Source organism: Streptomyces sp. NPDC088915, from assembly GCF_044749825.1.
GTDB lineage: Bacteria > Actinomycetota > Actinomycetes > Streptomycetales > Streptomycetaceae > Streptomyces.
In genome coordinates, this window is sequence record NZ_JBIVIR010000019.1 from 111,492 (window position 1) to 156,214 (window position 44,723).

General features: G+C 73.3%; 39 protein-coding genes, 1 pseudogene and 2 riboswitches (1 of these 42 only partly in view). Of the genes and pseudogenes, 15 read left to right on the forward strand and 25 right to left on the reverse strand.

What is annotated here, in order from left to right:
- Positions 1-425 carry the end of an AAA domain-containing protein gene (locus ACIP5O_RS30455; RefSeq protein ID WP_401298987.1) on the forward strand. It extends 3,412 nt beyond the left edge of the window, so 425 of the gene's 3,837 nt are visible here — the last part of the coding sequence; its start codon lies beyond the left edge, outside the window; it ends in the stop codon at positions 423-425.
- Positions 426-500: 75 nt separating this feature from the next.
- Here the strand turns inward: ACIP5O_RS30455 and ACIP5O_RS30460 are convergent, their stop codons facing one another.
- A complete protein-coding gene (locus ACIP5O_RS30460; protein ID WP_401298990.1) occupies positions 501-1,445 on the reverse strand; it encodes a fibronectin type III domain-containing protein in 945 nt (314 codons plus the stop codon).
- Positions 1,446-1,676: 231 nt separating this feature from the next.
- On the opposite strand from ACIP5O_RS30460, the gene ACIP5O_RS30465 reads away from it, so the two are divergent.
- Positions 1,677-2,336 (forward strand): hypothetical protein, encoded by a 660-nt coding sequence (locus ACIP5O_RS30465; protein WP_401298993.1) that lies wholly within the window; start codon positions 1,677-1,679, stop codon positions 2,334-2,336.
- A 31-nt stretch (positions 2,337-2,367) separates the two neighbouring features.
- Here ACIP5O_RS30465 and ACIP5O_RS30470 read toward each other — a convergent pair whose 3' ends face one another.
- The 9 genes from ACIP5O_RS30470 to ACIP5O_RS30510 form a co-directional block, all read right to left on the reverse strand.
- Complete coding sequence (locus tag ACIP5O_RS30470; RefSeq protein ID WP_401299093.1) at positions 2,368-3,033, reverse strand: aspartate/glutamate racemase family protein; 666 nt, start codon at positions 3,031-3,033, stop codon at positions 2,368-2,370.
- Positions 3,034-3,200: 167 nt separating this feature from the next.
- Complete coding sequence (locus ACIP5O_RS30475) at positions 3,201-4,550, reverse strand: nucleobase:cation symporter-2 family protein (RefSeq protein ID WP_401299096.1); 1,350 nt, start codon at positions 4,548-4,550, stop codon at positions 3,201-3,203.
- A gap of 413 nt (positions 4,551-4,963) precedes the next feature.
- Entirely contained in the window at positions 4,964-6,355 is a 1,392-nt protein-coding gene (locus ACIP5O_RS30480) for an 8-oxoguanine deaminase (RefSeq protein WP_401298995.1), read from the reverse strand.
- A 48-nt stretch (positions 6,356-6,403) separates the two neighbouring features.
- Positions 6,404-7,810 (reverse strand): nucleobase:cation symporter-2 family protein, encoded by a 1,407-nt coding sequence (locus ACIP5O_RS30485; RefSeq protein ID WP_401298998.1) that lies wholly within the window; start codon positions 7,808-7,810, stop codon positions 6,404-6,406.
- 74 nt (positions 7,811-7,884) lie between these two features.
- Complete coding sequence (gene pucL, locus ACIP5O_RS30490) at positions 7,885-8,808, reverse strand: factor-independent urate hydroxylase (protein WP_356548899.1); 924 nt, start codon at positions 8,806-8,808, stop codon at positions 7,885-7,887.
- A gap of 5 nt (positions 8,809-8,813) precedes the next feature.
- On the reverse strand, positions 8,814-9,218 hold the full coding sequence (gene uraH, locus ACIP5O_RS30495; protein WP_356548900.1) for a hydroxyisourate hydrolase: 405 nt from the start codon (positions 9,216-9,218) through the stop codon (positions 8,814-8,816).
- Between the two features lie 36 nt (positions 9,219-9,254).
- A complete protein-coding gene (gene uraD / locus ACIP5O_RS30500; RefSeq protein ID WP_351970390.1) occupies positions 9,255-9,770 on the reverse strand; it encodes a 2-oxo-4-hydroxy-4-carboxy-5-ureidoimidazoline decarboxylase in 516 nt (171 codons plus the stop codon).
- Between the two features lie 155 nt (positions 9,771-9,925).
- Positions 9,926-10,264: a helix-turn-helix domain-containing protein gene (locus tag ACIP5O_RS30505; RefSeq protein ID WP_401299099.1), complete on the reverse strand. Its 339-nt coding sequence runs from the start codon at positions 10,262-10,264 to the stop codon at positions 9,926-9,928.
- A gap of 44 nt (positions 10,265-10,308) precedes the next feature.
- Positions 10,309-10,560: a hypothetical protein gene (locus ACIP5O_RS30510; RefSeq protein WP_062756771.1), complete on the reverse strand. Its 252-nt coding sequence runs from the start codon at positions 10,558-10,560 to the stop codon at positions 10,309-10,311.
- A gap of 142 nt (positions 10,561-10,702) precedes the next feature.
- Between ACIP5O_RS30510 and ACIP5O_RS30515 the strand changes: the two genes are divergently transcribed.
- The 3 genes from ACIP5O_RS30515 (at position 10,703) to ACIP5O_RS30525 (ending at position 14,127) form a co-directional block, all read left to right on the forward strand.
- Positions 10,703-11,536 (forward strand): TIM barrel protein, encoded by an 834-nt coding sequence (locus ACIP5O_RS30515; RefSeq protein ID WP_401299004.1) that lies wholly within the window; start codon positions 10,703-10,705, stop codon positions 11,534-11,536.
- A gap of 53 nt (positions 11,537-11,589) precedes the next feature.
- Positions 11,590-12,480, forward strand: a complete 891-nt coding sequence (locus ACIP5O_RS30520; protein ID WP_401299008.1) for a 2-hydroxy-3-oxopropionate reductase — start codon at positions 11,590-11,592, stop codon at positions 12,478-12,480.
- A 192-nt stretch (positions 12,481-12,672) separates the two neighbouring features.
- The gene (locus tag ACIP5O_RS30525) at positions 12,673-14,127 is read left to right on the forward strand and encodes a catalase (RefSeq protein WP_401299010.1); all 1,455 of its coding nucleotides are present in this window, start codon (positions 12,673-12,675) and stop codon (positions 14,125-14,127) included.
- A 298-nt stretch (positions 14,128-14,425) separates the two neighbouring features.
- On the opposite strand, the gene ACIP5O_RS30530 is transcribed toward ACIP5O_RS30525, so the two are convergent.
- Positions 14,426-15,685, reverse strand: a complete 1,260-nt coding sequence (locus tag ACIP5O_RS30530; RefSeq protein ID WP_401299012.1) for an MFS transporter — start codon at positions 15,683-15,685, stop codon at positions 14,426-14,428.
- Positions 15,686-15,776: 91 nt separating this feature from the next.
- Here ACIP5O_RS30530 and ACIP5O_RS30535 point away from each other — a divergent pair, with 91 nt between their 5' ends.
- Positions 15,777-16,790 carry an ArsR family transcriptional regulator gene (locus ACIP5O_RS30535; RefSeq protein WP_401299015.1) on the forward strand — a complete coding sequence of 338 codons (1,014 nt, stop codon included), beginning with the start codon at positions 15,777-15,779 and terminating at the stop codon, positions 16,788-16,790.
- Between the two features lie 54 nt (positions 16,791-16,844).
- Here the strand turns inward: ACIP5O_RS30535 and gcl are convergent, their stop codons facing one another.
- The gene (gcl, locus tag ACIP5O_RS30540; protein ID WP_401299018.1) at positions 16,845-18,632 is read right to left on the reverse strand and encodes a glyoxylate carboligase; all 1,788 of its coding nucleotides are present in this window, start codon (positions 18,630-18,632) and stop codon (positions 16,845-16,847) included.
- A gap of 390 nt (positions 18,633-19,022) precedes the next feature.
- Here gcl and ACIP5O_RS30545 point away from each other — a divergent pair, with 390 nt between their 5' ends.
- The 3 genes and pseudogenes from ACIP5O_RS30545 to ACIP5O_RS30555 form a co-directional block, all read left to right on the forward strand.
- Positions 19,023-19,943, forward strand: coding sequence for a hypothetical protein (locus ACIP5O_RS30545; protein WP_401299020.1), 921 nt, complete (start codon positions 19,023-19,025; stop codon positions 19,941-19,943).
- A 155-nt stretch (positions 19,944-20,098) separates the two neighbouring features.
- The gene (locus ACIP5O_RS30550; RefSeq protein WP_401299023.1) at positions 20,099-20,887 is read left to right on the forward strand and encodes a TIGR04222 domain-containing membrane protein; all 789 of its coding nucleotides are present in this window, start codon (positions 20,099-20,101) and stop codon (positions 20,885-20,887) included.
- A 44-nt stretch (positions 20,888-20,931) separates the two neighbouring features.
- Positions 20,932-21,045: pseudogene (locus ACIP5O_RS30555) on the forward strand (GNAT family N-acetyltransferase); the annotation flags it as partial.
- Between the two features lie 113 nt (positions 21,046-21,158).
- Here ACIP5O_RS30555 and ACIP5O_RS30560 read toward each other — a convergent pair.
- Positions 21,159-22,760, reverse strand: a complete 1,602-nt coding sequence (locus ACIP5O_RS30560; protein WP_401299026.1) for an AMP-binding protein — start codon at positions 22,758-22,760, stop codon at positions 21,159-21,161.
- Positions 22,757-24,436: an AMP-binding protein gene (locus ACIP5O_RS30565; protein WP_401299029.1), complete on the reverse strand. Its 1,680-nt coding sequence runs from the start codon at positions 24,434-24,436 to the stop codon at positions 22,757-22,759. Before ACIP5O_RS30565 ends, ACIP5O_RS30560 begins: the two co-directional genes overlap by 4 nt.
- A gap of 135 nt (positions 24,437-24,571) precedes the next feature.
- Here ACIP5O_RS30565 and ACIP5O_RS30570 point away from each other — a divergent pair, with 135 nt between their 5' ends.
- Positions 24,572-25,390, forward strand: coding sequence for a helix-turn-helix transcriptional regulator (locus tag ACIP5O_RS30570; protein WP_356548912.1), 819 nt, complete (start codon positions 24,572-24,574; stop codon positions 25,388-25,390).
- Positions 25,391-25,474: 84 nt separating this feature from the next.
- Here ACIP5O_RS30570 and ACIP5O_RS30575 read toward each other — a convergent pair whose 3' ends face one another.
- From ACIP5O_RS30575 to ACIP5O_RS30590, 4 genes are all read right to left on the reverse strand, one after another.
- Positions 25,475-26,005, reverse strand: coding sequence for a YrhB domain-containing protein (locus tag ACIP5O_RS30575; protein WP_401299032.1), 531 nt, complete (start codon positions 26,003-26,005; stop codon positions 25,475-25,477).
- A gap of 75 nt (positions 26,006-26,080) precedes the next feature.
- Positions 26,081-26,917: an alpha/beta fold hydrolase gene (locus ACIP5O_RS30580; protein WP_401299035.1), complete on the reverse strand. Its 837-nt coding sequence runs from the start codon at positions 26,915-26,917 to the stop codon at positions 26,081-26,083.
- 87 nt (positions 26,918-27,004) lie between these two features.
- Positions 27,005-27,787: a sulfite exporter TauE/SafE family protein gene (locus tag ACIP5O_RS30585; RefSeq protein ID WP_401299038.1), complete on the reverse strand. Its 783-nt coding sequence runs from the start codon at positions 27,785-27,787 to the stop codon at positions 27,005-27,007.
- A gap of 68 nt (positions 27,788-27,855) precedes the next feature.
- Positions 27,856-29,271, reverse strand: coding sequence for a short-chain fatty acyl-CoA regulator family protein (locus ACIP5O_RS30590; protein ID WP_401299041.1), 1,416 nt, complete (start codon positions 29,269-29,271; stop codon positions 27,856-27,858).
- 328 nt (positions 29,272-29,599) lie between these two features.
- On the opposite strand from ACIP5O_RS30590, the gene aceA reads away from it, so the two are divergent.
- From aceA to ACIP5O_RS30610, 4 genes are all read left to right on the forward strand, one after another.
- Positions 29,600-30,883: an isocitrate lyase gene (gene aceA / locus ACIP5O_RS30595; RefSeq protein ID WP_401299044.1), complete on the forward strand. Its 1,284-nt coding sequence runs from the start codon at positions 29,600-29,602 to the stop codon at positions 30,881-30,883.
- 99 nt (positions 30,884-30,982) lie between these two features.
- On the forward strand, positions 30,983-32,590 hold the full coding sequence (gene aceB / locus ACIP5O_RS30600; protein ID WP_401299047.1) for a malate synthase A: 1,608 nt from the start codon (positions 30,983-30,985) through the stop codon (positions 32,588-32,590).
- A gap of 565 nt (positions 32,591-33,155) precedes the next feature.
- A riboswitch (cobalamin riboswitch) is annotated at positions 33,156-33,304 on the forward strand.
- 186 nt (positions 33,305-33,490) lie between these two features.
- Positions 33,491-35,809, forward strand: coding sequence for a 5-methyltetrahydropteroyltriglutamate--homocysteine S-methyltransferase (gene metE / locus ACIP5O_RS30605; RefSeq protein WP_401299050.1), 2,319 nt, complete (start codon positions 33,491-33,493; stop codon positions 35,807-35,809).
- 161 nt (positions 35,810-35,970) lie between these two features.
- Positions 35,971-37,257, forward strand: coding sequence for a radical SAM protein (locus ACIP5O_RS30610; protein WP_401299102.1), 1,287 nt, complete (start codon positions 35,971-35,973; stop codon positions 37,255-37,257).
- Here the strand turns inward: ACIP5O_RS30610 and ACIP5O_RS30615 are convergent.
- From ACIP5O_RS30615 to ACIP5O_RS30645, 7 genes are all read right to left on the reverse strand, one after another.
- Complete coding sequence (locus ACIP5O_RS30615; RefSeq protein ID WP_401299053.1) at positions 37,170-38,081, reverse strand: ABC transporter ATP-binding protein; 912 nt, start codon at positions 38,079-38,081, stop codon at positions 37,170-37,172. The two genes, ACIP5O_RS30610 and ACIP5O_RS30615, sit on opposite strands and share 88 nt — an antisense overlap.
- On the reverse strand, positions 38,078-39,136 hold the full coding sequence (locus ACIP5O_RS30620) for a FecCD family ABC transporter permease (protein ID WP_401299056.1): 1,059 nt from the start codon (positions 39,134-39,136) through the stop codon (positions 38,078-38,080). Before ACIP5O_RS30620 ends, ACIP5O_RS30615 begins: the two co-directional genes overlap by 4 nt.
- On the reverse strand, positions 39,133-40,224 hold the full coding sequence (locus ACIP5O_RS30625; protein ID WP_401299059.1) for an ABC transporter substrate-binding protein: 1,092 nt from the start codon (positions 40,222-40,224) through the stop codon (positions 39,133-39,135). Before ACIP5O_RS30625 ends, ACIP5O_RS30620 begins: the two co-directional genes overlap by 4 nt.
- A 56-nt stretch (positions 40,225-40,280) precedes the next feature.
- A riboswitch (cobalamin riboswitch) is annotated at positions 40,281-40,406 on the reverse strand.
- Positions 40,407-40,502: 96 nt separating this feature from the next.
- Positions 40,503-40,709 carry a cold shock domain-containing protein gene (locus ACIP5O_RS30630; RefSeq protein WP_356548918.1) on the reverse strand — a complete coding sequence of 69 codons (207 nt, stop codon included), beginning with the start codon at positions 40,707-40,709 and terminating at the stop codon, positions 40,503-40,505.
- Positions 40,710-40,969: 260 nt separating this feature from the next.
- Positions 40,970-41,563 carry a TetR family transcriptional regulator gene (locus tag ACIP5O_RS30635; RefSeq protein ID WP_401299062.1) on the reverse strand — a complete coding sequence of 198 codons (594 nt, stop codon included), beginning with the start codon at positions 41,561-41,563 and terminating at the stop codon, positions 40,970-40,972.
- A gap of 193 nt (positions 41,564-41,756) precedes the next feature.
- Entirely contained in the window at positions 41,757-42,716 is a 960-nt protein-coding gene (locus ACIP5O_RS30640) for an NAD-dependent epimerase/dehydratase family protein (protein ID WP_401299065.1), read from the reverse strand.
- A gap of 13 nt (positions 42,717-42,729) precedes the next feature.
- Positions 42,730-43,677 (reverse strand): ScbA/BarX family gamma-butyrolactone biosynthesis protein, encoded by a 948-nt coding sequence (locus ACIP5O_RS30645; RefSeq protein ID WP_401299067.1) that lies wholly within the window; start codon positions 43,675-43,677, stop codon positions 42,730-42,732.
- A 130-nt stretch (positions 43,678-43,807) separates the two neighbouring features.
- Between ACIP5O_RS30645 and ACIP5O_RS30650 the strand changes: the two genes are divergently transcribed.
- Positions 43,808-44,488 carry a ScbR family autoregulator-binding transcription factor gene (locus tag ACIP5O_RS30650; RefSeq protein WP_356548922.1) on the forward strand — a complete coding sequence of 227 codons (681 nt, stop codon included), beginning with the start codon at positions 43,808-43,810 and terminating at the stop codon, positions 44,486-44,488.
- The last annotated feature ends 235 nt before the right edge of the window (positions 44,489-44,723 follow it).

A 44,723-nucleotide genomic window follows, 5' to 3' on the forward strand; every position in this document is an offset into this window, starting at 1 on the left:
CGATCGGACTGGACCGGGTGCGGATCCTGAGTCCGTTCCGCGATGTGGTCAGCGGCTGCGAGCGGACCGTACGCGCCATGGACCTCGCCGCCGATGTCCCGGCGGGCATGGATCCGGCCGCCTACCGCAAGCAGGTCTCCGAGTTCCGGGAACGGAACATCGGAACCGTTCACACCATGCAGGGGAAGGAAGCCGACGTGGTCTTCCTGGTGCTGGGGACACATCCCCGGGAGGGAGCCCGCGCACGTCAATGGGCGGCCCGGACTCCCCATCTCCTGAACGTGGCGGCAAGCCGGGCGAAGCACCGCCTCTTCGTCATCGGAAGCCGGGAGCAGTGGCACCAGGAGCCTCACTTCGACCTCCTGGCAGACCCGGCACGGCTGCCGCACCGGGTCTGGCCGGGCAGTGGACAGGGGCGGCCCTGATACCGAAGGACGTCCTCCTCCGGATTTCTTCGAGGGCCTCCACACGGGTCCCGACGAGATGTCCCTCGGGTCCCGTCAGCGCACGGTCACCGTCCTCGGGGCCGAGAAGTCGCCCCAGGTGCCGTCGGGGAGCCGGGCGCGGAGGGTGAGGGTGTAGCGGGTGCCCGGGGGGTCGGTGACCGGGAAGGTGTAGGTGGCGCGGCCGGGGGGCGGCTCGGCGCCCCAGACGATGGTGGTGGCGAAGCGGCCGTTGAGGTGGAGTTCGTGGTGGGTGACCGGGGCGCCCGTCTTCGGCGGGGTCCAGGTGAGGGTGATCTCGCCGCCCTTCGCGGCGGTGGCGACGAGGTCGGTGGGGGCGGTGTTCGCGGGCGCGCCCGGGGCCGGGGCGGTGGTGAGGTCGACCGCGTTGCTGTCCGGGGAGGAGTTCTCGGCGGCGTCGCGGGCCCGGACGGTGAACGCGTAGGCGGTGCCGGGGCGCAGGCCGGTGAGGTGGGCGTCGGTGGCGGTGCCCGGGACCGTGTGGACGCGGGTGTCGGCCTGGTAGACGTCGTACGCGGTGACCTCGGTGTCGTCCCTGGCCGGGGTCCAGCGGAGGGTGGCGGCGCGGCTGCCGTCGGGGGTGACGCGGAGGCCGGCCGGGGCGGTGGGGGGCGTGCGGTCCTCGGTGGCGGCCGGGAGGGTGGTGGCGGCGACGGTGGCGCTGGGCGGCGAGGCGTTGCCGGCGGCGTCGCGGGCGCGGACGGTGAAGCGGTGGGGGGTGGCCGGGGCGAGGCCGACGACGTCGGTCATGAGGGTGGTGGCGGGGAGGTCCTTGACCTTGCGGCCGTCGAGGTGGACCTCGTAGCCGGTGACGGCGCGGTCGTCGGTCGCGGCGCTCCACATGACGTGGACGGTGGTCGAGCTGCCCGAGGTGGCGGTGACGCCGGTGGGCGCGGTGGGGGCGCGGGTGTCCTTCGGGGCGGCCCCGGCGCTGGAGCAGGCGGTGAGGGCGAGCGCGAGGAGCGCCACCAGGGCGGGCAAGCGACGTGGGGGGAACGGGCGTTGCACGGTACGGCCTCCGTCCGTCGGAAAGGTCCAGACCTATATCGCACAGTCGGGGCGGGTGCGACAAGGGGGGCGCCGGGAGGGACGTCGGGGGAGGTGTCGGAGGAGGCGTTGGAGGAGGTGCTGGAAGAGGCGTCGGAGGGGCGTTGTCAGTGGGGTGCGCTTCACTGGATTCGTCACTCTCCGTAATCAACTTCTGGGGGAAACATGACGGACCGTACGACCTACGTGTCGCTCGCCGGGGTGCGCCGGCGCGGCTGGACCGACGCGATGGTCCGGGACCTGCTCGGCACGCCCGACGTGCAGGGGCGCGATCCGCGCCGCTGGTCCCTCGCGCCGGTGCGGCTCTATCTGCTCGCCCGGGTGGAGACCGTGGAGCGGACGCCCGAGTTCACCGGGGCCGCGGAGCTCTCGCGGGCCCGCTCCTCGGCCGCCGGGGCGTACGCCGAGCGGCGGCGGGCCGCCGTCCTGACCGCGATCCGCGCGGAGCCGATCGACGTACCCCGGCTGCCCGGCCCCGAGCTGGAGCGCCGCGCCGTCCGCCACCGGCACCTGCTGGGCGCCCGGAGCCCGGGGACGGCCGGGCCGGATGGCGGGGGTGGGGCGCGGGCGGACGGACCGCCCGGACCGGACGGCAAGGACGGGGCGCGGGCGGCCGGGGTGCCCGTCGGGTCGCTCGCGCGGTGGCAGGTGAGCTATCTGCGGCACGCCCTCTCGCGGTACGAGGCGCTGCTCGACGGCCTGTACGGCGAGACCGGGCGCGGCGAGGCCGAACGGCTGTTGCGCAGGCGCCTGTACGAGGCGATCAGCGCCGCGTACCCGTCCCTGGCCCGGGAGTGCCGGCGCCGGATCGCGGTGGAGGGGTGAGCGGGGCCGCCGGGGCGGGCGCCTTCGGCCGTCACCCCGTCAGGTCTTCGGCTGTCACCCCCGTCAGGAGGCGGGCGAGCGTCCGGCAGGCCGCCGGGATCGGGGCGACGATCCGGACGGCGCACCGGGCCCGGAGCTCCTCTGCCGCCTCTCCGAGCGGGCCGCCGCCGATGACGACGGCGCGGGCCCCGTCCCGTTCGGCGCAGGCGCGGACCGCCCGCTCCAGGCGGTCGAGGAGCACCACCGGGTCGGCGGAGAGGCGTTCGGGGGTGCCGGCGGTGAGCCGCAGGCCCGTGTACCGGTCGGAGAGTCCGAGCTCCGCCACCCGGGCGGTGATGGCGTCGGCCAGGAGCGGGGTGGTGGTCGCGACGCCGAAGGGGGCGCCGCCGGCGGCCGCCTCCAGGAGCGCCGCCTCGCCGAGGCCGGCCACGGGGAGTCCGGTCGCCGCGCGCAGGGCGTCCAGGCCCGGGTCCCCGAAGGCGGCGACGAGGAGGGCGGCGCAGTCGCCCCCGGCGGTGGCGGCGGTTCCCGCGGCGAGGACCTCGGGGGCGGCGGCCCGCAGCGCGGCCGGGTCGGTGAGCATGCGTGGGCCCCGGGCGGCGGTCACGCCCCGGACGGGGAGGGCGGGCCCCAGGGTCCGCCGGGCGATGGCGGTCATCATCGCGGTGGTGGCGGCGGAGGTGTTGGGGTTGATCAGGACGACGGTCCCGGCCCTGGTGCCGGTCCGGACAGCGGCACGGGTCGCCCTTCCGGTCCCGGCCGCCGTGGCGCCGCCGGCCGTTCCCGGGGCCGCCGGGCGCGCGGCGGCCCCGGGCCCCGCCGGGTGGGCGGGGGCCGGGGCGGCCGGTGGGGCGGGGTGCGGGTTCAGTGGACGTGCGCCGCCTTCGCGGCGCGGCTGCCGGAGATCTCCCCGCCGGGCTCCATCGGCGCGGTGACCTCGTCGGCGTCCCGGCCCCGGCCCAGGTGGTTGAAGACCACGTTGAGCAGGACGGCGGCGACGCAGCCGGTGGAGATGCCGGAGTCCAGGATGATCTTCGCGGTCTCCGGGAAGGCGTGGTAGAACTCCGGCGCCGTGATCGGGATGATGCCGACGGCCAGCGAGACGGCCACGATCAGGACGTTGTTGTCCTTCTCCAGGCCCGCCTTGACGAGGGTCTGGATGCCGCTGGCGGCGACCGAGCCGAAGAGGACGACGCCCGCGCCGCCGAGGACCGGGCGGGGCACGACCGAGATGAGCGAGGCCGCGACCGGCGAGAGGCCCATGAGGACCAGGAAGCCGCCGCCGCAGGCGACGACGAAGCGGCTGCGGATCCGGGTCATGGCGACCAGGCCGATGTTCTGGGCGAAGGCGCTGCACATGAAGCCGTTGAACAGGGGGCTGAGCGCGGAGCCGAGGGTGTCGGCGCGCAGTCCGGCGGCGATGGTCTTCTCGTCGGCGGGCCGCTCGACGATCTCGCCGAGCGCCAGCATGTCGGCGGTCGACTCGGTCATGGAGACCAGCATGACCACGCACATGGAGATGATCGCGGCGAGGGCGAACTGCGGGGCGCCGAAGTGGAAGGGGGACGGGAAGCCGACGATGTCCGCCTCGGTCACCGGGGAGAAGTCGGTGACGCCGAACGGGATGGCGATGAGGGTGCCGATGACGAGGCCGACCAGGACGGCGACCTGCTTGAGGAAGCCGCGGGTGAAGCGGCGCAGGAGCAGGACGACGACGAGGGTGAGGGCGGCGAGGGAGAGGAAGGTCGTCGAACCGTAGTCCTTCGCCTGGGGGTTGGGTCCCTGGGCCCAGCCGAACGCGACCGGGAGCAGGGACACGCCTATGAGGGTGATGACGGTGCCGGTGACGACCGGCGGGAAGAACCGCACGAGCCGGGAGAACCAGGGGGCGGCGAGGAAGCCGAGGAGCCCGGCGACGATGATCGCGCCGAAGATCACGGGGAGCGCGTCGGCCTTGTTCTCGGTGGTGTCGACGATGGCGAGCATCGGGGCGACGCCGGCGAAGGTGACGCCGTTGACGAACGGCAGGCGGGCGCCGATCTTCCAGACGCCGAGGGTCTGGAGGAAGGTGGCGAGGCCGGCGGTGAAGAGGCTCGCGCCGGTGAGGAAGGTGAGTTCGGTGCCGGAGAGGCCGACGGCCGCTCCGACGATCAGGGGCGGGGCGACGACTCCCGCGTACATGGCGGCCACGTGCTGGAGCCCACTGGTGAGCATCTTCACGGGGGGCAGCGTCTCGTCGACCGGATGCCTCTCGCGGTCTTCGGGGGCGGAGCCTGCGTCTTGTGCATTGCGAACCTGGGGCTTGGCTGCCACGGCGGTTCCTCCGGTCGGTTACACGTCGGCGGCGACGCGGGTGTCTGGGAGGTGGTGCGATGCGGTGCGGGGTGCGGGAGGTGCGGCTCGTCGCGGGGGTGGAGCTCCGGCGGGCGGGGCTCCGGGGGTGCTGCCGCGGGGGTGCGGCGGGTGGAGACGGGGCGCCCGGTGGGGGTGCGGGCGGTGTCACCGTCCCGGGAGGTGCCGTAAGGCTTCTGCGTACGACACCTCCCGGTCGGGCTGCCGCGGATCCCGCTCGGATCCGCGGCGACCGGCCGAGGGCCGTCCCCCTCGGCCGGACTCCGTGGGGAGGGTCAGCCCTGGGCCGCGATGCGGGCCAGGCGCTGCGCCTCCGTGCGCGCGTCGCGCGCGATGGTGTCCTCGTCGACGGTGAGCAGGCGGTCGTTCTCGACGATCTGCCGGCCGTTGACGAAGGAGGCCGTGACCGGGGCCGCCGCGCCGAAGACGATGGCGGTGACCGGGTCGGCGATCGTGGAGTGGCCGAGGCCGTCGATCTTCCAGAGGACGAAGTCGGCGAGCTTGCCCGCCTCCAGGGACCCGATGCTGTCGGCGCGGCCGAGGACCTGCGCGCCGCCGTGGGTGCCGAGGCGCAGGGCCTGGCGGGCGTTGAGCGCGGCCTCGCGGTGGGCGCCGAGGCGGTTGATGAGGAGCGCGTTGCGCAGCTCGGTGTGGAGCTCGCCGGACTCGTTGGAGGCGGTGCCGTCGACGCCGAGGCCGACGGGGACGCCCGCCGCGAGCATGTCCGGTACGCGGGCGATGCCGGCGGCGAGGCGCGCGTTGGAGGAGGGGCAGTGCGCCACGCCCGTCTTCGTGCGGGCGAAGGCGGCGATGTCGGAGTCGTTCATGTGGACGCAGTGCGCCATCCACACGTCCTCGCCGAGGAAGCCGGTGGACTCGAAGTAGTCCGTCGGGCCCATGCCGAAGAGCTCGTGGCAGAACTTCTCCTCCTCCACGGTCTCCGAGCCGTGGGTGTGCATGCGCACGCCCAGGCGGCGGCCGAGCGCCGCGCCCTCGCGGAGCAGCTCGGTGGAGATGGAGAAGGGGGAACAGGGGGCGACGGCGACCTGGGTCATCGCGTCGAAGGAGGCGTCGTGGTAGCGCTTGACCGTCTCCTCGGTCGCGGCGAGCGCGCCCTCGGTGGTCTCGACGGCGAAGTCCGGCGGCAGGCCGCCGTCCTTCTCGCTGCGGTCCATGGAGCCGCGGGCGAGGGTGAAGCGGACGCCCATCTCGGAGGCGGCGCCGATGATGGCGCCGGAGAGGTCGCCGGAGTTCACCGGGTAGACGTAGTGGTGGTCCATGGCGGTGGTGACGCCGCCGCGGGCCATCATCGCCAGCGAGCCCTGCGCGGCCGCGCGCACCATCTGCTCGTCGATGCGCGCCCAGGTCGGGTAGAGCGCCACGAGCCAGTTGAAGAGGTTGTGGTCGGTGGCCAGGCCGCGGGTGATCCACTGGTAGAAGTGGTGGTGGGTGTTGACCAGGCCGGGCGTGACCAGGTGGCCGGTGGCGTCGATGCGCCGGACCACGTTCTCCAGGCCCTCGGGGGCCTTGCCGGCGCCGATGGACTCGATCCTGTTGTCGGCGACGACGAGGTACCCGGAGGCGTACTCGGTGTCGTGCGCGTCGACGGTCGCGATCGCCGCGTTCTCGACGACGATCCGCTGGGGGGCTGCCGAAGGTGCTGCCATGGCGGTGCTTCCTTCATTCCTCGGGGGTGGTGTGGGCACGGCAGGACCCTAGGAGGATTTGAGTGCCGGAGTCGCCTGACGGCTCCGGGTGCCGAGATGGTGGAAGAACAGGTTGAGCAGGACGGCGACGAGCGCGCCCGCGCTGATGCCGGAGCCGAGGACGGTCTGCGCCCAGGCCGGGAAGTCGGCGTAGAAGGTGGGGGCGGCGAGCGGGATGATGCCCGCTCCGAGCGCGACGGCCACCAGGATGATGTTGGAGCTGTCGTCGAGTCCGGCTTCCGAGAGGGTGCGGATGCCGCTGACCGCGATCGAGCCGAAGAGGACGATGCCGGCGCCGCCGAGGACGGGCATCGGGACCGTGGAGACGACCGCGCCGAGGACCGGGAAGGCGCCGAGGACGAGGAGGGCGCCGCCGGCGGCGGCGACCACGTACCGGGAGCGGACCCGGGTCAGCGAGACGACGCCGACGTTCTGGGCGAAGGCCGAGGTCGGGAAGCCGCCGAAGACGGGGCCGAGGAGGGTGGCGATTCCGTCGGTGCGCAGGCCGCGGGTGATGGTCCGGCCGTCGGTGCGCCGCTCGCAGATCTCGCCGAGGGCGAGCATGCCGGCGCTGGACTCCGTCATCAGGACCAGCATGACGATGCACAGGGAGAGGATCGCGGCGGGCTGGAACTCGGGGGTGCCGAAGGCGAAGGGCGCGGGCAGGGCGGCGACGGGCGCCTCGCGCAGGGCGCCGAAGTCGGCCATCCCGAAGGGGATCGCGGCGAGGGTGCCGATGAAGAGGCCGAGGAGCAGGGCGATCTGCTTGACGAAGCCCTTGCCGAAGCGCTGGAAGAGCAGGATGACGACGAGGGTGAAGCCGGCGAGGGCCAGGTACCGCATGGCGCCGAAGTCGGCGGCGGTCCGGTCCCCGCCCTGGGCCCAGGCGACGGGCACGGGCATCAGGGTGACCCCGATGAGGGTGATGACGACGCCGGTGACGAGCGGCGGGAAGAAGCGCAGGAGCCGGCCGAAGAAGGGGCCGACGGCGAGGCAGAAGACTCCGGCGACCATCACCGCGCCGTAGATGGCGGGCAGTTGGTGTCCGGGGGCGCTGGTCTCGGCGATGGCGAGCATCGGGGCGATGCCGGCGGACGAGGCGGCGTTGACGAACGGGAGCCGGTTGCCGGCGAACCGTCCGGCGCCGAGGGTCTGCAGGAGGGTCGCGCAGCCGGCGATCAGCAGGCTTGCGGCGATGAGCCGGGTCATGCCGGCCGCGTCCAGGCCGACGGCCTGGCCGATGATGAGCGGAGGGGTGACGACGCCGGCGTACATGGCGGCGATGTGCTGGAGCGCCGCGGGGACGAGCCGCGAGGCGGGGAGCTTCTCGTCCACCGGGTGGCAGGGGGCCGGGGTGGGCGAGGGGGTGGAACACGGGCCTTCGGCGGTTGCCGGCCCCTGTGCAGGCTGTGCCATGGGAAGGTTCCCTCCGGTCTGGTGCGGCCCCCGCCCGACTGCGGGCGGGCGGGGGCCGGTCACCCAGATGCCGCTTAGAGGTTGGTCATGTCGACCGGGATCTGCGCCGTGGCTCCGTCACGCAGGACGGTGGCCTCGATGAGGCCGTACATGCGGTCGGCGGCGTAGTAGACCTCGTTGTCGTTCTTCAGGCCGAAGGGCTCGAGGTCGACCAGGAAGTGGTGCTTGTTCGGGAGCGAGAAGCGGACCTCGTCGATCTCCGAGCGGTGGTTGATGATCCGGGTGGCCATCTGGTAGAGCGTCTGCTGGAGGGAGTACGAGTAGGTCTCCGCGAAGGCCTCGAGCATGTGCTTCTTCGTCTGCTCGTAGGACCGCTCCCAGTTGGGCATGCGCTGGTCGTCGTCGGTCCAGTTGAACCGCCACCGGCCGGACACCTGGGTGGCCAGGATGCGGTCGTACGCCTCCTGGAGGGTCGTGTACTGGTCCTTGATGTAGCCCCAGAACTCCGAGTTGGTGGAGTTCATGACGACGAGGTCCTTGAGGCCGGAGATGACCTCCCACTTCTCGCCGTCGTAGGTGATCTGGGTGACGCGGGTCTCCTGGCCCTTGCGGGCGAAGGAGTGGTTGACCTCGTCGGAGCCGATGAACTTGGAGTTGGCGTCGGAGGAGGCGATGCGCTCCCACGAGTACTCCTCGATCCGGATCCGGGCGCGCTTGATCGGCTCCTGGCTCGTCACGAAGTGGCGGGCGAGGTGGATGCCGAACTGCTCGGCGGACTCGATGCCGTACTCCTTGGCGAACGCGAAGACGGTGTTCTTCGTCGTGTCGGTGGGGAGGCAGTTGGCGTTGGAGCCGGTGAGGTGGACGTCGCTGAGGTCGCCGGAGAGGGCGACGGAGACGTTCAGGTCCTTGATGTGGTGGGTGGCGCCGTCCCGCGTGATCTTGACGACGCGGTTCTCTGCTTTGCCGTACTGGTTCTGGCCGAGAATCGTGGGCATGTCTGCTAGCTCCCTCGGTATACGGAGTAGCCGAACGGGTTGAGCAGCAGCGGTACGTGGTAGTGCTCGCCCGGGGTGACGGCGAACGTGATCGCCACCTCCGGGAAGAACGCACCGCTGTCCCTTACGCGGGGGGCGTCCTGCTGCGCCTCGGCTTGCTTCTTCGCACTGTGCTTGGTCGAGAAGTACGCCTCGGTCTCGAAGTCGAGGCGTACGTGGGTGGTGCCCTCCGGCAGGGCCGGCAGGTCCTTGCAGCGCCCGTCCGCGTCGGTGGCGGAGCCGCCGAGCGCGGTCCACTCCGCGTCGGAGCCGGCGCGGGCCGCGAGGGCGATGGCGACGCCCTCGGCGGGACGGCCGATGCTGGTGTCCAGGATGTGGGTGGACACCGAGGCCGTGGTGTCGGTGCTCATTGCGGAGTTCTCTTCCTCTTCGCTCTTACGAGTCCCCTACGGGGCCTGCGGGCCCTCGGCGAGGCGGGTCAGCCGGATGCGGTTGATCTTGCCCAGTTCGGTGCGGACGATCTCGCGCTCCGCCTCGGGCGAGTTGCCGATCCGCTCGCGGACCGCGTCGCGCATCTGTTCGCCGCTCTTGCCGGTGGCGCAGATGAGGAAGACATGACCGAACCTGTCCTGGTAGGCCAGGTTGAGTTCGAGCATCTCGGCCTTGAGCTCCTCGGAGGCGCCGGCCATCCCGCTCTGCTCGCGGGAGGAGGTCGGGTCCCCGGCCTTCGGACGACCGATCGGCGGGTGCCCGGCCATCGCCTCGGCCAGGTCCTCCGCGGTCAGCTCGGCCATGGCGGCGTCGCTGGCGAGGAAGAGGGCTTCGGCGGTGGTGTACGGGCGCTGGGCGAGGATCTTGCTCCCCCACGCCGAGCTGGAGCACACCTCGTGGAGCGCGGCGAGGGCCTCGCTGTCCGCCGAGGTGTTGAACCGGGCCAGGCCCGGTGTCGTACCTGAAGTCACGGGAAGCCTCCGTGGCTGTTTTTCGCTGTGCGTCGGACGGGCTGCGGATAGCTAACGCCCTCCGCAACACAACGTCAACACTTTGTTGAAAAGTCGGTGACACAAAAGCCGTCGTCCCGACATGCGGACGACGGCTCGTGGACACGCGTGATCAACTAGTCGGCCTTGACGGTCTTTTCCCTGTTCAGGGCGGTCTCGCGGTTCAGGTAGTTGTAGACGGTGAAGCGGCTGACGCCGAGCGCGCCCGCCACCGTCTCCACCCCGTGGCGCACGGAGAAGGCCCCGCGCGCCTCCAGGAGCCGGACGATCTCCTGCTTGGACTTGCGGTCGAGCTCCGCGAGCGGCGTCCCGTGCCGGCGCTCCAGGGCGGCCAGGATGTGGTCCAGGGACTCCGAGAGCTGCGGGAGCCGCACGGCGAGCACGTCCTCGCCCTCCCAGGACAGGACGACGTCGTCGGCCCCGGCGAGCTCGGGGCCGAGCAGCTCGGCGCCCATGGCGTCGACCAGGGGCTTCACCGCGGCGACCAGGGGGTGTTCGTTCACTTCTCGCCCCCCTCGATCACGTTGACCTGGAGCGAGACGCGCGTGGCGCCGGCCGCGAGCGACTCGCGGAGCAGCGCGTCGACGGCGGTGAGGACCGCGTCGGCGCCGCCCTCCGCCGTGTTGCCGAAGGGGCCGACGTCGACCGCGTCCAGGTCGGCCGACTGGATGACCTCACGGGCCACGACCGCGTGCGCCGGCGCCTCGTCGAGGTCGAACGGCTCGGTCGTGAACTCCACTCTCAAACGCACCATGGCCCCACGCTACGGCCCCTCCCGGGCCCCGCGGGAGCCCCGGACCTGCGGGGACCCCTTGACAAGCGCGGCGACCTGCTTGCAACATTCCGTCAGACAGAAACTTACTTCCGCGATACGGAAGGAGCGCCTACCCCTCATGGGATACTCCGATCAGCGCTTCGATGTGAACCTGTCGATCCTCTTCACGGAACTCCCGCTCCTGGAGCGCCCCGCGGCCGCCGCCGCGGCGGGCTTCACCGCGGTCGAGCTGTGGTGGCCCTGGATCGACACCGCCACCCCCGAGCAGAGCGAGCTCGACGCCCTCAAGAAGGCTCTCGAGGACGCCGGCACCCAGCTGGTGGGGTTGAACTTCTACGCCGGACAGCTCCCCGGCCCGGACCGCGGGGCCCTCTCCGTGCCGGGCGAGGAGTCGGACCGCTTCCGCGCCAACATCGACGTGGCCGCCGACTTCGCCGCCTCGGTCGGCTGCAAGGCGCTCAACGCGCTCTACGGCAACCGCGTCGAGGGCGTGGACCCGCAGATCCAGGACTCCCTCGCCCTGGAGAACCTGGTCCTGGCCGCCCGGGCCGCCGACCGCGTCGGCGCGGTCCTCCTGGTCGAGACCCTCAACGAGCCGGAGTCGCCGCTCTACCCGCTGGTGAGCGCCCCCGCCGCGATCGAGGTCATCGACAAGGTCAACGCCGCCACCGGCCTCGGCAACGCCAAGTTCCTGCTCGACGTCTACCACCTGTCGATGAACGGCGAGGACGTGAGCGCGGTCATCGCCCGGTACGCGGACAAGACCGGCCACGTGCAGATCGCGGACAACCCGGGCCGCGGCGCGCCGGGCACCGGCGACCTGCCCCTGGAGCAGCTCCTCGACGAGCTGAAGAAGGCCGGCTACGACGGCTGGATCGGCCTGGAGTACAAGGCCGCCGACGCCGTCGCGTCCTTCGCGTGGCTCCCGGCCGAGGCCCGCGCGGCCCGCTGACCGGCCGACCCGCGCCCCCTCCCCCGTACCACCAGTTTTCGAGAGGCACCCTCATGAGCAACCTTCCCAAGATCGCCTGGATCGGCCTCGGCATCATGGGCTCCCCCATGTCCGAGAACCTGATCAAGGCCGGCTACTCGGTCACCGGCTTCACCCTGGAGCAGGACAAGCTGGACCGCCTCGCCAAGGCCGGCGGCGCCGCCGCGGGCTCGATCGCCGAGGCCGTCAAGGACGCCGACGTGGTCATCACGATGGTGCCCGCCTCCCCGCAGGTCGAGGCGATCTCCTACGGCCCCGAGGGCATCCTGGAGAACGCGAAGCAGGGCGCGCTGATCATCGACATGTCGTCGATCACCCCGCAGACCTCGGTCGACCTCGCCAAGAACGCCGCCGAGAAGGGCATCCGCGTCATCGACGCCCCGGTCTCCGGCGGCGAGGCCGGCGCCATCGAGGCCGTGCTCTCGATCATGGTCGGCGGCGAGCGGGCCGACTTCGACGAGGCCCTGCCGATCCTGGAGGCCCTCGGCAAGACCATCGTGCTGTGCGGCCCGCACGGCTCCGGCCAGACGGTGAAGGCCGCCAACCAGCTCATCGTGGCGGTCAACATCCAGGCCTGCGCCGAGGCCGTGGTCTTCCTGGAGAAGTCCGGTGTGGACCTCACCGCGGCCCTCGACGTCCTCAACGGCGGTCTGGCCGGCTCGACCGTGCTGACCCGCAAGAAGGACAACTTCCTGAACCGGGACTTCAAGCCGGGCTTCCGCATCGACCTGCACCACAAGGACATGGGCATCGTCACCGACGCCGCCCGCAACGTGGGCGCCGCCCTTCCGGTCGGCGCGGTCGTCGCCCAGCTCGTCGCCTCCCTGCGCGCGCAGGGTGACGGCGGCCTGGACCACTCGGCCCTGCTGCGCGCCGTCGAGCGCCTCTCCGGCCAGCAGGTCTGACCCCGCCCCCGCTTTCCCCGGGGCCCCCGATTTCCGGTCGGCGGCGGCGCTGACAACTGTCCTGTCGCGCCCAGGCGCCGTCGCCGACCGGAACACCACACTTCATTTTCAACAAACTGTTGACGTTTTTCGGAGGGCGTACCTACGCTCCTGGCACCGTCACTCAGTGCAGCTCCCGTACGGAAGGTCACGATGTCGAAGCGCGTGCTTACGACCGAGTCCGGCGCCCCCGTCGCCGACAACCAGAACTCCGCCACCGCCGGCGTCGGTGGCCCTCTCCTCCTCCAGGACCAGCACCTGCTGGAGAAGCTCGCGCGCTTCAACCGTGAGCGGATCCCGGAGCGCGTGGTGCACGCCCGCGGTTCCGGCGCGTACGGGTACTTCGAGGTCACCGACGACGTCACCGGCTTCACGAAGGCCGCCTTCCTCTCCGAGGTCGGCAAGCGGACCGAGACCTTCATCCGCTTCTCCACCGTGGCCGACTCGCTCGGCGGCGCGGACGCGGTGCGTGACCCCCGCGGCTTCGCGCTGAAGTTCTACACCGAAGAGGGCAACTACGACCTCGTCGGCAACAACACCCCGGTGTTCTTCATCAAGGACCCGATCAAGTTCCCCGACTTCATCCACTCGCAGAAGCGCGACCCGTTCACGGGCAAGCAGGAGCCGGACAACGTCTGGGACTTCTGGGCGCACTCCCCCGAGTCCACCCACCAGATCACCTGGCTCTTCGGCGACCGCGGCATCCCGGCCTCGTACCGCCACATGCACGGCTTCGGCTCGCACACCTACCAGTGGACCAACGAGGCGGGCGAGGCCTTCTTCGTCAAGTACCACTTCAAGACGAACCAGGGCGTCCGCAGCCTCTCCGCCGAGCAGGCCGCCGAGCTGGTCGGCAAGGACGCCAACTCGCACCAGACCGACCTGCTCCAGGCGATCGAGCGGGGCGTCAACCCGTCCTGGACCCTCTACGTCCAGGTCATGCCGGCCGCCGAGGCCGTGGACTACCGCTTCAACCCGTTCGACCTCACCAAGGTGTGGCCGCACGCCGACTACCCGCTCCAGCGGGTGGGCCGCCTGGTCCTCGACCGCAACCCGGACAACGTCTTCGCCGAGGTCGAGCAGGCCGCGTTCTCCCCGAACAACTTCGTCCCGGGCATCGGCCCCTCGCCGGACAAGATGCTCCAGGGCCGCCTCTTCGCCTACGCGGACGCCCACCGCTACCGCCTCGGCGTGAACCACACCCTGCTGCCGGTGAACGCCCCCAGGGCGACCACGGCGCAGAACTACGGCCGGGACGGCCTCATGGCCACCCGCAACGGCTCGCGCCACGACAAGAACTACGAGCCCAACTCGTACCAGGGCCCGGCCCAGACCGACGCCGCGCTCTCCGCGCCGCTCGCGATCCACGGCTGGACCGGCACCCACGAGGCGCCCGCGCACGTCAAGGACGACGACTTCTTCCAGGCCGGCGAGCTCTACCGCCTGATGTCCGAGGACGAGAAGGCCCGTCTGGTCGCCAACATCGCCGGCAGCCTCTCCCAGGTGTCCCGCGAGGACGTCGTGGAGAAGAACGTCGCGCACTTCGCCGCCGCCGACCCGGAGTACGGCAGGCGCGTGGCCGAGGCGGTCGCCGCCCTGCGCGACTGATCCACGGCGGCACCCAGGCTGCGTACGGCACTTGACGGGAGGTCAGCGCCGTACGCGGTCCGGATCACCGGCCCGAATGAGGGGTGGCCGGTGGACCGGACAGCGTGAGGACCGCGGCGGCTCCGAGCCAGTGCGGTGGTAAGGGCGACGGCCCCCTTCCTGACCTGAAGGAAGGGACGGCCGCCCCGCCCGTCGGTACCGCCGCGGTCCCAACGCCCCCTCCGCGGAGGGGAATCCCGAGACTCCGCCCGGCGGCGCGAACGTCCTGTCGCGCCAGCCTCGCACCGTCGGGCGGTCATCAGACGGGAGAGCGCGGAACCAGGTTTACGGTCCCTGGTTCCGCGCTCTTCTTCGTTTCCCGCCGGTCGGCCCGCGCGAGCAGGAACGTCACGGCGAGCGAGGCCAGGGCGAGGAGCACCATCACGGTCCGCGGCGAGGCGTACTGGGCGAGGGCGCCGGCCAGGGCCGCGCTCGCCCCCTGGAGCGCGAGCATCCCCGAGGAGTGCAGGCCCAGCGCGTGACCGCTCAGCTCCTCCGGCACCAGGGCCGTCAGCCGCTCCTGGTGCAGCAGGGTCGCCCCGTACCCCACCGCCGACACGGTCACGGCGGCGAGCGCGAGCGGCGGGCCGGGGTCGAGGGCGAAGAGGAGGAACGGGGCGGCGAGCAGCGCCTGGAGCGGGAAGCGCAGCCGGCCGCGCAGCCGCGCCGGCAGGAAGCGGCCGACGACGGCGTCCCCCACCAGCATCCCGAACGCCCCACAGACGAAGAGGAGTCCGGCGCGCTCGGGGGCGTACGGCACGAACAGCGACTCGCAGCCCACGATCAGCCCGTTGGGCACCCACAGGGCCAGATAACAGCGGCGGCGGGCGGGCACGGACAGGAGCAGGGCGTTGGCGCGCCGGGTCGCGGCGACCGAGGGCCGTCCTCCGGCGCGCGGCGGGCGCGCCCCGAGGCCGAGGCGGGCCAGGAGGGCGGCCGCGAGGTAGAGCCCGGCGCCGGCGAGGACCGCGCCGCGCGGCGAGAGCAGGGCGACGAGGAGCCCGCCGGCCGCGAAGCCGCCGATCTGGCAGGCGCCGGCGGCCATGTTCGTCACCGAGCGGCCGAGGAGGTACGCCTCGCGCGGCAGGATCTCGTTCAGGAGGCCGTACCGCACCCCGCCGCCCAGCGAGGCCGCGAGCCCCTCGGCGAAGAGGACCGCGAAGACCGCCCAGGTGGGGAGGGCGGGGACCGCCAGGACGGCCGTGCCCGCGGCGAAGAAGAGGGCGATCCCGGAGAGCGCGGCGCGCGGCGGCAGCCGGTCGGCGGCGGAGAGCAGCGTGGTCGCGCCGAGGAACTGGGCGAGCGAGGGCCCGAAGAGGGCGAGGGCGGAGAGGAACGGCGAGCCGGTGGTGCGCAGGACGAGGGTGGCGAGCCCGAGCCCGGCCACCGTCTGCGCGGCGGTGTGGGCGGAGCCGGTGAGGAAGAGGGGGGTGAATTCGGGAGTACGGAAGAGGGTGCGGCAGCGGGGGCCCTGAGGGGTGTCGTGACGGATGTCGTGACGGGAGCGGTGACGGGACATGCGGGGAGTCTCGGGGGCGCCCGGCGCCCGGCGTTACCGTTTCGCACGGGGGCGAAACGAACGCGCCCGGAGAGAGGGCGGGGGCAGCGGGATGGGATGGTGGCGGATCGGGACCGACTCGCTCGCGGGCGGCCGTTTCGTGGTGTCGCCGCTGGCCGAGACGATCGCCGCGCTCAAGGTCCTGCACGCGGCCGCCGCGAGCCACCCGGGCGAACGGGCCTGGCTGGCCAGGGCGTTGCCCGCCTACCGGGCGCGCCTGGCGGCCGAACCGCTCGACGCCCTGCTCGTCCGGGCCGCGATCGGCCCCACCTGGAACGCGGACTTCCTGACCCCGACGCCGCTCGGCGAGGGCGAGCGGCCCTTCGAGGAGGAGGTGGAGGCCGTCCGCGCCGTCGATCCGGCCGACGCGGTGCCGCAGCTGGCCGTTGCGCTCGGCGGGCCCGTGCCGGAGCCGCTGCGTGCGGCGCGGGACCTGCCCGGACGGATGGCGGAGGTCCTGGCGTGGGTGTGGGAGGAGACCGTGCTTCCGGAGTGGCCGCGGCGGCGGAGGATCCTCGAGGCCGACGTGACGGCGCGGACCGCGCGGCTGGGGCGGGGCGGCTGGGCGGCGGCCCTGGACGAGTTGTCACCGGGACGGATGCGCTGGCTCGGCGACGGCCGACTCCAGGTCAACGCCCGCCCGTACCCGCCGCGTTCGGTCGACGGCGGCCGGCTGCTCTTCGTGCCGGTGACCCCGGCGACGGGCTGGGTGTCCTGGGAGGGCACGGAGCGGTTCGCGGTGGTGTACCCCTGCGCGGGCGTCCTGGCGGACGCCTCGGGCCCCGGCGTGCCGCGGGCGCTCGGCACGCTCCTCGGACCGGCGCGGGCGGGAGTGCTCGTACGCCTCGAAAACCCGCTGTCCACCAGCCAGTTGGTGACCCTGACCGGGCAGGGCCTCGGCTCGGTGGGCCGGCACCTGAAGGTGCTGCGGGAGGCGGGCCTCGTCCGGCGGGGACGGGCGGGCCGGTCGGTCCTGTACGAGTGGACGGAGGCGGGCGCGGCGCTCGTACGGGCGCAGGGCGTGCGGGCGCAGGACGTACGGGCCCGGGGCGCGGGAGGGACGTGAGACGGCCCCCGTCCCGGTGCTCCTCGGGACGGGGGCCTTGTGGCCGGGGCCGGATCAGACCTGGAGGGCCTTGATCGCGGTCGGCGCGTGACCGGGCTCGGTGGCCAGGTCCTCGAACTCGGTGACGTCGCTCATGTCGACCGTCCTGCTCATCGCGATGTTGGTGATGCGCTCCAGGATCGCCTCGACGACGACCGGGACCCGGTGCTCGACGGCCAGCTTCTTGGCCTGCTCCAGGGCCTCGCCCAGCTTGTCCGGGTCCTCGACGCGGATCGCCTTGACGCCGAGACCCTCGGCGACCTTGACGTGGTCGACGCCGTAGACGCCGATCTCCGGGGTGTTGATGTTCTCGAACTCCAGGTTGACCTCGAAGTTGATGCCGAGGCCGCCCTGCGCCTGCCGGATGAGGCCCAGGTAGGCGTTGTTCACGAGGACGTGGACGTAGGGGACCTTGTGCTGGGCGGCGACCGCCAGCTCCTCGATCATGAACTGGAAGTCGTAGTCGCCGGAGAGCGCGACGACCGGGGTCTCCGGGTCGGCGGTGGCGGCGCCGATGGCGGCCGGGATGGTCCAGCCGAGCGGGCCGGCCTGGCCGCAGTTGATCCAGTGGCGCGGCTTGTAGACGTGCAGGAACTGCGCGGCGGCGATCTGGGAGAGGCCGATGGTGGTGACGTACCGGGTCTCCGGGCCGAAGGCCTTGTTCATCTCCTCGTAGACGCGCTGCGGCTTCATCGGGATGTTGTCGAAGTGCGTGCGGCGCTGGAGGGTGGCCTTGCGCTCCTGCGCGGAGGCGGCCCAGGCCGTGAAGTCGGGGAGGCGGCCGGCGGCCTTCCACTCCTTGGCGATCTCCAGGAAGAGCTCCAGGGCGGCCTTGGCGTCGGAGGCGATGCCGTAGTCCGGGGCGAAGATCTTGCCGAGCTGGGTGGGCTCGATGTCGACGTGGACGAACTTGCGGCCCTTGGTGTAGGCGTCCAGGTTGTAGCCCGTGTGGCGGTTGGCCCAGCGGTTGCCGATGCCGAGGACGAAGTCGGACTCCAGGAAGGTCGCGTTGCCGTAGCGGTGCGCGGTCTGGACGCCGACCATGCCGGCGGCCAGCTCGTGGTCGTCCGGGATGGTGCCCCAGCCCATGAGGGTGGAGATGACCGGGACGCCGGTCAGCTCGGCGAACTCGACGAGCAGGTCGGAGGCGTCGGCGTTGATGATGCCGCCGCCGGCGACGATCAGCGGGCGCTCGGACTCCAGGAGGAAGGACAGGGCCTTCTCGGCCTGGGCGCGGGTGGCGCGCGGCTTGTAGACCGGCAGCGGCTCGTACGTCTCCGGGTCGAACTCGATCTCGGTGAGCTGGACGTCGATCGGCAGGTCGATGAGGACCGGGCCGGGACGCCCCGAGCGCATGAGGTGGAAGGCCTGCTGGAAGACGCCGGGGACCTGCGCGGCCTCCAGGACGGTGGTGGCGGCCTTGGTGACCGGCTTGGCGATGCTGGCGATGTCGACGGCCTGGAAGTCCTCCTTGTGGAGCTTCGAGACCGGGGCCTGGCCGGTGATGCAGAGGATCGGGATCGAGTCGGCGATCGCCGAGTACAGGCCGGTGATCATGTCGGTGCCGGCGGGGCCGGACGTGCCGATGCAGACGCCGATGTTGCCGGCCTTGGCACGGGTGTAGCCCTCGGCCATGTGGGACGCGCCCTCGACGTGGCGGGCGAGCGTGTGGCCGACGCCGCCCACATTCTTGAGCTCGCGGTAGAAGGGGTTGATCGCCGCGCCGGGGACGCCGAACGCCTGGGTGACGCCTTCGCGCTTGAGGATCTCAACGGCCGCTGCGGCGGCGGTCATACGAGGCATGGGGAGTGCTCCTGCTTCGGCCGGGCGGATCCAGGCGGACTCCCCCTCGACTCGGGGGCTCGTCGCCTGTTTCCGTAATACGGAAAAGCTGTTCTGCTATGTGGAAGCAATGTAGGTGGGGTGGCGAAGAACCGTCAAGGGAGGTCCGGGTGCCGAAACGGTTCGGGGACGATTCGGGGCCGGTTCAGGGCCGGTTCAGGGGCGATTCAGGGGTGTTTCCAGGTGTCCGAAGTGGCCGAACACCCTCCCTCGGAGTGGTGGATGGGTGGACGATGGGAGCGGACGACAGGGGGTTGGACCGTGGGCGATTCGGTACCGGTGCGCTGCCCGGAATGCCTGAGCACGCAGGCGTACGCGGCACCCGTCTTCCCCTGCGCGTGCGGGAGCCCCGTGGCCCCGTCGGTGGCGGCGGGCGCGGTGGCGGAGCCGATCACGCACCGGAACTGGACGGACGAGTGGGTCACCGTCCGCTGCGGTGCCTGCGGCCGCGAGGACGACTGGCCCCACCCGGAGCTCGGCTGCCAGTGCGGCGCGGTCCTGCGGGTGCCGGTCCGGACGACGGACACGGTGCGCTCCGCGGGCGGGCCGGAGGACCCGAACGAGCCGGGCGACCGGTCCGACGGTACGGGCGACCCGGCCGGCCGTCCCGACGCGGTCCCGCCCCGAGCGGCGGGCCCCGGCCCGACCCCTCCCGGTCCGGACGGGGCGGCCCCTGGCGGTACGGGATCCGGCGGCACGGGCTCCGGCCGCACGAGCCCCGGCAGCACGACCGGTGCCGACCGGCCCTGCACCGGTACCCCCGGCCGCACCGGCCACGGCGACCCTCAGGGGCCCGGCGCCCCACCGCGCCGGAGGCCGTACCGTACGTTCGCCGAGCGCTACCCCGGACACGTCCCGCCGCCGCCCGCGGCCCCGCGCCCGGACCCGGTGCGCGGCGCCTTCCGGCCCGTGACGATCCGGACCGGGCGGGACGCGGTGGCCGCGGCCGCCGGATACCTGCGCTGGCTCGGCTTCCGGGACGTCGTCCAGCCCGAGGAGCGGCCCCCGTCCGGGGTGGACCTGCGGGCGCCGGGGCTCGTCGCCCAGGTGGACCCGAGCACCCGCCCCACCGGGCCGCGGGCGGTCGAGTGCCTCTGGCTCAACGGTCTGAGCGCCTCGGCCACGAGCGCGTTCTTCTCGCTCGCGGGCTACACCCCGGAGGCCCGTGCGCGCGCCGCCGAGATCGGCCTCCCGCTCTTCGTCCTCGACCTGACCGGCACCCCGCAGCCGGTCAACCGCGCCGCCGACGACCTGGCCGCGGGCGGCGCCTGACCCCGCGCCCGCGCTCCTCCGCGCCCGCACCCGGCGCCCGGGTCCGGCGGAGCGCGCCCCCGGCCTCCCCCCACAACACCTCGGCATCCGAAATCGGCCATTCACGCGTGAGGAACACGCTCCGCCGGGCACAACTCCCTTGGGGGGTGGGCGTCATGCCGACGGGGATGTGGTGGTTCATCGGAGCGGCCTGGGTCCAACTGCTGGTCGCCGCCGCGCTGTTGCGAACGTGCAGCCGGGAGAGCGGGACGAAGGACGCGGACGCCGTGCCGACGCCGCAGGCGCTCGCGCTGCTGCGGGGCGGGCGGCGGGCGGCCGTCACCGTGGCGCTCGTGGCGCTGCACCAGCGCGGAGCGGTCGCGGCGGGCCGTAAACATACGATTCGGGCCAACGGCGGGCCGGGCCGGACCCGTGACCCCGTGCAGCTCGGGGTGCACGGGGCGCTCCGCCGGGCCCTCGCCCTGGGCGACCTCACGCAGCGTCCCGAGACGCGGCGGGCCGTGGACGCGCTGAGCGGCGAGCTGCGCGGGGCCGGGCTGCTGCGGCCGGTCGCGCAACTGTGGGTGGTGCGGACGCTGCTCGGCTGCGTCGTCCTGACGGTCCTCGTGGGGTCGTTCGCGACCGGGGCGACCGGGGCGGACCTGCCGGGAGTCCTCGCGGTCGGGGTTCCGCCGGTCCTCGGGGCGGCGGCGGTGCTGCTGCGGCTGCCCGTCACGACCGGCGCGGCGCGGCGGCTGCTCGCCGGGCTGCGGGAGCGGTACCCGCTGCCGGCCCACCGGCGGGAGGTGACGGACGGACGCCTCGTCCAGCTGTACGTGGCGCTGTACGGGGACCCGGCGCTCGCCCTGTTCCTGCCCCGCTTCTCGCGGGACGGCGGGCTGCTCGACCGGCCCGGGGACGCGGACCGGAACCGGCCGCCGCCGGGCGGCACCGCCCGCCCCTGAGGGCCGCGCCGCACCCGCCCCGGGGCCCCGGTCCATACTGTCGCATGCGCATCGGAGCGGCCGTCGCGGCCGAACTCCCGCTGCTCCAGGACATCGAGCGGGCGGCGGGCGAACCGTTCCGCTCCCTCGGCATGACGACGATCGCCGACGACGATCCGGCGCTCACGGAGGGCCTCCGCGCGATCGTCCGCGCGGAGGCGGCCCACGGCCTGGCGGCCCGGCCCCGCGTCTGCATGCGCAGGGGCCTCACCGACGCCTCCTGACCGCGTCCTCAGCCTTCCGCGTACCGCTCCCGCAGCTCCACCTTCCGCACCTTCCCGCTCACCGTCATGGGGAACTCCGTGAGGATCTCCACCCGGCGCGGGATCTTGTAGTGGGCGAGGCGGTCGCGGCAGAAGGCCGTGATCTCCTCCGGGGTGGGCGGGTCGGCCGGGTCGCGCGGGATCACGCAGGCCAGGATCTCCTCGCCGTACCGCTCGTCGGGGACGCCGACCACCTGGACGTCCGCGATCTTGGCGTGGCCGTGGAGGAACTCCTCGATCTCGCGCGGGTAGACGTTCTCCCCGCCCCGGATGATCATGTCCTTGATGCGGCCGACGATCCGCACGTAGCCGTCCTCGCGCATCACCGCCAGGTCGCCGGTGTGCATCCAGCGGCCCGGGTCGATCGCCTCGGCGGTCTTCTCCGGCTCGTCCCAGTAGCCGAGCATCACGCCGTAGCCGCGGGTGCACAGCTCCCCCGCCGCACCGCGCTCCACGGTCAGTCCGCTCGCCGGGTCGACGACCTTCACCTCGACGTGCGGCAGGACCCGCCCTACGGTGCCGGTGCGGCGCTCCAGGTCGTCGTCGCGGCGGGTCTGGGTGGAGACGGGGGAGGTCTCGGTCATGCCGTAGCAGATCGAGACCTCCGCCATGTTCATCTCGGCGACCACCCGCTTCATCACCTCCACCGGGCACGGCGAGCCCGCCATGATCCCGGTGCGGAGGGTGGACAGGTCGTACGTCGCGAAGTCGGGGAGGTTCAGCTCCGCGATGAACATCGTCGGCACCCCGTACAGGGAGGTGCAGCGCTCCTCCTGGACCGCCCGGAGGGTGGCGGCGGGGTCGAAGGAGGGGGCGGGGATCACGATGCAGGCGCCGTGCGAGGTGGCCGCGAGGTTGCCCATGACCATGCCGAAGCAGTGGTAGAAGGGGACGGGGACGCAGATCCGGTCCTGCTCGGTGTAGGCGATCATCTCCCCCACGAAGTAACCGTTGTTGAGGATGTTGTGGTGGGAGAGCGTGGCCCCCTTGGGGAAGCCCGTGGTCCCCGAGGTGTACTGGATGTTGACGGGCTCGTCGCAGGAGAGCGGCTCCGGGCGCAGCTCCCCGGGCGTCCGGGCGAGGAACGCGTCCCAGCTCGCGTCCCCGAAGTACACCGTCTCGCGCAACCCCGGGCATTCTCCCCGTACTTGGTCGACCATCGCCCGGTAGTCACTCGTCTTGTGGGCGAGCGAGGCGAAGAGCAGGGAGACGCCCGACTGGTTCAGCACGTACGCCAACTCGTGGGCGCGATAGGCCGGGTTGACGGTGACCATGACGGCGCCGACACGGGCGGTGGCGTACTGGACGAGGACCCACTCCGGGCAGTTCACCGCCCAGACGCCGACCCGGTCGCCCTTGCGGACGCCGCTGCCGAGCAGCGCCCCGGCGAGCCGGTCCACGTCGGCGCCGAACTCCGCGTACGTCCAGCGGCGTCCGGTGGGCACGTCGACGAGCGCCTCGCGGTCGGGCCAGGCGGCGACGGCCCGGTCCAGATCGGCGCCGATGGTGTCGCCGAGGAGCGGGGTGGTGGAGGTGCCGCGGGCGTACGAGAGTTCCTTCGGCGCGCTCACGCGAGGTCCCCTTCCGTGTACTCGGTGCCGCAGCCCTCGGCGGTGAGGCGGCGCAGTTCCACGCGGCGGATCTTGCCGGAGACGGTCTTGGGCAGGTCGGCGAACTCGATCCGCCGGATCCGCTTGTACGGGGCGAGGACCTCGCGCGAGTGCGCGAAGAGGGCCTTCGCGGTCTCCGGACCCGGCTCCCAGCCCGCCGCGAGGACCACGTACGCCTTGGGGACGGCGAGCCGCAGCGGGTCGGGGGCGGGCACGACGGCGGCCTCGGCGACGGCCTCGTGCTCCAGGAGCGCGCTCTCCAGCTCGAAGGGGCTGATCTTGTAGTCGGAGGCCTTGAAGACGTCGTCGCTGCGGCCGATGTACGTGATGTACCCGTCCGCGTCCCGCGCGCCGATGTCGCCGGTGCGGTAGTGGCCGCCGGCCATCGCCTCCGCCGTGCGCTCCGGGTCGCCGTGGTAGCCGGCCATCAGGCCCACCGGGCGGTCGGACAGGTCGAGGCAGATCTCGCCCTCGTCGGCGTCCGGGCGGCCGGTCACCGGGTCGACCAGGGTGACCCGGTAGCCGGGGCTGGGGCGGCCCATGGAGCCCTCCTTGAGCCGCTGGCCGGGACTGTTGGAGACCTGGACGGCGGTCTCGGTCTGGCCGAAGCCGTCCCGGACGGTGGTGCCCCAGGCGCGCCGGACGGCCTCGATGACCTCGGGGTTGAGCGGTTCGCCGGCGGCGACGACCTCGCGCGGCGGGGTCTTGAGCTGTCCCAGGTCGGCCTGGATCAGCATCCGCCACACGGTCGGCGGGGCGCAGAAGCTGGTGATCCCGTTCCGCTCCATCTCGTCCATGAGGCGGGCCGGGTCGAAGCGCGTGTAGTTGTGGACGAAGACGGTCGCCTCGGCGTTCCACGGGGCGAAGAGGTTGGACCAGGCGTGCTTGGCCCAGCCGGGCGAGGAGATGTTGAGGTGCACGTCGCCGGGCCTGAGTCCGATCCAGTACATGGTGGCGAGGTGGCCGACCGGGTACGAGGTGTGGGTGTGCTCGACCAGTTTGGGGCGGGCGGTCGTGCCGGAGGTGAAGTACAGCATCAGGGTGTCGTCGGCGAGGGTGTCGCCGTCCGGCGCGAAGTCGGCGGACTCGCGGGCGGCGAGCTCGTACTCCAGCCACTCCCCCGTCCCGTCGCCGCCGACCGCGATCCGGGTGTAGTCGCCGGGGACGTCGTCGAACTTGGCGGTGTCCTCGGCGCGCACGAGGACGTGGCGGGCGCGGCCCCGGTCGACGCGGTCGCGCAGGTCGGCGGGGCCGAGGAGCGGGGTGGCGGGGATGACGACGGCCCGCAGCTTCATCGCGGCGAGGACGGTCTCCCACAGCTCGACCTGGTTGCCCAGCATGACGACGATCCGGTCGCCGGCGCGCACGCCCAGGGATCGGAGCCGGTTCGCGACCCGGTTCGAGCGGGCGGACATCTCCGCGAAGGACACCTTCGCCTCGGAGCCGTCCTCCTCCACGATGTGCAGGGCGGTGCGGTCGTTGCCCTCCGCGACGACGTCGAACCATTCGAGCGCCCAGTTGAACCGCTCGGGCCGGGGCCAGGCGAAGCCCGCGCGGGCCGCCTCGTAGTCCTCCCGGTGTTCGAGGAGGAAGTCCCGGGCGGCCCGGAACTCCTCGGTCGCGCTGGTTGCCGCCATGTGTCCTCCTCGTTGCGGGACCGGTCCAGGACATCGTGTAATCAGTGACCCAGGTCTCACCACCCCCGTTCGGGGGTGAACCCGCGGACGGCGAGGGCCGGCGCGGCGGGGCCGGCGGCCACGAAGGAGAGCGCGGTGCGCGAGCACGTCGAATCGTCGGTGGAGCTGCGCGGGGCGCTGCTGAGGCTGCGCCGCGCCACCGGGCTCCCGGTGGTCTTCGGGGGACTGCTGCACGAGACCCGCGGGCTGCGGATCGGGGAGCTGAACGGCGCGGTGACGCCGGCCCTGCGCGGGCTCGCGATCTCGGCGGGCTCCGGCCTGGGCGGGAAGTGCCTGGCGCTCGGGCGGCCGTGCGCGGTGACGGACTACCGCTCGGCGCGGCACATCACCCACGAGTACGACGGCGCGGTGTCGGCGGAGGGGCTGCGGTCGGTGATCGCGGTGCCGGTCGTCGTGCGCCGGAAGGTGCGGGGCGTGCTGTACGGGGCGCTGCGCGACGCGCTGCCGGTCGGCGAGCGGGTCTTCGACGCGGCGGTCGCGGCGGCCCGGGACGTGGAACAGGCCCTCGCGGTACGGGACGAGGTCCGGGAGCTCCTGGCCCCGCCCCCGCCGGGCCCCTCCTGGGAGGAGGTCCGGCAGGCGTACGGCGAGCTGCGCGAGCTGGCGCCGAAGGTCGCGGACCCGGAGCTGCGGGAACGGCTCCTCGCGGTCTGTGGCCGCCTGGAGACGGCCTCCGGCTCCCCCGCCGCCCTCCCGGGCGTGACCCTGACCCCGCGCGAGACGGACGTCCTGGCGGCGGTGGCCTCGGGCGCCACGAACGCGACGGCGGCCGCCCGGCTCGGGCTGCGCCCCGAGACGGTGAAGGGCTACCTGCGCTCGGCGATGCGGAAGCTGGGGGCGCACACGCGGATGGAGGCGGTGGTGGCGGCGCGGCGGGCGGGGGCGCTGCCGTAAGCCCGGTGGGCCGGGGCGCTGCCGCAGGCCCGGCGGGCGGGAGCGCTGCCGCAGGCCCGTCCCCGCCGTTGCCGGGGCCGTCCCTCAAGCGGACCGCTGCCGGTCCGGGCCGGCCAGCGTCTCGATCGCCAGCGGCGGGCAGACCTCTTCCTCCCGCGTGAGGTCGGCCAGTTCGTGCGGCGGCTCGGACCCGTCCCGGACGGCCATGACGTAGGCCTTGGCCTCCTGGAGGCCCAGGCGCGGAGCCCGCTTGCGGAGGTGGTTCATCGCGGCCACCGTTCCGGCGGAGTCCACCAGCGCGCGCACGGAAGCGGCCAGGGGGTCGGGCGCCCGCACCCCCCTGACCTGCCGGAGGTAGAGCTCCTCCCAGCCCTCGCCCACCCACGTGGTGACGGGAATGTGGTGGACGCTCCCGTCGTACCGGTCCACCAGGTAGGGACCGCCGCCGACGAGGGAGTCACGTGGATCACGGGTGCGGGCGTACTCCGCCGAGTCCCAGACGATGAGCCAGCCGAACGCGTGCTCCTCCACCCCGTGGACGACCGGTTCGTGCGGCAGCCCGCTCGTGGCCAGCAACGACTCCACCCGTTCGACGGCACGCTCCTTGGAGATCACCCCTTTATCTTCCACCGCGGGTCAACCGGGTTTCCGGGCGTGCCGACACCGCGCGCCGGCGTCTCGACCGCTGTCCTAGTCCAGGAAGTCGAGCAGCACGCGGTTCCACTCCGCCGCGTGGCTGACGTTGACGCCGTGCGGGCCGCCCGGGACCAGGTGGACCCGGCTGTGGGGCAGCGCGTCGCGGGTCCGGGCGCCGGAGCCCTCGAACGGGACCGTGGCGTCGCTGTCCCCGTGCAGCACCAGGGTGGGCAGCGTCCCGAACTTCCCCAGGTCGTCGCGGAAGTCGGTGGCGCCGAAGAGCGTCATGCACGCCAGGGCGGCCTTCTTGTCCGCCTGGTCGCACAGGGCGCGGGCCTCGCGGAGCTGCTCCTCGGTGACCTTCAGTTCGCCGTCGGCCGAGAAGAAGTCCCGCATGAACCCGTCGTAGAACGCGTCCTGGTCCTTGGTGAGCGAGGCCCCCATTTTGGCGGCCTCCGCCTTGGTCAGGGGCCCGTCGGGGTTGCCGGAGGTCTGGAGCATGTAGGGCGTCACGGCGGAGGCGAGGACGACGCCGCGCAGCCGGTCCGTGCCGTACGAGGCGACGTAGCGCGCCACCTCGCCGCCCCCCATCGAGAAGCCGACCAGCGTGACGTCGCGCAGGTCCAGCTCGGTCAGCAGGGCGTTCAGGTCGTCGGCCAGCGTGTCGTACGTGTAGTTCAGGACGGGCTTGTCGCTGCGGCCGAACCCCCTGCGGTCGTAGGTGACGACGCGGTACCCGGCCTCGGCGAGGGCCGGCACCTGGTACTTCCACGACTCGCCCGACAGCGGCCAGCCGTGGATCAGGACGACCGGCCGGCCCGGCCCGCCGGTGTCGTCCACGTGCAGTGCGGTGTCGCGGAACAGCCCGTGGTGGGCGGTGATCTCGGCCATGCGTGGTTCCTCCCGGAATGCGGTAGAGGTGACCTCTGTTACCCGCGCCTTCCGGTCCGATGCGCGCGCCGCCGTCCGTTCCCCCGATCAGAACAGCGCCTGGGCCGCGTACAGCCCGCCGAGGGTCGTCGCGAGGGTGCCGAGGAGGAGGCGGAGGGCGGTCTCGGGGAGGTGGGGCTGGAGGCGGGCGCCGAGGTAGCCGCCGATCAGGCCGCCGAGGCCGCAGGCGAGGCCCAGGGCCCAGTCCGGGGCGGCGGCCTCGGTGGTGGTGAGGGAGAGCAGGGCGAAGGTGGCGGCCCCGACGACGGAGGTCGTGAAAGTGGCGGCGAGGGCGGCCGGGGCCACGCGGGCGACGGGGACGCCCCGGCCCGCCAGGACCGGGCCGAGGAGGGAGCCGCCGCCGATGCCGTAGATCCCGCCGATCACCCCCACGGCCAGGGCGAGTCCGGTGACGGTGCGGGGCGAGGGCTCGGCGGCGGGCCGCTTGCGGGCGGGGCGCAGGGTGCGGACGCACAGCCACACGCCCAGGGGCAGCAGGAGCGCGGCGATGAGGACGCGGAAGACGGTGGGGCCCGGGAGGGCGAGGACGCGCACGACGGCGCCGATCACCACGCCGGGGAGGGTGCCCGCCACCAGGCGCCGGACGAGCGGTCCGCGCAGGGCGCCGGTCCTGCCGTGGCGCCACAGGGCGCCGGGGCCCGCGACCACGTTGAACAGCAGGTTCGTCGGGGTGACGGACGGGTTCGGCACGGCGAAGACGCTGAGCTGGACCGGGAGCAGGAACACCGCCCCCGACACCCCGGCCGGGGCGGTCACGACGGAGATCAGCAGCCCGGCGGCCACCCCGCCAAGGAGCGTCGTCCAGTCCACCGTGTCCCCCGCCGTTCCGAGATCGTCCGGACAGTATCCGGTCCGGTCCAATCCGGTCCGGGCAGGCCCTAACCCTCCACCGCGTACGGCACGAACGTGCTGGTGTGTTCGTCGACGGCGAGGGCGCGGCCCAGCGGGGGGACCGCCCGCTGGGGGCAGTCGAGGCGTTCGCAGACGCGGCAGCCCATGCCGATCGGGGTGGCGGCGGCCCTGTTGTCGAGGTCGAGGCCGTCGGAGTAGACGAGCCGGGAGGCGTGGCGCAGTTCGCAGCCGAGGCCGATGGCGAAGGTCTTGCCGGGGTCGCCCCAGCCGCCGCGGTGGCGGGTCACCGTGCGGGCGGTCCACAGGTAGCGCTGTCCGTCGGGCATGGCCGCCACCTGGACGTGGATGCGGCCGGGGGCGGCGAAGGCCTCGTACACGTTCCAGAGGGGACAGGTGCCGCCGGCGCGGGAGAAGTGGAAGCCGGTGGCGGACTGCCGCTTGGACATGTTCCCGGCCCGGTCCACCCGGACGAAGGAGAACGGGACCCCGCGCAGGCGCGGGCGCTGGAGGGTGCTGAGGCGGTGGCAGACGGTCTCGTAGCCGAGTCCGGAGCGGTCGGTGAGCCGCTCGATGTCGTAGCGCGTCTCCTCCGCGGCGGCGTGGAAGGCGCGGTACGGGAGGACGAGCGCGGCCGCGAGGTAGTGGGCGACGCCGATGCGGGCCAGGGACCAGGTGCGGGAGCCCTCCTCGTAGTCCTCGGAGGCGTACGCGGAGAGCAGGGCGTCCTGTTCGAGCAGGGCGAGCTGGGTGGCCATGCGGAAGGCCTGCTGGCCGGGGCGCAGCCGGGGCGAGAGGTGCAGGATGCGGGCGGCGGGGTCGTAGCGGTGGAGCTGCCGGTCGGCCTCGGCGTCGGCGGTGATCCGGACGCCGTGGCGCTCGTCGAGCCGGGCGGCGAGGGCGCGGCGCACCTCTCCGGGGCGGACGCCGATCTCCTCCGCGAGCTCCTCGGCCGCCAGGTCGGCGTCGTGGAGGTAGTTGCGGCGCCGGTAGAAGAACTCGCGGATCTCCTCGTGCGGCGTGCGGGCGCGTGCCGGGTCCGGGGCGAGGGAGTCGTCGCGGTCGCCGGTCAGGGCGGCGAGGCGTTCGGTGAGGGCCTGGCGGCCGCGGCCGAGGTCGAGGAGGACGGCGGCCACGTGCGGGAGGCGGGAGGCGAGTTCCGCGAGGTCGGCGGCGGAGAGCGCGGCGCGGTCGAGTTCGTCGGCGAGGGTCTCGCGCAGGTCGGCCAGGAGCCGGCCGGTGTCCCGCTCGGAGAAGAAGTCGGGGTCGACGCCGAACGACTCGGTGACCCGCAGGAGGACGGGGACCGTGAGGGGGCGGGTGTCGTGCTCCATCTGGTTCAGGTAGCTGGGCGAGATCCTGAGCACCCTGGCCAGGTCCGCCTGGGTCAGCCGGCGCTCCTCGCGCAGGCGTCGCAGCCGCGCTCCGGCGTAGATCTTGCTCACGGCTGTCCTCCCTCGGGTCGTGCGTGGGCCACACCCTAGGCCAATCCGCGTCCTTTCAGAGCTTCGCAAACTTGGCAGGCCTGCGTCGGAAGATTCGCAGAAGTTGGCGGGCGGCCACGGTTGTTGGCACGGAGTGCCACTGCGAGAGTCGGACCACGGCCCGCCGTGCCCCACCAGGAGGCGGAGTTCGGGGCACGGCTCATGCCCTGACGTCGTAGGACCCGGTCGTCTCCGCCCGGGGCCCGGCGGGCCGCCCGTCATCTCGTACGGAGCCCCGCGACCCTTCGCAGGGCTTCGCAAAGTTCGACACCCCCCGGGAGGGACCATCATGGCGCAGGCAGGAAACCAGGCGGCCGAAGAGCTGGCGCGGCAGTGGGCCACGGACCCCCGCTGGAAGGGCGTCGAGCGCACCTACGGCGCCGAGGACGTCGTCCGCCTCTCGGGCAGCGTCCGCGAGGAGCACACCCTCGCCCGGCGCGGCGCGGAGCGCCTGTGGCGGCAGTTGCACGAGCTCGACTACGTCCACGCGCTCGGCGCGCTGACCGGCGGCCAGGCCGTGCAGCAGGTCCGGGCCGGGCTCCAGGCGATCTACCTGTCCGGCTGGCAGGTCGCCGCCGACGCCAACCAGGCCGGCCACACCTACCCCGACCAGAGCCTCTACCCGGTCAACTCGGTGCCGCAGGTGGTCCGCCGGATCAACAACGCGCTGCTGCGCGCCGACCAGATCGCCACCGCCGAGGGCGGCACGGACACGACGGACTGGCTCGCGCCGATCGTCGCCGACGCCGAGGCCGGGTTCGGCGGTCCGCTGAACGCCTTCGAGCTGACCAAGGCGATGATCGCGGCCGGTGCGGCGGGCATCCACTACAAGGACCAGCTCGCCTCGGAGAAGAAGTGCGGCCACCTCGGCGGCAAGGTGCTCGTGCCCACCTCGCAGCACGTCCGCACCCTCAACGCGGCCCGGCTCGCCGCCGACATCGCCGGCACCCCGACCCTGGTCATCGCCCGCACCGACGCCCTCGCCGCGAACCTGCTGACCAGCGACGTCGACGAGCGCGACGCCGAGTTCGTCACGGGCGAGCGCACGGCGGAGGGCTTCCACCGGGTGCGGGGCGGCATGGCGCCGGTCATCGCCCGCGGCCTGGCCTACGCCCCGTACGCCGACCTCATCTGGGTCGAGACCGGCACCCCGGACCTGGCGCAGGCCCGCGAGTTCGCCGAGGCCATCCACGCCCAGTACCCGGACCGGATGCTCGCCTACAACTGCTCGCCGTCCTTCAACTGGAAGGCGGCCCTGGACGACGACCAGATCGCCAAGTTCCAGCGCGAACTGGGCGCCATGGGCTACAAGTTCCAGTTCATCACCCTGGCCGGCTTCCACTCGCTCAACCACGGCATGTTCGACCTGGCCCGCGGCTACGCGGAGCACGGCATGACCGCCTACGTCGATCTCCAGGAGCGCGAGTTCGCCGCGCAGGAGCACGGCTTCACCGCCGTCAAGCACCAGCGCGAGGTCGGCACCGGCTACTTCGACCTGGTCTCCACCGCCGTCAACCCCGCCTCCTCCACGACCGCGCTCGCCGGGTCCACGGAGGAGGAGCAGTTCCACTAAGGGGGTGTCTCCCGAGCCGCGGGGGCGGGTGTCCACGTCACCCGTCCCCGCACCCCTCCCCGTACCACTCGCTCCTCCGCTCCCCTTCAGGAGACACCGATGACCACCAGCGCCGTCCCTACCCGCCAGGTCCGCGTGCTCGCGGCCCCGGGCGACCGCCACGACGAGATCCTCACCGCCGACGCCCTGGACTTCGTCGGCCGTCTCGCCACCGCCTTCACCGAGCGCCGGCGGTGGCTCCTGAAGGAGCGGCGCCGGCAGGCCATCCGGCTCGCCACCGGCTCGCCGCTCGACTTCCCTCTCACCACCTCCGCCGTGCGCGCCGACCCGGACTGGCGGGTCGCCCCGCCCGCCCCCGGGCTCATCGACCGCCGGGTGGAGATCACCGGTCCGCCGGAGCGGCGGGCGGCCGTCGACGCGCTCAACTCCGGTGCCAGTGCGTGGACGGCCGACTTCGAGGACGCCACCGCGCCCACCTGGGAGAACGTGATCGAGGGCCAGCTCGTCCTGCTCGACGCGTGCGAGCGGCGCCTCGACTTCACCACCGCCGAGGGCCGGGAGTACCGGCTCCGCGAGGGCCGGCTGCCGACGATCGTGGTCCGGCCGCGCGGCTGGCACCTCGACGAGGAGCACCTGGAATTCGACGGCGGCCCGGTGCCGGCCGCGCTCGTCGACTTCGGCCTGTACTTCTTCCACTGCGCCCGGCGGCGGATCGACGCCGGATACGGCCCGTACTTCTCCCTGCCCAAGCTGGAGAACCGGTACGAGGCGCGCCTCTGGAACGACGTGTTCCTGCTGGCCCAGGAGCTCCTGGACATCCCCCGGGGCACCGTCCGCGCGACCGTCCTCGTCGAGACGATCACGGCCGCGTTCGAGATGGAGGAGATCCTGCACGAGCTGCGGGAGCACAGTTCGGGGCTCGACGCGGGCCGCCGGGACTACCTGTTCAGCCTGATCAAGACCTTCGGCCACCGCTCCGACTTCCTGCTGCCCGACCGGGCGAAGGTGACGATGACGGCGCCGTTCATGCGGGCGTACACCGAGCTGCTCGTGCGGACCTGCCACCGGCGCGGCGCCCATGCGATCGGCGCCACGGCCGCCCGGGTCCCCGCCGGGGACCCGGCGGCGCACGAGGCCGTGCTCGCCGCGGTCCGCCTGGACAAGGAGCGGGAGGCGGAGGACGGCTTCGACGGCTCCCGGGTGGCCCACCCGGGCCTGGTGCCGGTCTGCCGCGAGGTCTTCGACGGGGTGCTCGGGGACCGCCCGCACCAGCTCGACCGGGCCCGCGAGGACGTGCGGGTGACCGCCGGGGAGCTGCTCGCGGTGCGCCGGGTCGGCGGGCCGCCGACCGAGGAGGGCGTCCGCGCCAACATCACCGTGGTGCTGCGCTACTTCGACGCCTGGATCCGCGGGCAGGGGTCGGTCACGGTCGACGGCCTGGTGGAGGACGCCGCGACCGCCGAGATCGCCCGCGTCCAGATCTGGCAGTGGCTCCGGCACCGGACCGTCGACCGCGGCACGGTCCTGGAACTGCTCGACCGCGAACTGGCCGCGCTCGGCGCCGAGTTCCCGTGGGCGGCGCTCGACGAGGTGCGGGCACTCTTCGAGAGCGCCGCGCTCGCCGCCGAACTGCCCCTCTTCTTCACCCCGGAGGCGTACTCCCGCCACCTCGTCCGCACGGTGACGGCCGCCGAGGTGGCGGCGTGAGCGCCGGTCCGGGCGGCGGCATCCGGCGCGTCGGGGTCGTGGGCGGCGGCCGGAAGGCCGATCGGGGGTTCCCCCTGTACGACCGGGCGGAGACGCCCGGACGGCCGGCCTGAGGAGGCCGGCGCCCGCCGCCGGGGAAGAGGCCCGGTGGAGGGTCCCGAGAGAGGACCCGGCGGCGGTACGGCGAGGGGCCGGGGGCGGGTGGTGCCGCCCCCGGCCCCGCTGCCGTGCCGTGCCGCACGCCCGGCCCGTGGGTCCGGTCCCGCACACCCGGTCCGTGCGTCCGGTCCCGTGCGCCCGGCCGCGTGCCCGATCCGTACGCCCGGTCCCGCACGCCCGATCCGTACGCCCGGTCCCGCACGTCCGGTCCCGTACGCCCGCCCGCGTGCCCGGCCCGTACGCCCGTCCCCGTACGTCCCGCAGATCCGTCCCCGTCCCCCCGCCGTTCACCCGCGCGTCTCGTCGGCTCGCCCGAATGGCGAGATACCCGTCCCCACTCCCGGTGCAGACCCCGTACCCTGGCCGGGCAGCTGGTTCGCCCCCGTCCGCCAGGCGGGAGGCGTCGTAAGAGGGAACCCGGTGGGAATCCGGGACTGCCCCGCAGCGGTGAGCGGGAACGACCGCCGTCATACGCACTGGGCCCGGGAAGGGTCTGGGAAGCGACGGCCAGTAGGAGTCGTGTACAGCGCGACGTGCCCGTGAGTCCGAAGACCTGCCCGTTGCCCGCACGCGGACGATTCCGCGCGCGGACATCCCGGTGACCTCGAGGGCGGGTCGGCGTACATACCGACGGACGACCGCGCCCCGCCGCGCGTGTTCGCAACCGTCCGGTCCGTCGCCCCTTCGCGTCCTCGTCCCGTCCCCGGGACCTCAGGGATTCATCTCGCGAAGGAGATCTCCGTGACCACGAAGTCCGCAGCCGCGGCAGCACGGGCCACCGTGTACGGCCACCCCCGTCAGGGCCGGGACCGGGAGCTGAAGAAGGCGGTCGAGGGCTACTGGAAGGGCCGCGTCACCGCCGGCGCCCTCCGGTCCACCGCCGCCGAACTGCGCCGCACGCACTGGCGGCAGCTCGCCGGGGCCGGTGTCCACGAGGTGCCGACCGGCGACTTCTCGTACTACGACCACGTCCTGGACACCACCGTCATGGTGGGCGCGATCCCCGCGCGGCACCGCGAGGCCGTCGCCGCCGACGCGCTGGACGGCTACTTCGCCATGGCGCGCGGCACCCAGGACGTCGCTCCGCTGGAGATGACGAAGTGGTTCGACACCAACTACCACTACCTGGTGCCGGAGCTGGGCCCGGACACGGTCTTCACGGCCGACTCCTCGAAGCAGGTCGCGGAGCTGGAGGAGGCCCTCGCCCTGGGGCTGACGGCCCGTCCGGTCCTCGTCGGACCCGTCACCTACCTGCTGCTCGCCAAGCCCGCACCGGGCGTGGCCGCCGGCTTCGATCCGCTGACCCTGCTCGACCGGCTCCTGCCGGTGTACGCGGAGGTCCTCGCGGACCTGCGCGCGGCCGGCGCCGAGTGGGTGCAGCTCGACGAGCCCGCGCTCGTCCAGGACAGGACCCCGGCCGAGCTGAACGCCGCCGCGCGCGCCTACCGCGACCTCGGCGCGCTCACCGACCGGCCGCGGCTCCTCGTCGCCTCGTACTTCGACCGGCTCGGCGACGCCCTGCCCGTCCTGGCCGAGGCGCCCGTCGAGGGTCTCGCGCTCGACTTCACCGGCCCGGCCGCCGCCAACCTGGAGGGGCTCGCCGCCGTCGGCGGGCTGCCCGGGAAGCGGCTCGTCGCCGGTGTGGTCGACGGCCGCAACATCTGGGTCAACGACCTGGAGAAGTCCCTGGCCACCCTCGGCACCCTCCTCGGCCTGGCCGACCGGGTCGACGTCTCCGCCTCCTGCTCCCTGCTCCACGTGCCGCTCGACGCGGCGGCCGAGAAGGGCGTCGACCCGCAGATCCTGCGCTGGCTCTCCTTCGCGCGGCAGAAGGCCGCCGAGCTCGCCACGCTGGCCAGGGGCCTGTCGCGGGGGACGGACGCGATCGCCGGCGAGCTGGCCGCCAACCGCGCCGTCCTCGCCTCCCGCGCCACCTCCCCCATCACCCGGAACCCGGCCGTGCGCGCCCGCGCCGGGGCCGTCACCGGGGCCGATGCCCGCCGCTCGCAGCCGTACGCCGAGCGGGCCGCCGCCCAGCGCGCCCACCTGGGCCTCCCGCTGCTCCCGACCACCACCATCGGCTCCTTCCCGCAGACCGACGAGCTGCGCGCGGCCCGCGCCGACCTGCGGGCCGGCCGGATCGACACGGCCGGGTACGAGGAGCGGATCAGGAACGAGATCCGGGAGGTGGTGGCGTACCAGGAGAAGACCGGCGTCGACGTCCTGGTGCACGGCGAGCCCGAGCGCAACGACATGGTGCAGTACTTCGCCGAGCAGCTCGACGGCTACCTCGTCACCCGGCACGGCTGGGTCCAGTCGTACGGCACCCGCTACGTCCGCCCGCCGATCCTGGCCGGTGACGTCTCGCGGCCCGAGCCGATGACGGTGCGCTGGACGGCGTACGCCCAGTCCCTCACGTCCAAGCCCGTCAAGGGGATGCTGACGGGCCCCGTCACCATGCTGGCCTGGTCGTTCGTCCGCGACGACCAGCCGCTCGGCGAGACCGCCCGGCAGGTGGCGCTCGCCCTGCGCGACGAGGTGGGCGACCTGGAGGCGGCCGGCGCCTCCGTCATCCAGGTGGACGAGCCGGCGCTGCGCGAGACGCTGCCGCTGCGGGCCGCCGACCGCCCGGCGTACCTCGACTGGGCGACGGAGGCGTTCCGCCTGGCCACCGGCGGGGTGCGGCCGGACACCCAGATCCACACCCACATGTGCTACGCCGAGTTCGGGGACGTCGTGCAGGCCATCGACGACCTCGACGCCGACGTCATCAGCCTGGAGGCGGCCCGCTCCCACATGCAGGTGGCCCGGGAGCTCGCCGCCCACGGCTACCCGCGCGAGGCCGGTCCCGGCGTCTGGGACATCCACTCGCCCCGGGTGCCGAGCGCCGAGGAGGCGGCGGACCTGCTGCGCACCGGTCTGGAGGCCGTCCCCGCCGAGCGCCTGTGGGTCAATCCGGACTGCGGTCTGAAGACCCGCGCCTGGCCGGAGACCCGGGCCTCCCTGGAGAACCTGGTCGCCGCCGCCCGCACGGTCCGCGCGGAGCTGTCCGGCTCGTGACGGGACGCGCCCCCGGGGCCGGGGCCGGGAACCCCGGCCGACGCCCCGGGGGCACGCGCGCGTAGCGTGGGGTACACGTCGGCTCCATGAGCCCCCTCACCTCGGGAGACCCGCCTGTGTCCAGCGTCGCACCCACCCGCACGTCCGTCGTGGAGTCCCTCATGGAGCGCTTCCCGGGGATTCCCCGGGAGGCCGTGCTCAAGGAGGACCTGCTGCGCGGCGGGGTCGCCTTCGACCCCGCCGCCCTGTCCGGCAACGAAGGGGGCGAGGTGAAGCCGAAGTCGTACTTCATCTTCTCCTTCGACCACCGGACGCTGCCCGAGCTCGGGGAGGCGGCGCTCAACCGGCCGCCGGAGGAGATCGTGCTGACCGGCGGCCCGTACGGGCTGCGGCGCACGGTGGTGTCGGTGCGGGTCAACCCGTCCTCGCCGTACCGGGTCGCGCCCGACGAGGACGGGGCGCTCGCGCTCTTCCTGGACGGGGCGCGGATCGCGGACGTCGGCCTGCCGCCGATGCCGGAGTACTACCGGCACCCGCTGTCGAACGGCAAGTCCGTGATGGAGGTGGCGCCGACGATCCAGTGGGGCTACCTGATCTACCTGACGGTCTTCCGGGTGTGCCAGTACTTCGGCGCCAAGGAGGAGTGCCAGTACTGCGACATCAACCACAACTGGCGCCAGCACAAGGCGGCGGGCCGCCCGTACACCGGGGTGAAGCCGGTGGACGAGGTCCTGGAGGCCCTGGAGATCATCGACCGGCACGACACGGCCCGCGCGTCGACCGCGTACACCCTGACCGGCGGGGCCGTCACCTCGAAGGTCGGCGGGAAGGACGAGGCCGACTTCTACGGGCAGTACGCGCAGGCCATCGAGGAGCGCTTCCCCGGCCGCTGGATCGGCAAGGTCGTCGCGCAGGCCCTGCCCAAGGCGGACGTGCAGCGCTTCCACGACTACGGCATCCGGATCTACCACCCGAACTACGAGGTGTGGGACCGGCGCCTGTTCGAGCTGTACTGCCCCGGCAAGGAGCGCTACATCGGCCGGGACGAGTGGCACCGCCGCATCCTGGACTCGGCGGAGGTCTTCGGGCCGCGCAACGTCATCCCGAACTTCGTCGCCGGGGTCGAGATGGCGCGCCCCTCGGGCTTCCTGACCGTGGACGAGGCCATCGCCTCCACCCGGGAGGGCCTGCGGTTCTTCATGTCGCGCGGGATCACGCCCCGCTTCACCACCTGGTGCCCGGAGCCGACGACGCCGCTGGGCCGCGAGAACCCGGACGGCGCCCCGCTCGAGTACCACCTGCGGCTCCTGGAGGCGTACACGGAGACGCTCCGGGAGAACGACCTCACCGCCCCGCCCGGCTACGGTCCGGCCGGTCCCGGCCGCGCGGTGTTCTCGGTCAGCTCCTTCATGGACGCGCTGGCGCCGGAGCCCGGCGACGGGGAGTAGGAGGGCCCGGCCGTCCCCAGGAAGCGGACGTGGGGGCGGCCCCCGGGGTCCGGCCGGGTCACGACGCTCCGGACCCGGTAGACGTCCGCGATCAGCTCCTCGGTGAGCACCTCCTCCGGCGTGCCGCCGGCCACCACGCGGCCGCCGGAGAGGACCACGAGCCGCTCGCAGTACATCGCCGCGAGGTTCAGGTCGTGCAGGGCGACGACGGCCGTGAGGCGCAGCCCCGAGACGAGCTCCAGGAGGTCCAGCTGGTGCTGGACGTCGAGGTGGTTGGTGGGCTCGTCGAGGAGGAGTTCGCGCGGCTCCTGGGCGAGGGCGCGGGCGATCTGGACGCGCTGGCGCTCGCCGCCGGAGAGGGTCCGCCAGGGCTGGCGGGCCCGGTCGGCGAGCCCGGTGCGGGCGAGGGCGGAGCGGACGGCGGCCTCGTCGGCCGCCGAGGACGGGGTCCAGGCCCTGCGGTGCGGGACGCGGCCGAGCCGTACGACGTCGACGACGGTCAGGTCGCTCTGGGTGTCGGACTGCTGCTCGACCACGGCGAGGCGCCGGGCGACGGTCCTGCGGCCGAGTCCGGCCAGCGGGTCGCCGTCGAGGGTGACGACCCCGGAGTCGGGGGCGAGGACGCCGGCGAGCAGGCGCAGGAGCGTGGACTTGCCGGAGCCGTTGGGGCCGAGGAGGCCGGTGACGGTGCCGGGGACCGGGGCGATGCTGACGCCGTCGAGGACGAGGACGCCGCCGGCGGTGCGCGAGACGCGGTCGGCGCGCAGGCCCGCGTCCCTGTGGGCGGGGGTCATCGCGTGCTCCTCGTGCTTCGTGTGCTTCATGCGCTTCGCGTGCTTCGTGTGCGGTAGAGGACCAGGACGAAGGCCGGGACGCCGATCAGCGAGGTCACCACGCCCACCGGTACCTCCTGGGGGTCGAGGACGGTACGGGCGAGGGTGTCGGCCCAGACCAGGAAGACCGCTCCGGCCAGGGCGGTGACCGGCAGGAGCCGGGCGTGCCCGGGGCCCGCGAGCGCGCGGGCGGCGTGCGGCAGGACGAGTCCGACGAAGCCGACGGCCCCGGCGGCGGAGACCAGGGCGGCCGTCAGGAGCGCGGTGACGCACAGGAGGACGAGCCGGGTCCGGGCGACGGCGACGCCGAGCGAGGCTGCGGCCTCCTCCCCGAAGGCGAACGCGTCCAGGGTCCGCGCGTGTCCGACGCAGATCACCAGGGCCGCCGCGAGGACCCCGAGGCACACCCACACGTCGTTCCAGCCGGCCCCGGCGAGGGAGCCGAGCAGCCAGAAGAGGACGCCCCGGGTGGTCTCCGCGTCGGCGGCCGTCATCACGACGAAGGAGGTGAGGGCCGAGAAGAGCTGCATGGCGGCGACCCCGGAGAGGACCACACGGTCCGTCGAGCCGCCGAGGGTGTGGCTGAGCAGCAGCACGAGCGCGAAGGAGCAGACCGCCCCGAGGAACGCGCCGCCGGTGACGGAGAGGACTCCCCCGCCGATCCCGAGGACGACGACCGCGACCGCGCCGGTCGAGGCGCCGGAGGAGACGCCGAGGACGAAGGGGTCGGCGAGCGGGTTGCGCAGCAGCGACTGCATCACCGCGCCGCACAGGGCGAGTCCGGCGCCGCAGACGGCGGCGAGGAGGGTGCGGGGAAGCCGCAGGTCCCACACGATCCCGTCGCGGATCGGGGAGAGCGCCGGGGCGCCCCCGCCGAGGTGGGCGGCGACCGTCGACCACACGTCGGCGACGCCGATGCGGGCCGGGCCGATGGTGATGGCCACGGCGATCGACGCGGCCAGGAGCGCGAGTCCGCCCGCCGTCCACAGCAGGGCCGCGGCTCCCTTCCGTATCGAAGCGGCAGCCGGAGAGGTGGTGGCCGTCACTTCGCGGGACCGTACGAGCGGAGCGCGGCCGCCACCTTCTCGACGGCCTCGACGGTGCGGATCGTGGGGTTGAGCGCCTGGCCGCTGAGGAGCACGTACCGCTTGTTCTTGACCGCGGTCATGCTGCGGGTGACCGGGTCGGACTCCAGGAACCCGATCTTCTTGGCGGCGCTCTCGGCCGACTGCGAGCGGCGGGTGAGGTCGCCGATGACGAGGACGTCGGGGTCGCGGTCGGCGACGGTCTCCCAGTTGATCTGGGGCCACTCCTCCTTGGTGTCGTCGAAGACGTTCTTCGCGCCCAGCTCGCGGGAGACGATGCCGGGGGCGCCGCAGCAGCCCGCCATGTAGGGCGCCTCGGAGTTGGCGAACCAGTAGAGGACCGTGGCGTTTTCGAAGTCTCCACCCGAAGTCGCCTTCGTCACCCGGCCCTTGAGCTCGGCAACGAGCTCCTCGCCGCGCTCCCGGACCCCGAAGATCCGGGCCAGGTCGCGGATCTCGCCGTAGACCGTCTCCATGGTGAGCGGCCGGACGCGGACCCCGTCGCCGTCCCCGCTGTTGTCCTTGCCGACGCAATCGGTGGGCGAGAGGTACGTGGGGACGCCGAGCTGCTCGAACCGCTCGCGGGGCGCCACCCCTCCCTTGCCGAGGGTGTACGCGAAGGAGGCGGCGGCGAAGTCGGGTTCGGCGTCGAGGACCTTCTCGACGGAGGGGTAGCGGTCGGCGAGGCGCGGGACCTTCGCGTTCTCCTCCTCCAGGCCCTTGAGCACGGGGTCCGTCCAGGTGCCGGTGCCCACCATGCGGTCGGCGAGCCCGAGGGAGAGCATGATCTCCGCCGCGCCCTGGTCGAGGGCGACGGCCCGCTCGGGCGCGCGCTCGACGCGGACGGGCCGTCCGCAGTTGTCGTCGAGGGTGACCGGGTATCCGGCCTTCGCGTCTCCGGCGGCGCCGCGCGCGGGCCGGTCGGGGGCGGGTGCGGTTCCCGCGCCGCAACCGGTCGCGGTCAGGAGCAGGGCTCCGGTGAGGAACGGCACGGCGGAGCGGACGGGGTGTGCGAGCGGCACGGGACTTCCTCTGCGGCCACGGCTCATACGCGGAGCCTGTCGTACGGTGCTCCCCGGACGGGCGGGCCGCCGGGGCCGCCAGCAGGTCTTCGGACTCGGGGTCGGCCGGACGGGGCGCCTTCCCGGGCCGTCGTCGCCGCCCAGTGGCCGATGCTCCGCCCGTCGCCCTCACCGCTGCGCGTCAGTTCCGGTCTCGCACCGGATTCCCCGACCCGTGCACACACCCGTTCGGGCGCGTACAAAGGTGCGACTGGCCTCGGCACAGTACCACCGGCCCGGGGGCGCGCCCCGGGGCGCGGGGGGCGTCAGACGCGCAGTTCCCTGGCCTCGAAGCGGCCGTCCCCGAGGACCAGGACGAAGGAGACCTGCTGCCCCTCCGAGACGGTCCTGCTCTCGTCCTCGATGTCCTCCGCGCTGAACCAGACCTGCTCCTCGGAGCCGACGGGGACGACGAACCCGTATCCCCCGAGACGGTTGAAGGACTGCACGAAACCCTTGCTCCTGCCTTCCACGGCGGCCTCCTCCTCGGCGTCGGCGACGCGGGCGGGGGTCGTCCCGGCCGGGTGCGGCCGGGTCCGCGTCTCAGGGGAGGTGTACCCCGTCCGCCCGCGCTCCGCCCGTCGGGCGGTGGGCCGTGCGCGAGCACTCCGGAGGATCTCGTAGAATATTCAACAGAGGTCCGGTGCCGAAGATCCCCCGTGTTCGGCACCGGGCCTCGTCGCACGTGCGGACCGGGGCGGGGTACGGCCTCCGGGCCCGGACGGGGTACGCCTCAGGTGCCGCCCGGGTACGCGATCCTCGCCGTGATCCTGGCGATGCGCGCCGCCGTCTCCGCCGGGGAGGCCACCGGCTGGACGATGTGGCTGACGGTGAGCCGCACGACCGTCTCGACGGCGAGGCCGCGCGACTCCTCGTCCACGTCGGGCCAGGCCTCGATCGCGTACGCGTCGAGCATCGCCATCGCCGTGCCGAAGACCGGCTCCGTGCGGGTGGTGAGGTAGGCGAGGAGGTCGTCCTCGCCGCCCCGGGCCGCGACCAGGACGCTCTTGATGAGGGGGTTGTCCACGGTCTGCTGGAGCGTGTAGCCGACGCCGGCCGCCGCCGCATCCTCCAACGCGCCCCGGTGGGCGTCGAGTTCGCGCTCGATGCCGATCAGGAAGCCCTCCAGCTCGCGCTGGACCAGGGCGTTGCCGATGGCCTCCTTCGAGCCGAACTCGTTGTAGAGGGTCTGGCGGCTGATGCCCGCGGCGCGCGCGATGGAGGTCATGCGCAGCCCGCTCCAGCCCTCGGCGGCGACGAGGCGGTAGGCGGCGTCGAGCACCTGCTCGCGCAGCAGGGACCGGACGCTCTCGCGGAAACGTGTCATCGTGGCCCACCTTATCCACCGGGAACCGCCCGGAGGAGGGGCGTGCGAGGGGGTCTCGGGCGCGGACCGGGGGCCGGACGGCTTCCGTTCGGGAGGGGCGCGGTGGCTCCGCCCGGGGACACCGGGAAGGCTCCGTTCGGGAGGAGGGGGCGAGGAGGCCCCCGTTCGGGAGGAGGGGCCGAGGAGGCCCCGTTCAGGAGGAGGGACCCAGGAAGCTCCGGTACCACTCCGCGTGGCGGGCGAACCCCTCGGTGAAGACCGGTCCCGGGTCGCGGCCCGGCTCCCGCCAGGTGCGGTCGTCGGCGAACCAGTGGTCGGTGGCGAGCATGTCGAGGTGGTGGAGGGCGAAGGGGCGGGCCGCGAGGAGGGTCCGCGCCTCGGCGATGTCCACCGCCGGGCCCCGGCGCGGTCCGGCCCGGTGGGCGAGCAGCTCCTCGCCCGCCGCGAGGAGGTCCGCGACCGGCACCGGTTCGGGGTGGTTGACGTGGTACGGGCCGGGCCGGGTCCGGGGCGAGAGCGCCGCGCCGAGCAGGACGCCCGCCAGGCTGTCCGCGTCGATCAGGGAGTGGCGCGAGGCGCCGCCGTCGAGCGGGCCGGGCAGGGCGCCGAGGAGTTCGACGAGGCCCGGCACCATCTGCCGGTCCCCGGCCCCGTACACGAGGTGGGGGCGCAGGACGGTCCCGCCGGCCTCCATGACGTGCCGCTCGCCCGCCGCGCGGGTGCGGCTGGTCGTCGAGACGGGGGCGATCGGCAGGGTGCCGGGGGCGGCGGCGCGGAAGGGGCCGCGGCCGTGGACGGAGGCCGTGCCCAGGGCGACGATCCTGGTCACCCCGGCGCGTACGGCGGCGTCGACCAGGGCCCGGACGCCCTCGTCGTTGACGGCGCGGGCCGTCTCCTCGTCCCCGCCGATCGCGGAGGCGCAGTGGATCAGCACGTCGACGCCCTCGAAGGCCCGGCGCAGGGAGTCGGGGTCCCGGAGGTCGCCCCGGACGGTCTCGACCGCCGGGGTCCCCTCCGGCCCGAAGGGCGGGGCGTCGAGCGGGCGGCGGGCGAACAGGCGTACGCGCCCGGCCTCTGCCGTCGTCGTGGCGGCGGCCGCCACCCGGCCGCCGATGAATCCGGACGCGCCGGTGATCAGGAGGTGAGGGCCCATCGTCCGTTCCGGGTCAGCCCGCCGACCGGGCGGCGGGGCCGCGTCCGGCCACCACCGGCTCACGGGACGGGGAGGTGAGCGTGCAGAGGAAGACGGGCGTGCCGTCCTGGTGGCCGGTGATCCGGACGGTGGTCGCCGGGTCGGCGGTGGTCAGGATCTCGGCCTCGATCCAGCAGGGGCTGTCGAGTTCCACGTAACGGGAGAAGGAGAGCTCCATGGCGGCCGGGAGGTAGGCGGTGTCGCCGGTCGCCAGCATCGCCGCCTGCCGGGCCGCTTCGAGGAGGAGCATCCCGGGGACGTGGTCGTTCGGGCGGCGGAAGAGCGTGGGGTGGGCGGTGTTGATCCGCAGCTGCCACCGGTCGGGGCGGTCGCCGGGGCCCAGGACGACGTCCTTGGGGTCCTCGCGGCCGACCAGGCGCGGGTCCACCCCGGGTATCAGGGGGACGGGGCGGCCGAGGGCCGCCATCCGCTCGCCCCGCATCCGGCGGTACGCCGGGCCCGGGGTGCAGCGCGCCGTGCTGTCGCCGGTGGCGACCCGCCGGCCGTCCCGGGTGATGACGACGCTGGTGCGCAGGCCGCGCACCCTGCCCGCGCGCCTCTCCAGTTCGGGGAAGGAGATCTCGGCGACGATCTCCGACGAGGGGCCGTCGAGGGCGAGTTCCCCGGGATCGGCGGTGTAGTTCAGCTCCCACATGACGAACTGATCCTCCACGGGTACCCCGAGTTCGGCGTGGAGGACGAGCATGGTGGCCTGACGTATCGTCTCGGCCACCAACACGGGGTCGTGCCGGTCACCGGCCACCGGGGAGAAGAAGGGATGCGAAGCAGGCCAGCGAGCGGAGACGGAGTAACGATTCTCCCGTACCTGTGTCCAGGCCGTGGGGATGATGTCGGCGGGGTCGGCCCGATGGACGAACTCCCCCGGGACGGGTGTCGTTCCTCCACGGTGGCGCTGTTCCATGGCTCCCCCTCGCAGTCCCTGCACACCCCGAACGGCACGTCCGTCCGGCGTAGGGTACGTAGAACGCGGTTTTCTTTTCAATGCTTCACGTCACAGGGTGAGCACAGACAGCGAGACAGCGGGAGGCGCCTTGGCGCAGCAAGCGCGTGCAATCCGGACCCGGCGGCTCATCCTGGAGTCGGCCGCCGCCGTCTTCGCCGAGCGCGGCTACGAGCGGACGACCATCGGGGAGATCCTGGTGCGCGCCGGGGTGACCAAGGGGGCGCTGTACTTCCACTTCGCCTCCAAGGAGGACCTCGCCCTCGGCGTGCTGGACGCCCAGATGCTCGACGAGCCCCTCACCCCGCAGCCCGTCAAGCTCCAGGAGTTGGTCGACCAGGCCTTCCTGCTCACCCACCGGCTGCAGCGCGATCCGCTGGTGCGGGCGAGCGTCGCGCTGGCCCTGGACAGCGGCGCCGCGGGGGTCGACCGGGCCGCTCCCTTCCGGGCGTGGATCGACCAGGTGGCGGAGATCCTCACCGTCGCGAAGGTGCGCGGGGAGCTCCTCCTCCACGTGAACGTGACGGACACGGCCGAACTCTTCGCGGGGTCCTTCTCCGGGATCCAGGCCATGTCCCAGATCCTGTGCGACCGCAATGACCTGACCCATCGGGTTCTGGTGCTGCTCCGGTGCGTACTGCCGACCATATGCACCCCGGCCGTGCTGATCCGCCTGGAGATGACCGAGGAGCACGCGCGGAACCTCGCCGCCGAGTACGACGAGAAGCGGTTCGCCGAGGACGGCGAGAACCTCACGGTGTCCTCCCGCTGACGCGACCGACCGCGCGGTTTCCCGAGCGCCCCGACGCATGACGCGTCGGGGCGCTCTGGCATTTGTGGCACTGAGTGTGCTTTGCTGAGGGTACTCAGTGCCACAAGCGTCTAGGGGAGCTCCACATCATGGGCAAGGACTTCGACCTGTATCGGCCTTCCGAGGAGCACGACATGCTCCGGGAGTCGGTGCGGGCGCTGGCGGAGGCGAAGATCGCGCCGTTCGCGGCGGCGGT

What these genes read in the sequence shown, in the direction of transcription:
- ACIP5O_RS30465 (WP_401298993.1), top strand. Translation starts at nt 1,677, where the DNA reads ATGACGGACCGTACGACCTACGTGTCGCTCGCCGGGGTGCGCCGGCGC.
- ACIP5O_RS30475 (WP_401299096.1), bottom strand. Translation starts at nt 4,550, where the DNA reads ATGCTCACCAGTGGGCTCCAGCACGTGGCCGCCATGTACGCGGGAGTC.
- ACIP5O_RS30480 (WP_401298995.1), bottom strand. Translation starts at nt 6,355, where the DNA reads ATGGCAGCACCTTCGGCAGCCCCCCAGCGGATCGTCGTCGAGAACGCG.
- ACIP5O_RS30485 (WP_401298998.1), bottom strand. Translation starts at nt 7,810, where the DNA reads ATGGCACAGCCTGCACAGGGGCCGGCAACCGCCGAAGGCCCGTGTTCC.
- pucL (WP_356548899.1), bottom strand. Translation starts at nt 8,808, where the DNA reads ATGCCCACGATTCTCGGCCAGAACCAGTACGGCAAAGCAGAGAACCGC.
- uraH (WP_356548900.1), bottom strand. Translation starts at nt 9,218, where the DNA reads ATGAGCACCGACACCACGGCCTCGGTGTCCACCCACATCCTGGACACC.
- ACIP5O_RS30505 (WP_401299099.1), bottom strand. Translation starts at nt 10,264, where the DNA reads ATGGGCGCCGAGCTGCTCGGCCCCGAGCTCGCCGGGGCCGACGACGTC.
- ACIP5O_RS30515 (WP_401299004.1), top strand. Translation starts at nt 10,703, where the DNA reads ATGGGATACTCCGATCAGCGCTTCGATGTGAACCTGTCGATCCTCTTC.
- ACIP5O_RS30520 (WP_401299008.1), top strand. Translation starts at nt 11,590, where the DNA reads ATGAGCAACCTTCCCAAGATCGCCTGGATCGGCCTCGGCATCATGGGC.
- ACIP5O_RS30525 (WP_401299010.1), top strand. Translation starts at nt 12,673, where the DNA reads ATGTCGAAGCGCGTGCTTACGACCGAGTCCGGCGCCCCCGTCGCCGAC.
- ACIP5O_RS30530 (WP_401299012.1), bottom strand. Translation starts at nt 15,685, where the DNA reads ATGTCCCGTCACCGCTCCCGTCACGACATCCGTCACGACACCCCTCAG.
- ACIP5O_RS30535 (WP_401299015.1), top strand. Translation starts at nt 15,777, where the DNA reads ATGGGATGGTGGCGGATCGGGACCGACTCGCTCGCGGGCGGCCGTTTC.
- gcl (WP_401299018.1), bottom strand. Translation starts at nt 18,632, where the DNA reads ATGCCTCGTATGACCGCCGCCGCAGCGGCCGTTGAGATCCTCAAGCGC.
- ACIP5O_RS30550 (WP_401299023.1), top strand. Translation starts at nt 20,099, where the DNA reads ATGCCGACGGGGATGTGGTGGTTCATCGGAGCGGCCTGGGTCCAACTG.
- ACIP5O_RS30565 (WP_401299029.1), bottom strand. Translation starts at nt 24,436, where the DNA reads ATGGCGGCAACCAGCGCGACCGAGGAGTTCCGGGCCGCCCGGGACTTC.
- ACIP5O_RS30580 (WP_401299035.1), bottom strand. Translation starts at nt 26,917, where the DNA reads ATGGCCGAGATCACCGCCCACCACGGGCTGTTCCGCGACACCGCACTG.
- aceA (WP_401299044.1), top strand. Translation starts at nt 29,600, where the DNA reads ATGGCGCAGGCAGGAAACCAGGCGGCCGAAGAGCTGGCGCGGCAGTGG.
- aceB (WP_401299047.1), top strand. Translation starts at nt 30,983, where the DNA reads ATGACCACCAGCGCCGTCCCTACCCGCCAGGTCCGCGTGCTCGCGGCC.
- ACIP5O_RS30610 (WP_401299102.1), top strand. Translation starts at nt 35,971, where the DNA reads ATGGAGCGCTTCCCGGGGATTCCCCGGGAGGCCGTGCTCAAGGAGGAC.
- ACIP5O_RS30615 (WP_401299053.1), bottom strand. Translation starts at nt 38,081, where the DNA reads ATGAAGCACACGAAGCACGAGGAGCACGCGATGACCCCCGCCCACAGG.
- ACIP5O_RS30625 (WP_401299059.1), bottom strand. Translation starts at nt 40,224, where the DNA reads ATGAGCCGTGGCCGCAGAGGAAGTCCCGTGCCGCTCGCACACCCCGTC.
- ACIP5O_RS30635 (WP_401299062.1), bottom strand. Translation starts at nt 41,563, where the DNA reads ATGACACGTTTCCGCGAGAGCGTCCGGTCCCTGCTGCGCGAGCAGGTG.
- ACIP5O_RS30640 (WP_401299065.1), bottom strand. Translation starts at nt 42,716, where the DNA reads ATGGGCCCTCACCTCCTGATCACCGGCGCGTCCGGATTCATCGGCGGC.
- ACIP5O_RS30645 (WP_401299067.1), bottom strand. Translation starts at nt 43,677, where the DNA reads ATGGAACAGCGCCACCGTGGAGGAACGACACCCGTCCCGGGGGAGTTC.